General features: G+C 45.0%; 62 protein-coding genes and 3 tRNA genes (1 of these 65 running past the window's edge). 56 read left to right on the top strand and 9 right to left on the bottom strand.

Annotated features, from left to right (window positions below; genetic code table 11):
* A protein-coding gene (locus Q0E19_RS04730) for a heavy metal translocating P-type ATPase (protein ID WP_294407886.1) crosses the window boundary here: on the bottom strand, positions 1-1,114 show its beginning. It extends 1,454 nt beyond the left edge of the window; only the first 1,114 of its 2,568 coding nucleotides appear in the window; the start codon lies at positions 1,112-1,114; the stop codon falls past the left edge of the window.
* A 45-nt stretch (positions 1,115-1,159) separates the two neighbouring features.
* Positions 1,160-1,495: a metal-sensing transcriptional repressor gene (locus Q0E19_RS04725; protein WP_294407885.1), complete on the bottom strand. Its 336-nt coding sequence runs from the start codon at positions 1,493-1,495 to the stop codon at positions 1,160-1,162.
* A 388-nt stretch (positions 1,496-1,883) separates the two neighbouring features.
* Between Q0E19_RS04725 and Q0E19_RS04720 the strand changes: the two genes are divergently transcribed.
* The 7 genes from Q0E19_RS04720 to Q0E19_RS04690 all read left to right on the top strand — a co-directional run bounded on the left by Q0E19_RS04720 (position 1,884) and on the right by Q0E19_RS04690 (position 12,128).
* Positions 1,884-4,397: a hypothetical protein gene (locus Q0E19_RS04720; RefSeq protein ID WP_294407884.1), complete on the top strand. Its 2,514-nt coding sequence runs from the start codon at positions 1,884-1,886 to the stop codon at positions 4,395-4,397.
* A 141-nt stretch (positions 4,398-4,538) separates the two neighbouring features.
* Positions 4,539-4,796, top strand: coding sequence for a preprotein translocase subunit SecG (gene secG, locus Q0E19_RS04715; protein WP_294407883.1), 258 nt, complete (start codon positions 4,539-4,541; stop codon positions 4,794-4,796).
* Positions 4,797-4,900: 104 nt separating this feature from the next.
* The gene (locus Q0E19_RS04710; protein ID WP_294407881.1) at positions 4,901-5,674 is read left to right on the top strand and encodes a GNAT family N-acetyltransferase; all 774 of its coding nucleotides are present in this window, start codon (positions 4,901-4,903) and stop codon (positions 5,672-5,674) included.
* A 36-nt stretch (positions 5,675-5,710) separates the two neighbouring features.
* Positions 5,711-7,846 carry a ribonuclease R gene (gene rnr, locus Q0E19_RS04705; protein WP_294407880.1) on the top strand — a complete coding sequence of 712 codons (2,136 nt, stop codon included), beginning with the start codon at positions 5,711-5,713 and terminating at the stop codon, positions 7,844-7,846.
* A 158-nt stretch (positions 7,847-8,004) separates the two neighbouring features.
* Entirely contained in the window at positions 8,005-8,514 is a 510-nt protein-coding gene (locus tag Q0E19_RS04700) for a MarR family transcriptional regulator (protein ID WP_294407878.1), read from the top strand.
* A gap of 36 nt (positions 8,515-8,550) precedes the next feature.
* A complete protein-coding gene (locus Q0E19_RS04695) occupies positions 8,551-10,287 on the top strand; it encodes an ABC transporter ATP-binding protein (protein ID WP_294407877.1) in 1,737 nt (578 codons plus the stop codon).
* Positions 10,287-12,128, top strand: coding sequence for an ABC transporter ATP-binding protein (locus Q0E19_RS04690; RefSeq protein ID WP_294407876.1), 1,842 nt, complete (start codon positions 10,287-10,289; stop codon positions 12,126-12,128). Before Q0E19_RS04695 ends, Q0E19_RS04690 begins: the two co-directional genes overlap by 1 nt.
* 72 nt (positions 12,129-12,200) lie before the next feature.
* Here Q0E19_RS04690 and Q0E19_RS04685 read toward each other — a convergent pair whose 3' ends face one another.
* Positions 12,201-12,788 carry a hypothetical protein gene (locus Q0E19_RS04685; RefSeq protein WP_294407875.1) on the bottom strand — a complete coding sequence of 196 codons (588 nt, stop codon included), beginning with the start codon at positions 12,786-12,788 and terminating at the stop codon, positions 12,201-12,203.
* 353 nt (positions 12,789-13,141) lie between these two features.
* Between Q0E19_RS04685 and Q0E19_RS04680 the strand changes: the two genes are divergently transcribed.
* Positions 13,142-15,550, top strand: coding sequence for a glycosyl hydrolase family 65 protein (locus tag Q0E19_RS04680; protein ID WP_294407873.1), 2,409 nt, complete (start codon positions 13,142-13,144; stop codon positions 15,548-15,550).
* 117 nt (positions 15,551-15,667) lie between these two features.
* Here the strand turns inward: Q0E19_RS04680 and Q0E19_RS04675 are convergent, their stop codons facing one another.
* Positions 15,668-16,591, bottom strand: a complete 924-nt coding sequence (locus Q0E19_RS04675; RefSeq protein ID WP_294407871.1) for a S1 RNA-binding domain-containing protein — start codon at positions 16,589-16,591, stop codon at positions 15,668-15,670.
* A 461-nt stretch (positions 16,592-17,052) separates the two neighbouring features.
* On the opposite strand from Q0E19_RS04675, the gene Q0E19_RS04670 reads away from it, so the two are divergent.
* The 3 genes from Q0E19_RS04670 (at position 17,053) to Q0E19_RS04660 (ending at position 19,884) form a co-directional block, all read left to right on the top strand.
* The gene (locus Q0E19_RS04670; RefSeq protein ID WP_294407870.1) at positions 17,053-17,892 is read left to right on the top strand and encodes a fibronectin type III domain-containing protein; all 840 of its coding nucleotides are present in this window, start codon (positions 17,053-17,055) and stop codon (positions 17,890-17,892) included.
* A 283-nt stretch (positions 17,893-18,175) separates the two neighbouring features.
* Complete coding sequence (locus Q0E19_RS04665) at positions 18,176-18,868, top strand: hypothetical protein (protein ID WP_294407868.1); 693 nt, start codon at positions 18,176-18,178, stop codon at positions 18,866-18,868.
* A gap of 14 nt (positions 18,869-18,882) precedes the next feature.
* A complete protein-coding gene (locus Q0E19_RS04660) occupies positions 18,883-19,884 on the top strand; it encodes a GGGtGRT protein (RefSeq protein WP_294407867.1) in 1,002 nt (333 codons plus the stop codon).
* 81 nt (positions 19,885-19,965) lie between these two features.
* Here the strand turns inward: Q0E19_RS04660 and Q0E19_RS04655 are convergent, their stop codons facing one another.
* The gene (locus Q0E19_RS04655; RefSeq protein ID WP_294407866.1) at positions 19,966-20,736 is read right to left on the bottom strand and encodes a hypothetical protein; all 771 of its coding nucleotides are present in this window, start codon (positions 20,734-20,736) and stop codon (positions 19,966-19,968) included.
* A 302-nt stretch (positions 20,737-21,038) separates the two neighbouring features.
* Between Q0E19_RS04655 and Q0E19_RS04650 the strand changes: the two genes are divergently transcribed.
* From Q0E19_RS04650 to Q0E19_RS04615, 8 genes are all read left to right on the top strand, one after another.
* Positions 21,039-21,127 (top strand) — tRNA-Ser (locus Q0E19_RS04650).
* A gap of 49 nt (positions 21,128-21,176) precedes the next feature.
* Positions 21,177-21,266, top strand: a tRNA-Ser gene (locus Q0E19_RS04645).
* Between the two features lie 859 nt (positions 21,267-22,125).
* Positions 22,126-23,160, top strand: coding sequence for a phospho-N-acetylmuramoyl-pentapeptide-transferase (locus Q0E19_RS04640; protein ID WP_294407863.1), 1,035 nt, complete (start codon positions 22,126-22,128; stop codon positions 23,158-23,160).
* A 105-nt stretch (positions 23,161-23,265) separates the two neighbouring features.
* Positions 23,266-24,366: a lysylphosphatidylglycerol synthase transmembrane domain-containing protein gene (locus Q0E19_RS04635; protein ID WP_365904661.1), complete on the top strand. Its 1,101-nt coding sequence runs from the start codon at positions 23,266-23,268 to the stop codon at positions 24,364-24,366.
* Positions 24,367-24,371: 5 nt separating this feature from the next.
* Positions 24,372-25,001, top strand: a complete 630-nt coding sequence (locus tag Q0E19_RS04630) for a CDP-alcohol phosphatidyltransferase family protein (protein WP_294407861.1) — start codon at positions 24,372-24,374, stop codon at positions 24,999-25,001.
* Positions 25,002-25,028: 27 nt separating this feature from the next.
* Positions 25,029-25,898, top strand: a complete 870-nt coding sequence (locus tag Q0E19_RS04625) for a phosphatidylserine decarboxylase (protein WP_294407860.1) — start codon at positions 25,029-25,031, stop codon at positions 25,896-25,898.
* Positions 25,899-25,942: 44 nt separating this feature from the next.
* Positions 25,943-27,904, top strand: a complete 1,962-nt coding sequence (gene pulA, locus Q0E19_RS04620; protein WP_294407859.1) for a type I pullulanase — start codon at positions 25,943-25,945, stop codon at positions 27,902-27,904.
* A gap of 195 nt (positions 27,905-28,099) precedes the next feature.
* Positions 28,100-28,176, top strand: a tRNA-Pro gene (locus tag Q0E19_RS04615).
* 70 nt (positions 28,177-28,246) lie between these two features.
* On the opposite strand, the gene Q0E19_RS04610 is transcribed toward Q0E19_RS04615, so the two are convergent.
* The 4 genes from Q0E19_RS04610 to Q0E19_RS04595 form a co-directional block, all read right to left on the bottom strand.
* Positions 28,247-29,398 (bottom strand): site-specific integrase, encoded by a 1,152-nt coding sequence (locus Q0E19_RS04610; RefSeq protein ID WP_294407858.1) that lies wholly within the window; start codon positions 29,396-29,398, stop codon positions 28,247-28,249.
* Positions 29,399-29,578: 180 nt separating this feature from the next.
* Positions 29,579-30,358: an ion transporter gene (locus tag Q0E19_RS04605; RefSeq protein WP_294407857.1), complete on the bottom strand. Its 780-nt coding sequence runs from the start codon at positions 30,356-30,358 to the stop codon at positions 29,579-29,581.
* A gap of 40 nt (positions 30,359-30,398) precedes the next feature.
* Positions 30,399-31,739: an exonuclease domain-containing protein gene (locus tag Q0E19_RS04600; protein ID WP_294407855.1), complete on the bottom strand. Its 1,341-nt coding sequence runs from the start codon at positions 31,737-31,739 to the stop codon at positions 30,399-30,401.
* Positions 31,740-31,903: 164 nt separating this feature from the next.
* A complete protein-coding gene (locus Q0E19_RS04595) occupies positions 31,904-32,551 on the bottom strand; it encodes an XRE family transcriptional regulator (protein WP_294407853.1) in 648 nt (215 codons plus the stop codon).
* 201 nt (positions 32,552-32,752) lie between these two features.
* Here Q0E19_RS04595 and Q0E19_RS04590 point away from each other — a divergent pair, with 201 nt between their 5' ends.
* From Q0E19_RS04590 to Q0E19_RS04410, 37 genes are all read left to right on the top strand, one after another.
* The gene (locus Q0E19_RS04590) at positions 32,753-32,875 is read left to right on the top strand and encodes a hypothetical protein (RefSeq protein ID WP_294407851.1); all 123 of its coding nucleotides are present in this window, start codon (positions 32,753-32,755) and stop codon (positions 32,873-32,875) included.
* A gap of 184 nt (positions 32,876-33,059) precedes the next feature.
* Entirely contained in the window at positions 33,060-33,266 is a 207-nt protein-coding gene (locus Q0E19_RS04585) for a helix-turn-helix domain-containing protein (protein WP_294407849.1), read from the top strand.
* Between the two features lie 21 nt (positions 33,267-33,287).
* Positions 33,288-33,440, top strand: a complete 153-nt coding sequence (locus Q0E19_RS04580; RefSeq protein WP_294407848.1) for a hypothetical protein — start codon at positions 33,288-33,290, stop codon at positions 33,438-33,440.
* Positions 33,441-33,710, top strand: a complete 270-nt coding sequence (locus Q0E19_RS04575; protein ID WP_294407846.1) for a hypothetical protein — start codon at positions 33,441-33,443, stop codon at positions 33,708-33,710.
* Between the two features lie 15 nt (positions 33,711-33,725).
* Positions 33,726-33,962 (top strand): hypothetical protein, encoded by a 237-nt coding sequence (locus Q0E19_RS04570; RefSeq protein ID WP_294407844.1) that lies wholly within the window; start codon positions 33,726-33,728, stop codon positions 33,960-33,962.
* A gap of 4 nt (positions 33,963-33,966) precedes the next feature.
* Positions 33,967-34,092, top strand: coding sequence for a hypothetical protein (locus Q0E19_RS04565; protein WP_294407842.1), 126 nt, complete (start codon positions 33,967-33,969; stop codon positions 34,090-34,092).
* On the top strand, positions 34,055-34,354 hold the full coding sequence (locus Q0E19_RS04560) for a hypothetical protein (protein WP_294407841.1): 300 nt from the start codon (positions 34,055-34,057) through the stop codon (positions 34,352-34,354). The genes Q0E19_RS04565 and Q0E19_RS04560 overlap by 38 nt, the downstream gene beginning before the upstream one ends.
* 12 nt (positions 34,355-34,366) lie before the next feature.
* On the top strand, positions 34,367-34,768 hold the full coding sequence (locus tag Q0E19_RS04555) for a hypothetical protein (protein WP_294407840.1): 402 nt from the start codon (positions 34,367-34,369) through the stop codon (positions 34,766-34,768).
* The gene (locus Q0E19_RS04550) at positions 34,758-35,129 is read left to right on the top strand and encodes a hypothetical protein (RefSeq protein WP_294407839.1); all 372 of its coding nucleotides are present in this window, start codon (positions 34,758-34,760) and stop codon (positions 35,127-35,129) included. Before Q0E19_RS04555 ends, Q0E19_RS04550 begins: the two co-directional genes overlap by 11 nt.
* 9 nt (positions 35,130-35,138) lie before the next feature.
* Positions 35,139-36,440, top strand: a complete 1,302-nt coding sequence (locus tag Q0E19_RS04545) for a PcfJ domain-containing protein (RefSeq protein WP_294407837.1) — start codon at positions 35,139-35,141, stop codon at positions 36,438-36,440.
* Positions 36,437-37,387, top strand: coding sequence for a hypothetical protein (locus Q0E19_RS04540; RefSeq protein WP_294407836.1), 951 nt, complete (start codon positions 36,437-36,439; stop codon positions 37,385-37,387). The genes Q0E19_RS04545 and Q0E19_RS04540 overlap by 4 nt, the downstream gene beginning before the upstream one ends.
* Before the next feature lie 3 nt (positions 37,388-37,390).
* Positions 37,391-37,930 (top strand): siphovirus Gp157 family protein, encoded by a 540-nt coding sequence (locus tag Q0E19_RS04535; RefSeq protein ID WP_294407834.1) that lies wholly within the window; start codon positions 37,391-37,393, stop codon positions 37,928-37,930.
* 13 nt (positions 37,931-37,943) lie between these two features.
* Entirely contained in the window at positions 37,944-38,726 is a 783-nt protein-coding gene (locus Q0E19_RS04530; protein WP_294407832.1) for an AAA family ATPase, read from the top strand.
* Positions 38,701-40,035 (top strand): DEAD/DEAH box helicase, encoded by a 1,335-nt coding sequence (locus tag Q0E19_RS04525; protein WP_294407831.1) that lies wholly within the window; start codon positions 38,701-38,703, stop codon positions 40,033-40,035. The genes Q0E19_RS04530 and Q0E19_RS04525 overlap by 26 nt, the downstream gene beginning before the upstream one ends.
* On the top strand, positions 40,032-40,346 hold the full coding sequence (locus Q0E19_RS04520; protein WP_294407830.1) for a VRR-NUC domain-containing protein: 315 nt from the start codon (positions 40,032-40,034) through the stop codon (positions 40,344-40,346). Before Q0E19_RS04525 ends, Q0E19_RS04520 begins: the two co-directional genes overlap by 4 nt.
* 3 nt (positions 40,347-40,349) lie before the next feature.
* Positions 40,350-40,943: a DUF669 domain-containing protein gene (locus Q0E19_RS04515; protein WP_294407829.1), complete on the top strand. Its 594-nt coding sequence runs from the start codon at positions 40,350-40,352 to the stop codon at positions 40,941-40,943.
* 12 nt (positions 40,944-40,955) lie between these two features.
* Complete coding sequence (locus Q0E19_RS04510; protein ID WP_294407827.1) at positions 40,956-43,274, top strand: phage/plasmid primase, P4 family; 2,319 nt, start codon at positions 40,956-40,958, stop codon at positions 43,272-43,274.
* 163 nt (positions 43,275-43,437) lie between these two features.
* Positions 43,438-43,947, top strand: coding sequence for a hypothetical protein (locus Q0E19_RS04505; RefSeq protein ID WP_294407825.1), 510 nt, complete (start codon positions 43,438-43,440; stop codon positions 43,945-43,947).
* The gene (locus Q0E19_RS04500) at positions 43,947-44,234 is read left to right on the top strand and encodes a hypothetical protein (RefSeq protein WP_294407824.1); all 288 of its coding nucleotides are present in this window, start codon (positions 43,947-43,949) and stop codon (positions 44,232-44,234) included. The genes Q0E19_RS04505 and Q0E19_RS04500 overlap by 1 nt, the downstream gene beginning before the upstream one ends.
* Positions 44,231-44,692 (top strand): hypothetical protein, encoded by a 462-nt coding sequence (locus Q0E19_RS04495; protein ID WP_294407823.1) that lies wholly within the window; start codon positions 44,231-44,233, stop codon positions 44,690-44,692. Before Q0E19_RS04500 ends, Q0E19_RS04495 begins: the two co-directional genes overlap by 4 nt.
* A gap of 356 nt (positions 44,693-45,048) precedes the next feature.
* Entirely contained in the window at positions 45,049-45,384 is a 336-nt protein-coding gene (locus Q0E19_RS04490) for an HNH endonuclease signature motif containing protein (RefSeq protein ID WP_294407822.1), read from the top strand.
* Between the two features lie 147 nt (positions 45,385-45,531).
* A complete protein-coding gene (locus Q0E19_RS04485; RefSeq protein ID WP_294407821.1) occupies positions 45,532-46,758 on the top strand; it encodes a hypothetical protein in 1,227 nt (408 codons plus the stop codon).
* The gene (locus Q0E19_RS04480; RefSeq protein WP_294407820.1) at positions 46,755-47,945 is read left to right on the top strand and encodes a hypothetical protein; all 1,191 of its coding nucleotides are present in this window, start codon (positions 46,755-46,757) and stop codon (positions 47,943-47,945) included. The genes Q0E19_RS04485 and Q0E19_RS04480 overlap by 4 nt, the downstream gene beginning before the upstream one ends.
* Positions 47,946-47,959: 14 nt before the next feature.
* Positions 47,960-48,202, top strand: coding sequence for a hypothetical protein (locus tag Q0E19_RS04475; protein ID WP_294407819.1), 243 nt, complete (start codon positions 47,960-47,962; stop codon positions 48,200-48,202).
* 179 nt (positions 48,203-48,381) lie between these two features.
* Positions 48,382-49,752: a terminase large subunit gene (locus Q0E19_RS04470; RefSeq protein ID WP_294407818.1), complete on the top strand. Its 1,371-nt coding sequence runs from the start codon at positions 48,382-48,384 to the stop codon at positions 49,750-49,752.
* A gap of 20 nt (positions 49,753-49,772) precedes the next feature.
* Entirely contained in the window at positions 49,773-50,204 is a 432-nt protein-coding gene (locus tag Q0E19_RS04465; protein ID WP_294407816.1) for a hypothetical protein, read from the top strand.
* 2 nt (positions 50,205-50,206) lie between these two features.
* Positions 50,207-51,106 (top strand): phage major capsid protein, encoded by a 900-nt coding sequence (locus Q0E19_RS04460; RefSeq protein ID WP_294407815.1) that lies wholly within the window; start codon positions 50,207-50,209, stop codon positions 51,104-51,106.
* Positions 51,107-51,109: 3 nt separating this feature from the next.
* Entirely contained in the window at positions 51,110-51,529 is a 420-nt protein-coding gene (locus Q0E19_RS04455; RefSeq protein ID WP_294407814.1) for a Gp19/Gp15/Gp42 family protein, read from the top strand.
* Positions 51,513-51,854, top strand: coding sequence for a hypothetical protein (locus Q0E19_RS04450; RefSeq protein WP_294407813.1), 342 nt, complete (start codon positions 51,513-51,515; stop codon positions 51,852-51,854). Before Q0E19_RS04455 ends, Q0E19_RS04450 begins: the two co-directional genes overlap by 17 nt.
* Positions 51,847-52,089 (top strand): hypothetical protein, encoded by a 243-nt coding sequence (locus Q0E19_RS04445; protein WP_294407812.1) that lies wholly within the window; start codon positions 51,847-51,849, stop codon positions 52,087-52,089. Before Q0E19_RS04450 ends, Q0E19_RS04445 begins: the two co-directional genes overlap by 8 nt.
* Positions 52,086-52,427, top strand: coding sequence for a hypothetical protein (locus Q0E19_RS04440; RefSeq protein ID WP_294407811.1), 342 nt, complete (start codon positions 52,086-52,088; stop codon positions 52,425-52,427). The genes Q0E19_RS04445 and Q0E19_RS04440 overlap by 4 nt, the downstream gene beginning before the upstream one ends.
* A gap of 11 nt (positions 52,428-52,438) precedes the next feature.
* On the top strand, positions 52,439-53,038 hold the full coding sequence (locus tag Q0E19_RS04435; RefSeq protein ID WP_294407809.1) for a phage tail protein: 600 nt from the start codon (positions 52,439-52,441) through the stop codon (positions 53,036-53,038).
* Between the two features lie 16 nt (positions 53,039-53,054).
* Positions 53,055-53,345 carry a hypothetical protein gene (locus tag Q0E19_RS04430; protein ID WP_294407807.1) on the top strand — a complete coding sequence of 97 codons (291 nt, stop codon included), beginning with the start codon at positions 53,055-53,057 and terminating at the stop codon, positions 53,343-53,345.
* Positions 53,346-53,368: 23 nt separating this feature from the next.
* Complete coding sequence (locus Q0E19_RS04425) at positions 53,369-53,737, top strand: DUF5361 domain-containing protein (protein WP_294407806.1); 369 nt, start codon at positions 53,369-53,371, stop codon at positions 53,735-53,737.
* Complete coding sequence (locus Q0E19_RS04420; RefSeq protein WP_294407805.1) at positions 53,738-56,566, top strand: hypothetical protein; 2,829 nt, start codon at positions 53,738-53,740, stop codon at positions 56,564-56,566.
* An 18-nt stretch (positions 56,567-56,584) separates the two neighbouring features.
* On the top strand, positions 56,585-56,968 hold the full coding sequence (locus Q0E19_RS04415) for a hypothetical protein (protein WP_294407804.1): 384 nt from the start codon (positions 56,585-56,587) through the stop codon (positions 56,966-56,968).
* The coding region (locus Q0E19_RS04410) for a hypothetical protein (protein WP_294407801.1) at positions 56,968-57,281 on the top strand (314 nt) is incomplete at its 3' end. The genes Q0E19_RS04415 and Q0E19_RS04410, both read left to right, overlap by 1 nt.

Genomic DNA, 57,281 nt, shown 5'->3' with positions numbered 1-57,281 from the left:
CAGTGCCTGTTATGAGGGCAATGATTATAACTGTCGGAACGAATATGCCTGATACCTTGTCAGCTGTTTTGGCGATAGGTGCTTTTGTGGCAGCTGCATTCTCGACCATTTCTATTATCTTATCAAGTGTGGTGTTTCCGCTGACATTTGTTGCCTGACAGGTAAGAGCGCCGTTTCTGTTTATTGACGCAGCGCTTACCTTGTCGCCCTCAGCCTTGTCAACAGGTATGCTTTCACCTGTGAGGGCAGATTCGTCTACGGCACTTTCTCCCGAAAGAACTATTCCGTCCGCAGGAAAGCTTTCGCCCGGTCTGACGATAAATGTTTCGCCACTCTGAAGATCTTCCGCAGGTATCCTTACTTCCTTTCCGTCACGGATAACTGCGGCGGTCTTTGGAGCAAGATCCATAAGTGCTTTTACAGCGTTTGTCGTTCTGCCCTTGCTGACAGACTCAAGTGTTTTGCCCACAGTTATGAGGGCGAGTATCATAGCGGCTGACTCAAAATAAAGTCCGTGGAGATGATGAGCCGCCATTTTTATATTTCCGTCCACAGCAAAAGCTGTCATTTCAAAGAGTTTCCAGACTGAGTAGATAAAAGCTGCCGAGCTGCCCATAGCCACAAGAGTGTCCATATTCGGCGCACGGTTTTTCAGTCCCTTAAAACCGCTGATAAAGAATTTCTGATTTATTATCATTACAAGTGCCGAAAGTATCAGCTGATAAAGTCCCACAGCAAGCGGGTTTTCTGATAAAAATGCAGGAACTTTCCAACCCCACATCACTGCGCCCATTGAAACATACATAAGTGGAATGAGCAGTACAAGAGAGGCTATGAGCCTGCGTTTAAGTAAAGGCAGCTCATGGTTTTCAAGATCTGGGTGAGCCGATCTTTTAGTTCTGCCGTCCGCAGGGGAAGCTCCGTAGCCTGCCTTTGAAACAGCCGAACATATCTTTTCATTGTCCGCAGGGTCATCAAAATCCACGGTCATAGAATTTGTGAGCAGGCTGACGCTGACTTCCTTAACGCCGTCAACTGCTCTGACGGCTTTTTCAACGTGAGCCTGACAAGCCGCACAGGTCATGCCTGTTACCGAAAATTTTTCAGATGCCATAACTAACATTGTCCTTTCTGTGATCTGATATATGTAAGACTTTGGCTATTTAAGCTTTCTCATAAGCTCCACAGCCTCGTCGATTATCTCCGAGTTGCCGTTTTGTATCTCCTCAACAACGCAGGTGTTCATATGCTCCTTAAAAATAAGGTAGCCGAAATTCTGCAGCGCACTTTCAGCCGCAGCGGTCTGAATAAGGATATCACCGCAGTAGCGGTTGTCGTCCAGCATATTTTTTATGCCGTTGAGCTGACCGATAATGCGGTTCAGCCTGTTTTGCAGACTTCTTAGAGTCTGTTCATCTCTTGGAGTGTGCTTGCAGCGCTGACATTCATTATCACAGCAGCCGCATTTCTGTATATTATTAGTATTTTCGCTCATTAATATTCCTCCTGTCTGAAAATAGATATCTTTAAATAATGTGCGGTCAAGATACCCCTCTGGGATAAAAATACCCCTGTGGGGTCAAGATACCCCTCTGGGGTATCTGCATCTATTATATACCCCCACAGGGTATTTGTCAAGAGGTAATATTAAAATGGGATTTAATAAATAATTATATATTTTTGAATAAAAAACGCAGAAAAAATAATTAAATGTGTAAAAAATAAGAAAATGTTATTGACAAATGGCAGAAAAAGTTGTAAAATAACACTAAAGATGAGATTAATGTACAAGGTTTATTTGTAAAAAGTTATAAATATTATACATTTCTCATCTGCAAAAAATAAAGCGCATATGAAGTGCGTATTTATAGGAGGTATTAGATATGAAAAAATCAAAGCTGCTGGCAGGGCTGTCAGCTGCGGCAATGGCATTCTCTATGCTGTCCGCCGTCCCTGCTGCTGCGGAAGAAACGGTGCTGTCAAATTATCATATTAAGGTAGCAAGCGGCGAAGTTGTAAATCTTTTTGATGCTAAGGGAAAATTGGAGAACTGTGAATTTGATTCAATATCCGATGTTACAGGAATTACAAGTGTAAAGTTTATTGTTTCTGTTGATGAAGATATTGCACAGCAGGCAATAAATAATGAAGTATGGCTTGGTGGCGGACTAGCCACAAATAGTGATGTGCTTGGATGGAATATGCATGATTGGTGTTTTTTACCATACAATTACGACAAAAATGGTAATCCTATTGACAGTAATGGCGATGGAATTCCTGAACCTGTCAAAGAGTGTACATTCACAAAAATTTCCGATGGCATCTATGAAACCGTTCTATTTAATGAAGATGGTTTCTTTAAAGATGATGATACTTATGCTCAGCTATGGCTTCAGAATTGGACGCCAGATGTAGCTTCTCTTGAATTGCTTGAAGTAGTACTCAATCCTTCGGCAGTTCCTGATATACCTGATCCGTCACCATCAGATAGTTCTTCAAGCTCGAATGATTCTTCATATGATGAACCTGATTCGTCATATCCTGATTCCTCATATCCTGATGATGATTCAGCGGTAGATTCAGGATCTAATCGTCCTCAAAAACATGAAAATTCATGGTATTCAGAAGAACCGATCAAAGATAATCTTTATAATTCTATGTGGAGCGGAAAAAATGGAAAAGCAGAAAATGTAGATACTGGTTCTATGTGGAATGGTGCATGGAATCAATTTACAACTGCCTCTGATGATCTGAGTGATATAACAGTTACATTTGTTATAGATACAAATGGAGCTGAATGGGGCATAGATGATAACGGCAACAGTGTATATGACACAGGTACTTTCACTCTGTTTTCATTTGGAGATGTATCTAGTTCAGATAATTCAAATATTCTCTCTTTTGCGAATGGAGAGCCTGTAACCGATTGTGATTATACTGAAGAAAATGGAGTATATACCATAAAAGTATCTGCAGATGAGATAAATGGTACTCTCAACTATGGAACTGATGCTCATAACAGAGACATATGTATATACGGATTTAATGTTCAGTTCGGACAGATCAATAACGCTAAGTATACAGCATATGTAACAGGAAATACTGTTATCCCTACTGATGAAATCGGAAATATTTCAACTGATAATTATTATGCATTGTTAGATGATCACGTTTTCTGGTGTTCCGATACAGACGGATTAGGCTGTGAAGATGAAGGAATTCGTCAATATGTTTGCGATTGCGGTTATTCCTACGAAGAAGTTCTTCCTGCAAGAGGACATCGTTATACAGATTATTGGGTACTGGACAAGTTCCCGACCTGCAAGCAGAACGGTATTGCTTCAAGACGCTGCTTAGACTGCGGCGACAGAACTGATATTACCCCTATCGGAAAAACTTCTCATGCTTATGAGGACATTATACTTGAATATTCAAAGGGCGACAAGCTCGGTAAGGTATCACATATCTGCGCATACTGCGGCGACACTTATGAGGAAGAAGTTGATGTAAAGCGTCCTATCTCAGATGCAGAAGTTACACTTTCAAAGTATTCATACACTTATAACGGCGGAATATTCAAGCCTGCTGTAACCGTTAAAATGGACGGCGAAAAGCTCACAGCCGGAAAAGATTATACTGTTACCTATGACGGAAGCACAGAGGCTGGCGACGCAAATGTATTTATCAAGGGTATTGGTGATTATGAGGGCTATGCTGAGGCAGAGTACACGATCAATCCAAGATCTATTGTAAACTGCGATGTTTCACTTTCCTCTTCAAGCGTATATTTCAACGGCAAGGCTGTTGCTCCCGGTGTATCAGTAAAGGTAGGCAATAAGACTCTTACTTCTAATGATTATGAAGTTTCATATGAAAATAATGTAAGAGCAGGCACAGCAACTGTTATTGTCACAGGCAAAAATAACCTAAAGGGCAATGTAACAAAGACTTTTGAGATCAAGGCTCGTTCTATAAAGAATTGTACTGTTGAACTTCCAAGTACAAAGCAGTTCTTTACAGGCGAAAGAATAAAGCCGTCAGTAAAGGTAAAATGCGGCGGAAAGACACTTCCAAGCGACGATTATACTGTTACATACAAAAATAACCTGTCAGCAGGCACAGCAACAGTAGTTGTTACAGGTAAGAATGACCTTTCAGGCAGCGTAACAAAAACCTTTACTATCAACGCAAGGTCGATCCTTAACTGCAATGTGACTATCACTTCAAATCCTGATAATCCTGCCGAACCTATCGTTGCAGTAGATTATAAGGGCGTAAGCATATACAAGGGAAATTATACAGTAACTTATTCAGAAGTTTCAGATGGCGTTATAGCTGTTACTATCACAGGTAAAAATAACCTCAGAAGCACAGTTACAAAAAACTTTGAGATCTGATCTGTCTGTCGAAAGCTCTCCGCAGTTCTTTGCGGGGAGCTTTTTGAATAAAAAATCGTAAAAATCGCAAATAGCCCTTGCAATTTTGGAAAAAGTATGATATAATGTTCAAAATGATTATTTTTTGGAGGAGCATTTAATATGTCAGGTATTGAGATTGCAGCCGGAGTTCTTCTGGCACTTGCAAGCATAGTTATTATTTTGGTCGTACTTGTTCAGGAATCCAAGGAGCAGGGTCTTACATCTGCTATCGGCGGCGGTTATAATGATTCTTTCTACGGCAAGAATACAGGAAACACTCGTGACGCTAAGCTTAACCGACTTACAAGAGTTTGTGCTATCATTCTTTTTGTGGTAACATTAGGTGTAAGCATAGTACATCAGATCATGGCAAAGTAATAAGAGGCCCTGCATAAGCAGGGCTTTTTCATTGTAATAAACAGGTCACGGCAGAGTGAATTTTTAGTATAAAAGAGTATAGAAAAGGTAAGGAGAGTGTGAAAATGTATTGTGCGAACGGTATTGCGGAAAGACTTGTACCGCTTTTTGAAAGCTTTGACGATTCGGTGCTTTCAACTTATTTCGAGGGGATATACGGCGACGCTTACAGCGATAATATAGATGTGCCGAACAGCGCAGTTATAGTTTCGGGGGATTTTTATTTCTGTGCGGGTGATGAGAACTTTGCGAAAGAGGCTGTCATACTGGGCAGGAATAATAAGAATGCGGTGTATGTTCCGCAGAACAAGGAATGGACTGACGCACTTCTGAAAGAGGACAGCAGGCTTTTTGTTACAGACAGATATCATATGTCCGCCCCGAAAGACGGGTTCGATACCAAAAAGCTTGAAGAGATAAAGGAAAAAATTTCAGACCTTGCCGAATGCAGGCTTGAACTTATTAACGAGGCATACTATAATAAAGCAAAGGAAAATGACTGGTCGGCTGCATTTGTGTCCAATTTTAAGGACTGGTGGGAGTTCTCTCATAAAGCCTTCGGATATGTTATGACAAAGAACGGCGAGATATTAAGCGGCTGTTCATGCTATACCTATTACAGCAAAGGCTTTGAGATAGAGGTAGCTACTGCGCCTGAATACCGCAGAAAAGGTCTGGCAAAGATATGCGCCGCAGCCTTTCTGCTGGAATGCGTAAGACGTGGCGCAAGACCTCATTGGGACGCAAGAAATGAAATGTCCCGCAGGATAGCTGAAAAATGCGGTTTTGTTTTTAAGGATAAATATACTGCACTGGAATACAGACAGGAAGAATTTTAGATATACTATATTAAATGGGAATGGAGGCAGATGCCTGTGAAAACTGATTACAGAAAAATGATATATAACAAGCTCAAAGCGTCGGGTAAAAAGCCTGTGACGTTCAAGGAGCTTACAAAGGCTTGCAGAAACAAGAAATTCGATTTTGATAAATTCGTCCGCACTGTGGACAAAATGAAAGCAAAGGGCGAGATAATCGAAAGCAAGTACGGCTTTACCCTTGTGGATCTTAAAAAGCTGAAAAAATGTGAGGTCACAAGACTTCATAAAAGCTTCGGATTTGTAAAAAATGTTGATACCGGAGAGGAAATATTTATCCCAGGCAAAAGACTGCATGGCGCAATGCCTAAGGATATCGTGCTTGTAAGACTTACCGAGTCAAGGGGAGATTCTCCAGAGGGCGAGGTAGTAAGGATAGCGGAAGAGAAGTTCAACAAGTTTACCGGCGAGATAGTCAGCGAGTTCGGCGAGCTTAAAATAATGCCGGATACTCTTTCAAAATACGCTCTGAGATTTGAAAACCCTATGGGACTTGAACTGCACGAGGGCGACAAGGTAATGGCTGAGATAACCGAAAGAGGGGACCGCCACAGCGAGCATAAATGTTCTATCGTTTCTTGCTACGGAAGTTCTATGAAAGCTGCGGTCTGCGCAATGGGAATACTTGAAGTCAACGGACTTACCCCTGCATTTCCCCCTGAGGTCATATATGAAGCGAAAAATGTTTCGGACTACGGAAAGATAGCCGCAGAGCTGCCGAACAGACTTGATCTTAGGGACAAGCCTATTTTCACCATTGACGGAGCGGACACAAAGGATATAGATGACGCTATATCTGTTGAAAAGACTGAAAACGGTTATCTGCTGGGAGTTCATATCGCAGACGTTTCATATTATGTTACCCCGAGATCGCAGCTTGATAACGAGGCTTTTTCAAGAGGTACAAGTGTTTATTATGCAAACAGGGTAATACCGATGCTGCCGAAGGAGCTTTCAAACGGCATATGTTCGCTTAATCCGCAGGAGGACAGACTTGCTTTTTCCTGCCTTTGCAATTTTGATAAAAACGGAAATATCGTTGATTATAAGTTTGCAAAATCCGTTATCCGTTCAAGGGTAAAGGGTGTTTATTCTGAAATAAACGATCTTCTTGCAGGCTATAACTCAAAGGAAAATTGCGAAAAGTATGCCGAGGTAATGGACTGCATACCGCTGATGAAAGAGCTTGCGGATATACTGAAAGCGAAAAAGCTGTCGAGAGGCGCTCCGCAGCTTGAAACTGCCGAAAGCAAGCTTGCCATAGACGAGCGTGATATCTGCGTGGGAGTTTATGCGAGAACAAGGGGCGAGAGCGAAGAGATGATAGAGGACTTTATGCTTGCGGCAAATGAGTGTGCTGCTAGGTTTGGTCTTGAAAACGAGCTGCCTTTTGTGTACAGAGTCCATGAGCCGCCTACTGCCGAAAAGCTGGAGGGACTTAAAGAGATACTTGCGAACCTTAACGTTCAGTATGTTCTGGGCGACGATGCAAAGCCGTCTGATATGGCTGCAATACTTGAAAAAACAAAGGATACGCCTATCGAGATGATAATGAACAATGTTGTGCTGAGAAGTATGTCAAAGGCGAGGTATGATACAGAACCGCTGGGACATTTCGGACTTGTCCTTGATGACTATGCACATTTCACGTCACCTATAAGACGTTACCCCGACCTCACTATCCATAGGATAATGTCAGCTTTTCTGAATGGAATGACGGCTGAGGAATGCCGCACGAAGTTCAATAAGTTCGTCTATGCCTCTGCGGATCAGTCCTCTGAAACTGAGCTGAAAGCTATGCAGGTGGAGCGCAGCTGTGAGGACTGCTATAAGGCTGAATATATGCTTGAAAAGATAGGGGAAACTTTTGAGGGCGTTATAAGCTCGGTAACGGATTTCGGACTTTTCGTTATGCTGCCAAATACCTGCGAGGGACTTCTCCATACGGATAATCTCGGCGAGGGATTTTATGAGTCTGACGGAATGACTTATCTGAAAAATTTCAGCACAGGCAAGGAATATCGTGTGGGAGATAAGATAGCCGTCAAGGTTCTTAACGCAAATGTAAATTCGGGAAAGATAGATTTTGAGAGAGCCGATCGTGAAAAGGATCTCTATGAAGATATTCAGTAATTAAAGATATTTATTGAGCCGCACAAAAGCTTTATGGCTGATGTGCGGCTTTCTTTTTGTCTGAAATAAAAAATTCATAAAATTGTGCTTAAAATGGTCACAGCAGGCTGATATAATTAGTTAGAAAACTAATTAATTAGAAAGATGAGGTGAATGGTTTGAGAGATCACAGAGATAAATGTCTTGACAAGCAGGCGATGAAGGAGCGTGCAAAGCATCTTCTCACTAAGGAGGACGCAAAGCCGTCAATGTATATAAATGACCTGAGCAGGCTTTTTGATATCAATGTATCTGCGGGGATAGATAAGTTCACCACAGGCAGAGGTGTTTCAAAGGGCAGCAGGCATATACTTTTTCATCTTGAACGCAGTGACGGCATCACACAGCTGCAGCTTTCAAAGCTGACGCATCTTACTGCGCCGTCGATATCTGCCGCAGTTGTGAAAATGGAGCAGGAAGGTCTTGTTGTCCGCAGGAACGATTCGGAGGATATGCGGCAGGTAAGGGTGTATCTTACCGATAAGGGCAGACAGCTCAACGACCTTATAAAGCAAAAATCCAGAGAAACGGAAGATATGATGCTTGAAGGTCTGTCCGATGATGAGCAGGAATATATGTGCAGGCTGCTGAAAAAGATGCTGACCAATATGGTCGAGAACGGAGTCTGAACCGTAAAAAATATGATCCGAAAGGACGATGAATGATTGAAACTGTTAAAATACCTTAAACCCTATGCGCTCTTTGCGCTGCTTGCTCCGCTGACAATGGTGGGTGAAGTTTTGATGGATCTGCTCCAGCCTAAGCTTATGTCGCAGATAGTTGACGACGGAGTTCTGGCGCAGAATATGAGCGTTATCATACGAACAGGTGTGCTTATGATGCTGCTGCTTGTATTCGGCGGAGCGTGCGGAATCGCAGCGTCCGCATTCAGCGGTGTTGCATCGCAGAGCTTTTCAAGGGATCTGCGAGTTGACGTTTTTTCAAAGGTAATGGGACTTTCCTTTGAACAGACGGATAAATTCACCACAGGTTCGCTTGTAACAAGGCTTACTACCGATATCACAGCTATACAGCAGGTAATAGATTTCTGCCTGAGAATGCTGGTGAGGGATTCGCTGATGTTCATAGGCGGAATAATCATGATGCTTACGCTTGACGTGCATTTCGGACTTATCATAGTCTGTGCGCTGCCTATCGAAATAGCGGTAATGCTTATCGTACTGAAAAAAGCCGACCCTTATTACACTATCGTTGCGAAACGTCTTGATAATGTAAACTCAGTCGTGCAGGAAAATGTAACAGGCGCAAGAGTTGTAAAAGCATATGTCCGTGAGGACTATGAGTCGGAGCGTTTCAACAAAGCAAACTGCGATCTTATGAAATCAAATCTGAAAGTACAGAAGCTTATGGCTATACTCCAGCCTGTGCTTATGCTGGTAATGAACATTTCGGTGGTGGCTGTTATCATCATCGGCGGTTTTCAGGCTCAGGCGCAGGAAATGAAGATCGGCGAGATAATGGCTGCTATTACATATCTCACAAGAATACTTCAGGGCGTAATGATGATGTCGATGATGTTCCAGACCGTGTCGAGAGCAATGGCGTCTGTAAGAAGAATAAACGAAGTCCTTGAAACCGAGCCTGCCGTAAAGGACGGAACTGTCAGCCTTGACAACGGCACAAAGGGTACAAAGGGTACGGTAACATTCAGAAATGTATCTTTCAGCTATCCCGATACAAAGGGCAGACCTGTTATAAGCGGGTTTGATCTTGATATCAGAAAGGGCGAGAACATAGCTATCCTCGGTGCAACAGGTTCTGGAAAGACCTCGCTTGTAAATCTGATACCAAGATTTTATGACTGTACAGAGGGCGAAGTCCTTGTTGACGGAGTGAACGTAAAGGATCTTAACACTCATGAACTGAGAGATAAGATAGGCATAGTCCTCCAGAAGAGCGAGCTGTTTTCGGGTACTGCCGCAGACAATATAAAGTGGGGCGATGAAAGCGCATCAGCCGACGAGGTGAAAGCCGCCGCAGAGATCGCACAGGCGGACGAGTTCATCTCAAAAATGCCCGACGCTTATGACAGCGTGATAGCTGAAAAGGGTGCGTCGCTTTCTGGCGGTCAGAAGCAAAGACTTTCCATATCTAGAGCGGTGCTTAAAAAGCCTGAGATAATCATTTTTGACGACTCAACTTCTGCACTCGACTTAGGCACAGAAGCAAAGCTGCAGAAACAGCTCCATGAATCCCTTGCAGGAACGACATTTATAACCATTGCACAGCGTATAGCCAGCGTAAAGAACTGTGACAGGATAGCCGTGCTGGATCATGGAAAGCTTGTCGGCTGCGACAGTCATGAAAAATTACTTGAAAGCTGCGAAGTCTATAAGGATATCTACAATTCGCAGGTAAAAACCACAGGAGGTGAAGCGTAATGCCCCCAATGCCACCAATGGGTCCGGGAGGACCGAAAAAAGGACCGGGCGGTCCGCACGGAGCGATATTGACAGCTGAAAAGCCAAAGGACGCAAAGGCAACGCTCAAAAAGCTTATAGCTTATATCGGAAAGAACAAGTATCTGTTTTTCGGACTGATAGGCGTTATGCTTATCATAACCGTTCTCGGACTTGCCGCTCCGTCACTTCAGCAGAAAGCGCTGGACTTTATAAAAATAGATAAAAACGGTGCAGAGGTCGATTTTGCAGGTATGGGAAAGACACTTGTCATACTTGGCATAGTGTATGCAGCGTCATCTGTTTTCACCTATATGCAGGCGCTGTTCTCCGCAAAGCTTTCACAGTTCACAGTAAAGACCATGCGTCACGACCTCTTTGAAAACCTTGTCCGCCTGCCGATAAAGTATCTCGATACTCACCGCCACGGCGATATAATGAGCCGAATGACAAATGACGTGGAAAATATCTCTACAACTATTTCACAGTCTATCGGTTCGCTCATATCGGGTGTGCTTACCATAATCGGTTCGCTGATAATAATGATGATATACTCGCCGCTGCTTACGCTCATATCATTGTCAACTATTTTCCTGACTATTGCGGTTTCGGGATTTCTGACAAAGTATATGAAAAAGTATTTTGTAAAGCAGCAGATACTTTTAGGTCAGCTCAACGGTCATGTTGAGGAAATGGTAGTCGGCTATAAAACTGTTGTGGCATACAACAAGGAGCAGGATTCTATCGACCGATTCAGAGGAATGTCCGACGAGTTAAAGACCTGTGCTATAAAAGCGCAGATATTCGGCGGAGTAATGGGACCATGCATGAACGTAATATCCAACCTCGGCTTTATCCTTATTGCCGCATTCGGCGGCTGGCTCGCTATAAAGGGTTCTATCACCATTGGTACTATTCAGGCATTCATACTGTATTCAAAGCAGTTCTCACGTCCTATCAACGAAATCGCCAACCAGTATGCGAACATTCAGACTGCCATAGCAGGTGCAGAGCGTATCTTTGACGTTATGGAGGCTGACAGGGAAGAGGATAACGGCAAGGCTGATTTTGAAACGCAGAACGTTCGTGGAGATATAAATTTCAGCAGCATAAATTTCAGCTATGTTCCAGAAAAGCCGGTGCTTAAAGGACTTGACCTTGACGTTAAGGCAGGACAGAAAATAGCCATAGTCGGCGCAACGGGTTCGGGAAAGACCACTATCGTAAATCTTCTCACAAGATTTTATAATATAGATTCGGGTGAGATAACCATAGACGGCGAAAGCATTTACGATATACCGAAAGACAAGCTGAGAAAAGCTATCGCAATAGTTTTGCAGGACACAGTCCTTTTCTCCGACAGCATAGAGGAAAATATCCGCTACGGCAGGGAGGACGCAACTCGTGAAGAGATAAAGAATGCCGCAGCCTTTGCAAATGCGGACGAGTTTATTGAACGTCTGCCGGACGGCTATGATACACAGCTTTCCGAGGGCGGTTCAAACCTTTCGCAGGGACAAAGACAGCTGCTCTCCATAGCAAGAGCGGTGCTTGCCGACCCGAAGATACTTATTCTTGACGAGGCTACTTCAAGCGTTGATACAAGAACGGAAATGCATATCCAGTCGGCAATGGTAGCGCTGATGAAAAACCGCACCAGCCTTATCATAGCGCACAGACTTTCCACTATCAGAGATGCAGACAAGATCGTGGTCATAGATGACGGCAGGGTAGCCGAAGCAGGAAACCACGAAGAACTGCTTGCGCGAAAGGGCTGCTACTATAAGCTTTATCAGACGCAGTTCGCAGGCGTAAAGACCTGATAAAATATAGTTAAATACAGCAATACAGAAAAAAACTCCGCCGAAGGTATCGACCAACGGCGGAGTGATTTTTTATTCAGCAGGTTCGAGCGTTTCGCCTGTTATGATAGTGTAGATATCAGATAGATCTTCCTCGGGGATAAAATAATTTTCAAGCCTGTATGAGAAGTTGAAGTATGCATTTGTACCCTTTATCGACTCAGCCTGTTCATCGGTATACTGACGGTATGTAAGGTCAATGGTGAAATAATTTTCGTCATTTCTTGTTTCGTCGGTGCTTACCGCATACCAGTCAGTTGAGTTTGAGTAGTCGGAAGTGTCCTCAGGCTCTTCAAGAGTGTATTCATCAAGCTTTGCAGAAATGTTTTCAAACCATTCGTCTATCTTTCCGACAGTATCCTCATCGGATATTACCCACTTCTTTGAATCGTCAGCAGGATCACTCGGACCGTGCTGGATATAGTAGACTTTTTCATTTTTCTCTGTATCAGTAGCGGATATATCGGTTTTGCTTTCAGCCGCTTCTGTTGCTGCTGTGGTGGTCGTTTCGGTCTTTGAAGATGTGTTTTCTGCCTGCGACTGTGTGCCGTTTTCCGCACAGGCTGAGAGAAGTACGGCTGAGGCGCATATAGCCAGCATAATGTTTCCTGCATTTTTCATAGTATCAGCTCCTTATCTTTTTGTAGTTATAATTTTCCTGTTAAAACAAGTATAGCATATACTGTAAAATTTGTCTATTGACCGATATGACGGAACTTGAAATGCTGTTTTGTACATTTTTTACATAAAACGCAGTTAATATCTAAAACGTTTTAGTTTCAAAATTCAATAATCACGAAAAAGTTTTTTCGGAAAATTGAAAAATTTCGCCTGTACCCCCTTGTAAAATTATTTGTTGTATGCTATTATTAATATAATCGTTATGAAAGTAATGAGAAAAATAATTGGGAACGTTTACAGACTTTTGGGCTGAAAACTACCCTAAACTATATTAAAAAGGAGCGTAATATAATATGCAGTATGGTTATTTTGACCTGAAAAACAAAGAATATGTTATTACCAGACCGGACACCCCAGCACCTTGGGCTAACTACCTCGGATCACCTGAGTACGGCGCTATCGTTTCAAACAACGGCGGCGGATACAGCTTCGTTAAGAGCGGCGCTAACGGACGTATCGCAAGATATCGTTTCAACTCAAATATCGGACTCCCGGGCAGATATGTTTATATCCGTGACAACGATACAAAGGATTACTGGTCATGTACATGGCAGCCTGTCGGCAAGCCTCTGGATCAGTATAAGACAGAGTGCCGCCACGGTACAGCTTATACAACTATCACTTCCGAGTATGCTGAAGTAAAGACAGAGCTTACATATTATGTACCGCTCAACAAGACATATGAAGTATGGAGAGTTAAGGTAACAAATAACTCTGACAGATACAGAAACCTTTCTTCTTTCGGTTTCATCGAGTTCACTAACGAGAACAACTATGAGCAGGATCAGGTAAACCTTCAGTACACACTGTTCATCACAAGAACTTCATTTGAAGGCAACAAGATCGTTCAGCACATCAACGAGAACAGCGGCAAGGACGCTAACGGCTCTAACTGGAGAGAAAGATTCTTCGGCTGCGTAGGCGCTCCTGTTTCAGCTTACAACGGAAACCTCGACAGCTTTATCGGACCTTACAGAGATTACGGCAACCCGATCGCTGTTGAAAGAGGATTCTGCGACAACAAGTGCAACTACAACTCAAATGCCTGCGGCGCTCTCCAGTCTGAGATCATGCTCGCTCCGGGCGAAACAAAGGAACTTATCTATATCCTCGGTCAGAAGAACCCTACTGTTGCTGATGAGATACTCGCTGAGTACGATGCAGCAGGCAAGGTAGACGCTGAGATCAAGGAGCTTGTTGATTACTGGCATGGTCAGCTCAACAACTTCCAGGTAGAAACTCCTTCTGATGAGTTCAATAACATGGTAGACGTATGGAACGCTTATCAGTGCTTCATTACTTTCATCTGGTCAAGAGCTGCTTCATTCATCTACTGCGGTCTGAGAAACGGCTACGGTTACAGAGATACTGTTCAGGATATTCAGGGTATCATCCACATCAATCCTGAGCTTGCAAGAGAGAAGATCGAGTTCATGCTCTCTGCACAGGTAGACAACGGCGGCGGACTCCCACTCGTTAAGTTCGACCACAACGCAGGTCACGAGAACTGCCCTGACGAGAACGATGAGAACTCTGTTTACGCTAAGGAAACAGGTCACCCATGTTACAGAGCAGACGACGCTCTCTGGCTCTTCCCGACTATCGTTAAGTACATCGGCGAAAGCGGCAACAAGGAATTCCTCGATAAGGTCATCGTTTACGCTAACAACGGTGAGGATACTGTTTACGATCACCTCAAGAACGCTATCAGATTCTCAATGGAAAGACTTGGCGCACACGCAATGCCTGCCGGTCTTCACGCTGACTGGAACGACTGCCTGAGAATGGGCAAGAAGGGCGAGTCAACATTCGTTGCATTCCAGCTTTACTACGCTATGAGCGTTATCAAGGGCTATGCTCAGGAAAGAAATGACACTGAGTATGTTGCATACATCGAAAAGGTACAGGCAGAGCTTGGCAAGAGCCTTGCTGACTGCTGGGACGATGACAGATTTATCAGAGGTATCCGTGAGGACGGCGTTGTAGTAGGCGCAAAGAACGATCCTGAGGCTTCTATGTGGCTCAACCCACAGTCATGGTCTGTAATTTCAGGCTTTGCTTCAAAGGAGCAGGCTGAAACAGCTATGGAGAGCGTTCACGAGATCCTTAACACACCTTACGGTGTTAAGATCATGGAGCCTCCTTATGTAGATCACTACTTTGACGGTGCGCTCATGCACATCTTCAACCCTGATACAAAGGAAAACGGCGGTATCTTCTCACAGACACAGGGCTGGGCTATCCTTGCTGAATCACTTCTCGGTCACGGCGACAGAGCTTTCGAGTACTTCCTTGAATCAGCTCCTGCAAGCATGAACGATAAGGCAGAAGTAAGAATCCTTGAGCCATACGTTCATGGTCAGTTCACTGAGTCAACACGTTCACCATACGCCGGACGTTCACACGTTCATTGGCTCACAGGTACAGGTTCAACTGTAATGGTAGGCTGCGTAGAGGGTATCTGCGGTATGCGTCCAAACGCTGACGGTCTTGTTATCAGCCCATCTATCCCTCACGAGTGGGACGGTTTTAAGATCGAAAAGAACTTCAGAGGCAAGCACCTTTCTATCGACATTCAGAACCCAGACCACGTTCAGAGCGGCGTTAAGTCAATGACTGTAAACGGCGAGGCTGTTGACGGCAATTTTGTATGCGAGTGCAAGATGACAGCGCAGACAAACATTGTTGTTGTAATGGGATAATTTATTCTGTAATATAAGAAAAAGGCGGATCGTAATGGTCCGCCTTTTTTGCTGCGAGTACAATAAAACGGACTGCTGTTCAGCTGCGGCAGTCCGTTTTGCGTACAAAAATATGTACTACACGAATTCTGAAATAATGCTTTTGTCGCTTTGCTCGGTGGAATATACCCACTTTTCTATCCTGCCCGAATTGATGAAATAATTGATCTTTGAGGGGAAACAGCCGTTTTCAAAAACATCTACTATTATAAGCTTGACTTTCATTTTTTCGGGGATAAGCGCCTTTATGTATACGCTTGCAGCCTGCCCCACACGGACGTTTTCTCTCGGCTCGGCAAGTCCTGCAAGATTGGGCGCAAGCTCTATGAATATACCGTAAGGCTCGACCGAGCGCACAACTCCGCCTACGGTTTCGCCTGCTGAGAACATGGCGGCATTCTCTTTCCATGTGCCGAGAAGTTCTTTGTGCGAAAGGCATATCCTGTTGTCGTCAGCACTTTTTACTACTGCGTAAATATCCTGCCCGTTGAAAAAACGATCGTTGGGGTGAGATATCCTTGAAACCGAAATTGCGTCTATGGGTATAAGGGAGGGGATACCGCAGCCGATGTCAACAAAACAGCCGAAAGGCTCTAAATGCGTGACTTTCGCAGGGATAATATCTCCGCTGGTAAGCTTTGAAACGTGATTTCGCATACATTCTTCCTGCGCCTGCCTGCGTGAAAGTATGCATTCCGTTTCTCCGGAAGATGTGTGGTTTATCTTCATGACTTTAAAACATACGGTCTTGTTCACCCTCGACAGAAGAGCAATGTCACGGGTCGAACCGTCATCAATGCCTATCGCCCCCTCGCAGCGTGGAATGATGCCCCGCCCGAAAGGCAGCTCAACTATCAGATTGTGTTCAGCGTCGCAGAGTACGGCGTGTCCCTCAAGAATAAGCCCGTGGAGCTGTGCCTCCAGCATATTTTTTTCGCTTTGAAGATAGTACCTGTTTTCGGCTGAATTAAAAATTTTTCCCTCTGGCAGATATCTGGTCATGGTTTATGATCTTCCTTTCCGAATTTTATTTTTTCTTTTTATGATTTTTGTTACTTTTCTCTGTAATTTGTTTCGGCTCTCTATCCGACTTGTACGTTAAATTCTTATGCAAAAGGCTGTTTTTTTATGACTATTGTACGTTTGTTTCTGTTTTATTTGTGCAAAATGCCTTAATTTATTTTGCTGTGCTTGACAAAATCGATTAAGTGTGTTACAATAACGTAGTAATTTGTTACCGACTTGTAATAATTAAAATGCAAACCTAGCTTTTGCGGTTACAAAATGGTACAGTTTAGACACGAAGGAACGACACAGTAAAATAATCTTAAAGCCTATGCGTTCACTGCGCTGCGGCAAAATCAACGAAAGGGTGTGAAACGGCAGGTTCGGTCGGAAAAATATCAGATCGGATCGTGTCAGATCTAATGAGTTATTCACAGAATACAACAGGTATCAGTACATTGAAAAGAACGCTTATGCTTATAATGGCAATGGTAGTGCTTACAGTTATGTCAGGCATTTCTGAAATGGGAGCAAGCGCTGCAGCATATGCAGTTCCGTCATTCGTTGCGGAAAAGACATATGAAAGCACAGCTAACCACCCATACAATAAGCAGACTAATACTCTTATTGTAAACTGGAAAAAGACATCAGGCGCTAAGAGCTATGAGCTTTACATCAAGGGCGGTCAGTATAAGAACTGGAAAAAGTGTGCTTCAACAACTGCCGCAAGCGCAACTGTAAAGAATCTTAAGAGAACAACAGAGTATTCTTTCAGAGTAAGAGCAGTTTATGCAGGCAACAAGTATTCTGCATATTCCTCAGTTCAGAAACTCAAGACTGCAAGAATGAACTACGATAAGGGCGGCTGGGAAGCTATGTGCCGTATCGTTTATCACGAGGTAGGTCAGATAAACAGCGATATCTGGGATAAGCCTATCGTTTACGTTGCAGACTGCGTTGCAAACCGTTACGTTGCCGCAAAGTATTCAAAAAATTCACTCTGGGCGCCATATTACAGAAACTATTCAAATATCCAGTCTGTTATCTATAACAGCGGCGGATTTATGTCAAGTGCAGGTCTTACAAGAGATGGTGCAACATATTCAAGAGTTCCTAAGAAGGTAAAGCTTGCAGTATGGGGCGCAGTTTACGGAAAGACAACATACAAGAACATCAAGAACGACTATAACGTTTATTACTGGTGCAACAGAAGCTACTATACAAACAGCAGCAAGATCGCATATACTTTCAAAATTCCGTGGGGTTATTTCAACGTTTGGAGATCCTACTGGGGATAAAGCTTATAATCATATTTGTTATAGAATTATGATAAGGTGAATAAGGGATCGGAGAGTGCAGAGCCGTATGCTCAGGCATTTTCCGATCCCTTATTTCTTGTGAAGTCCCATAAACAACGGCAATAGTCGGAAATCAAATTTGATTAAATATGTAAAATATATTAAAATACTGCGAAATGACTTGAAAAAAAGCGGAATATGGTTTATAATATATTTGTATGTAAATGCATTGATGTGTATGTTACAAACTATACTATATTACTTGAGAGGAGTTATGTAAATAATGGTTTATTCTCACGAAGTTGAAACAATGTGCCCTATCGCACAGGGCGTTGCTCACGGCGCTGCTCCTATCCCGGAGGAAGCTAAATGGGTGAAGGCTAAGGAAATCAAGGATATCTCAGGCTTTACACACGGTATCGGCTGGTGTGCACCTCAGCAGGGTACATGCAAGCTTACACTTAACGTAAAGGAAGGCGTAATTCAGGAGGCTCTGGTAGAAACTATCGGATGTTCCGGTATGACACATTCAGCAGCTATGGCAGCTGAGATCCTCCCTGGAAGAACTATTCTTGAAGCTCTTAACACTGACCTCGTGTGTGACGCTATCAACACAGCAATGAGAGAGCTTTTCCTCCAGATCGTTTACGGACGTTCACAGAGTGCTTTTTCTGAGGGCGGTCTTGTAGTAGGCGCTGGTCTTGAGGACCTCGGTAAGGGACTCCGTTCACAGGTCGGTACTATGTACGGTACTCTTGCAAAGGGACCACGTTACCTGGAAATGACAGACGGTTATGTTACAGGTATTGCTCTTAATGAAGACAATGAGATCATCGGCTATAAGTTTGTAAACTTCGGCAAGATGATGGACTTCATCAAGGCAGGCGACGACGCTAACACAGCATTTGAAAAGGCTCAGGGCCAGTACGGCAGAGTAGCTGACGCTGTTAAGATCGTTGACCCAAGAAAAGAATAAGGAGGATTAGTACGATGGCTTTATTTGAATCATATGAGAGAAGAGAAAAGCAGATTCTCGATGTTCTTGCTAAGTACGATATCAAGACGATCGAGGAATGCGCTGATGTATGTAAGGCTAAGGGTCTTGACATTTACAAGCTCGTTGAAGGCATTCAGCCTATCTGCTTCGAGAACGCTAAGTGGGCTTACACAGTAGGCTGCGCTATCGCAATCAAGAAGGGCTGCACAAGAGCTGCTGACGCTGCTGCTGCTATCGGTGAGGGCCTTCAGGCTTTCTGTATCCCTGGATCAGTAGCTGACCAGAGAAAGGTTGGTCTTGGTCACGGTAACCTCGGCAAGATGCTTCTTGAAGAGGAAACAGAGTGTTTCGCATTCCTGGCAGGTCACGAGTCATTCGCTGCTGCTGAGGGCGCTATCGGTATTGCTGAAAAGGCAAACAAGGTAAGAAAGAAGCCTCTGAGAGTTATCCTTAACGGTCTTGGCAAGGACGCTGCTCAGATCATCGCAAGAATCAACGGCTTTACATATGTTGAAACAGAGATGGATTACTACACAGGTGAGGTTAAGGAAGTATTCCGTAAGGCATACTCAGAAGGCCTCAGAGCAAAGGTAAACTGCTACGGCGCTAACGACGTAACAGAAGGCGTTGCTATCATGTGGAAGGAAAATGTTGACGTTTCTATCACAGGTAACTCAACAAACCCAACAAGATTCCAGCACCCTGTTGCAGGTACATATAAGAAGGAAAGAATCGATGCTGGCAAGAAGTACTTCTCAGTAGCTTCAGGCGGCGGTACAGGACGTACACTCCACCCAGATAACATGGCTGCCGGTCCTGCTTCTTACGGTATGACAGATACAATGGGAAGAATGCACAGCGACGCTCAGTTTGCCGGTTCTTCATCAGTTCCTGCACACGTAGAGATGATGGGTCTTATCGGCATGGGCAACAACCCAATGGTTGGTGCAACAGTTGCTTGCGCAGTTGCTGTTGAAGAGGCTATGAAGGCTTAATTTAACATAAACTGTTATTAGACAAAAATATATCCCGATTTTACGTTTCACTTTGTAAAATCGGGATATTTGTTTTATATTTCAGACTTCAAGACCATACCAGTTCGGCTTGTCAAATTTGCTCGCCGATTGATTGAAATGACCAATGTCCTCTACCTCCAATGACAGCATGAGGTCAACATCATCGGCTACGAGGAGCGTGTAAGCATTGTTGTTGAAACTTGCGGTGATATATTCTGAATTTATCAGCGGCGATCCTGTCGCTCTGTATGTTTCAAGGCTCATATTAAGACTGTCGTATATCTCATAGATTATATCATCATTCAGATTTTCTATGTCCATGACCGCACCGGCATAAAGCATCTTTTTGATATTGCTCCTGTCAATGGCTGCTATCTCAGAGTCGGATTTGAACTGTGTGTAAGTTTCGTCAGTATAAAATTCGCTCAGACAAGCCAGCATATCGTTGTATTTCAATGATGTGCGGTATATCTTGTTGTCATCTGACGGATAGAAAGTGCATAACATTTCTGTTGAAGTATCATCAATAGTTATTGTGCAGACGGCAGTGATAGTTCCTGAAATACCGTCTTTAACGTTTTCTTCGTCAAAATCAAAAGCGTCCAGCTTTTCTTTGGCGGCATTAAGCTTGCTAAGAACTTCTGTCTTAAAGGGATCTTGCTCCTGCTGAGGGATTTCTTCATCGTCCTCTGAGCTGTCTGCTATGGTGGTTTCGGGCGCTGAATAAGATGTTGTGACCTTGCTTGATACTGTGTCATTTTCGCTGCCGCAGGAAGTCATAGTGCAGATCGAAATTATTACCGAGAGTATCAAAGCTGAAATTTTTTTCATATGTATTCCTCCTGTAAAATTGATATCTGTATATGTTGATTATATCACAGCAGGTTATTTTTGTCATACGCTGACAGCGTAATTTTTTTATTTAATAAACACAGGTGAAAACAGGGGAGCGTAAGGATAAAAAGCAAAAAATATCCGCACCATTTCCCGAAATTTCGGTGTTTGAACAGCATAGGAAAATTTTTTTGAAAAAATCTCGAAAAACGCTTGACAAATGAATAAAAATGTGCTAAAATAATTAAGTCGTCAGGTGAGAAACACAAACGACAGAAAATAAAACAGATATAAATATTGGACAGGTGTCCGAGTGGTTTAAGGAGCCGGTCTTGAAAACCGGTGATACGGCAACGTACCGTGGGTTCGAATCCCACCCTGTCCGCCAATATTTTTCTTGCGGATTTGATTCCGCAATTTTTATATCTCATACTTTTGCGGATTTACCCAAGTGGTGAAGGGGCTCCCCTGCTAAGGGAGTAGGTCTCGAAAGGGGCGCGAGAGTTCAAATCTCTCAATCCGCGCCAAATCTCAGGCAGATGAGGCAATATCCGATATCAGTAATGGTATCGGATATTTTTTTATGTCTGCATGATTTAGGTGTGGCTGTGGAGTTGCTGATGTGTTCGGGTCAATAGAGAATTTTAAATAAAAGCACCGCACCGCCGACAGCGAGCTTGCGAGTGTCCTGAACCGAGCCGTCCGCCCGAGGACAGCGCAAGGGGCAAGCCCTTGCGGGGAAGTTTGTGCGTAAGGCGAGTAAGGGGCAGCCCTCTATCGCAGGGCTTGATCGACTGCTTTGCTTTGTGCGTTTGATAGTTTGTGATTGCTTTTTTTCTTTGTTCGGTGTTTATGATTTGTGTGCAGGAATTGAAAAGTGAGATAAGAGTTTAATGAAGTCGGAGTTGGTGTGAACTGGCGACCACAGGTCGCCCCTACGGAAACGTTGAGAAAAATCATTATTAGACCGCATCAAACCGAAAAGAGCTAAAACAAGACCTCATCAAAGTGGGTTTAAGTAAAAGTCATATCTCGGTTTCTTCCGAGCACAAAATAAAAAGTTCCCACAACAGACAGCGAGCTTGCCGAGCGTCCCGAACTGAGCCGTCCGCCCGAGGACCAGACAGCGAGCTTGCGAGTGTCCCGAATTACCCCGACCGGTGAGGTCGCCCGTCCGGCGAGGACTTTCAGTAAAAGACATATCTCGGTTTCTTCCGAGCACAAAGTAAAAGACCACACATCAGACAGCGAGCTTGTCGAGCGTCCCGAATAGAGCCATCCGCCCGAGGATTTTTGTGCAATTTGACATATAGATTAATTTGCATTTTAAATGATTATGTTGTATAATATAATAGTATATTTAAAAATCAGTAAAGGAAGATGAAGATGGTTTATAAGTGGTTGTGTGAACGTGAGTTGTCTGAAAAGTATTCGGACTTCGCTAACGGCTCGTATGTACTCGGCTTGTCAAAGAGCTATGCGCTGTTTCTGCTGCTGATGATTTTCTGCTCGTTCGCTCTTACATTTCTGGTGCTGAAACACCTTAAAGGTATCCTCCCTAAAGATCAGGGCAGACAGTTTGCTGTCAACGGTGCGCTTTCCGAGGGTAAGCCAAGAGGCTGCGGATTGCTGTTTATGACAACTTTTACCCTGTGTGCGGCTCTGTTTATCCCGCTGGAGATCGAAAGCGTTATATATCTTGCCTGTATCTACGGCGCTATGCTCACAGGCTATTTCGATGACGCTGCCGAAAAACCATGGGGCAATGTGAAAAAAGGTCTTTGCGACCTCGTGATATCCCTTGCGGTGGCTTTCACTTACTATCATTATAACGGCTCGGATATCCGTATCCTGCTGTTCGGCGTTGAAAGCGTCCATATCCCTGCGGCTCTGTTTATTATCCTCGCAGGCGTGCTTGTGTGGACTGCTATCAATGTTACTAACTGCTCTGACGGCGTTGACGGACTTTGCAGCTCCCTTGTAATGGCTGTGCTTGCGGTCATGCTCCTTATGACAGGCTTTGCAAAAAGCGTTTTCGGCGCAATGTCACCTTATATTATGTTTGCCACACTGGCAGCATACCTCTGGTTCAACTGCTCGCCAAGCAAAATGCTTATGGGTGACGCCGGTTCAAGAGCGCTCGGAGTGTTCCTTGCAATACTCTTCCTCAATTCAGCCGCACCGCTCAGCTTTATCCCTATGTGCATCGTTATTATAATCGATGGCGGTCTTGGACTTCTCAAGCTTTCTTTCAGACGTTTCCTCGGTATGAAGAAATTTATGGATAATATCCGTACACCTATCCACGACCACGAAAGAAAGAATAAAGGCTGGTCTGATACACAGGTGGTAACAAGATTTACTATTATCCAGCTTGTTGTGAACCTCTGCTATATGGCAGCCGTTTCTTGGATAGTTTAAGCTTGTTCAGAATTGACAGCGGCAAAAAATACAAATAAAAAGAAAAATATAAAATAAAAACGCTGTCGGAAAAATTCCGCACAATGCGGATTGGAGTGACAAAACATTAAAAATATAAAGAAAAATCTGAAATATCTGCTGAATTTCCTGTTTATCGCAGTAATATTCTGGCTGACTTTCAGACTGCTGTTTTCGGGACAGGAATTTTCTGAGATCCTGTCAGACCTGCATATGGCTGACGTTCGTTGGCTTGGTGCAGGACTTGTCCTTGCGTTTATGTTTGTCGCAGGCGAATCTGCGATCATACACTATATGCTGAGGATACTAGGGCAGAAAACTTACTTTCTCAGATGTCTGAAATATTCCTTTATAGGCTTCTTTTTCAGCTATATAACACCATCTTCTTCGGGCGGACAGCCTGCACAGATGTACTATATGAAAAAGGACGGCATAAAGATCGGCTTTTCTACGCTGATAATGCTGCTCATAACCATTGCGTATAAGGCTGTGCTTGTTCTGCTGGGACTGGGTTTCCTCATATTCAATTACGGTTTCGTAAAGGATAATGTTGGAAGGCTAGGCTGGCTGCTCATATTGGGATTTATTCTTAATATCCTGTTTATCGCAGCCCTTGCGTTTATCTTCTTTAAACCGCTGTGGGCGAGAAAAGCAGGTATAAAAATAGTGAATCTCCTTACAGGCTGGAGGATAGTCAAGCCTAAAAACAATGAAAAATATGTTTCAAAGATAATGCGTATCTGCGATACATATATAATGGGTTCGGAATATATAAAGGAAAATATACATACCATAGTGAATATTTTCCTTATAACCATAGTGCAGCGATTGTCGCTTATCGCAGTTACATGGGTGGTTTATAAAGCCTATGGACTGAGCGGACACAGCCTGCTGGAGATACTTGCTCTCCAGACTATGATAAATGTGGCGGTGGATATGCTGCCGCTGCCTGGCGCAGCAGGAGTTACCGAGGGCAGCTTTATGGTGATGTTCGGAAACATCTTCGGCGACGATCTGGTAAAGCCTGCACTTCTGCTCAGCAGAGGCATAAGCTTTTATGCTGTGCTTATCGCAGGTGCGATAGTGACGCTTGCAGCGCATATTATCGTCCTCAGAAATGATAAGAAATTCGCCGATGCGAATGGATCAAATGAAGAAAACAATAAGGTTATCAATGAAAAGGAATGAGCCAAATGATAGGATTTTATAATTATTCTGTTATACTTACATATATCGGACTTGCATCATCGGTGTTCGGTATCACACAGGTCTTTGAACATCACGAGTCGGTAGCGTTTCTCTGCCTTCTCCTTTCGGGAATATGCGACCTCTTTGACGGAAAGATCGCAAGAAGTATGAAAAACCGCACCGAGCATGAAAAAGTTTTCGGCATACAGATAGATTCGCTCTGCGATCTGGTGTGCTTCGGCGTTTTCCCTGCGGTCATAGGCTATCAGTATCCGTCAGTCTATCCGCTGAGAGTAGTATCAGCCATAATGATAGTGCTTTGCGCTGTAATAAGACTTGGCTACTTTAACGTTATGGAAGAGGAAAGACAGCGTGAAACCACCGAGAACCGAAAGGAATATCAGGGATTGCCTGTTACAACGGTAGCGATCATTCTTCCGCTGCTGTATCTGGGCAAGCATAATATACCTGTAAATGTGTTCCCATATGTTTTCCAGTCCTTTATGATACTTATTTCTATCCTTTTCATACTGAGGATAAATGTAAAGAAGCTTTCAATGAAGGGCGTACTGATCCTTTTCACAATGGGTGTGCTTATTTTCCTCGGCTATCTTAAAGTCAATCATATTATATAGATCTATATAAGAAAAGAGGGCGGTCATATGAAATATCGTGACAGAATGGACGGAGAGTACAGCGTTACAACAGCGCAGGATAAATTTCTTGCGGACGCTTACGGTTCGTCAGCAGGCAGAGCGCTTATGAAATTCCTATCCCTGCCTGTTTTTTCAAAGTGTGCAAGACATATACTTAACAGCAGGATCTCAGCAGGGTTCAGCGTGGATTTTGCAGAGAAGAACAATATTGATCTTTTTGATTACGAACAGTGCAATTACCGATCGTTCAATGACTTTTTCACAAGAAAGATCAAGCCCGGCAGAAGATTTGTGACCAAGGACGATACCATGCTCATATCTCCTGCTGACGGAAAGATATCGGCTTACAGCATTACAAATTCAAACATATTTGTAATAAAAAACTCGGTTTACAGTGTGGAGAGCCTGCTCAGGGATAAAAAGCTTGCCGCTAAATATATGGGCGGTACGGCTTTGATAATCAGACTTTCGGTGGACGACTATCATAGATACTGCTATCCTGCAAACGGCGTGAAGAGCCATGACCGCTTTATCAGCGGTTTTCTGCATACCGTAAACCCTGTTGTGAACAGATATATACCTGTATATAAGGAAAATTCAAGAAGCTACTGTATGCTCAGAACTGACAATTTCGGGGATATCATTCAAATGGAGGTCGGCGCACTTATGGTGGGCAAGATCTCGAATAACTATCCTTTCGGTCCTCATAAGGTAAAAAGAGGTGAGGAAAAGGGATTTTTTGAATTCGGCGGTTCTACTATCGTGCTGCTCCTTGAAAAGGATAAGGTCAGAGTATGCTCTGATCTGCTGAAAAATACAGCCGAGGGTTATGAAACTAAGGTAAAGCAGGGCGAGATGATCGGCGAGAGCATATAGAACAGCGTATCCTGCAGGAAATTTTATTATCGGGAGGTCCCTTTGTGGATAAATTAAACATCGGACAAATAGACAGAGAATTCTACTATGACGGAAATGACTTAGGGGCAACTATTCTGGAGGACAGGACGCTTTTCAAGACCTGGTCGCCATATGCGTCGGGGGTATATCTTAATCTTTATCTTGACGGCAAGGGAGATAACAAGATCGAAACGCTGCCGCTTGAAAGATTGGATAAGGGCGTATGGTATGTGGAGCTGTTCAGAAACTGCGACGGCGAGTTCTACACCTTCACATATGAATTTGACAACGGAAAAAGAAGATACGAAACCATTGATATCTATGCGAAAGCCTGCGGTGTAAACGGCGACAGGGGAGCGGTAGTGGACTTCAAAACTACCGACCCTAACGGCTGGGACAGAGTTAAAAGACCAAAATGTGCAAATGCCTGCGAGGCGGTGGTATATGAGTGCCATGTAAGGGATTTCTCCATAGATCCGAGTTCGGGAGTCTGTCCTGAACACAGAGGAAAATATTTGGGATTTTGTGAGAGCAGGACAAGGAACAAAGGCATCGAAACCTGCCTTGACCATTTAAAAGAGCTTGGCATCACACACGTTCATCTGCTGCCTGTGGAGGATTATGCTACCGTTGATGAGAGCAGACCCGACAAGGCGCAGTACAACTGGGGATATGACCCGAAGAATTTCAACTGCCTTGAGGGATCATATTCGACAGATCCCGAAGACCCGAAATGCAGGATAAATGAGTTCAAGCAGCTGGTCATGACGCTGCATAAGAACGGTATAGGCGTTATAATGGACGTGGTCTACAACCATACCTATTTTACGGAGGAGTCATCTTTTGAAAAGGCTTTCCCCGGATATTATCACAGAGTATGGAATGACGGATCATTTTCAAATGGTTCGGGCTGCGGAAATGAAACTGCGTCGGATCATCTGATGATGAGAAAATTTATAATAGATTCGCTGAAATTCTGGGCAACGGAATATAAGGTGGACGGTTTCAGATTTGACCTTATGGCTCTGCACGATATCGAAACTGTGAACATTATAAGAGATGAACTCAATAAGCTTGACCCTGAGCTGCTTATGTACGGCGAGGGCTGGACAGGAGGCGAATCTCCGCTGGCTGCTGATAAGCTGGCTTATAAGTGGAATTCCTATCAGTTCGGCAGGGTAGGTCTGTTCAACGATAATATCCGTGACGCTATAAAGGGCGGAACGTTCAACCCATATGATATGGGATATGTCAGCGGAAACAAGAACGCTGCGTCATTCCTCAGAAGAGGTATAGCAGGTTCTGTTCCTCATCATCAGCTTAAAGATGTGCCTGAGGCTTGCTGGGCATTTGAACCTACTCAGACTGTGAACTACTGCGAGGCGCACGATAATCACACGCTGTGGGATAAGCTTCAGATATCGGCGAAGAACTATACTGAAAAATCGAGAGTGCGTATGGATAAGCTTGCGGCTGCCATAGTTATACTTTCGCAGGGAATGCCTTTTATTCAGCTGGGACAGGATTTCCTCAGAACAAAGCCGAGGGCGCTTGAAGAGGGAGAAACTCCAGATGAGGTGAACATATACAGCCAAAATAGCTATAATGCTCCGGATTTCACCAATGCGATAAAGTGGGGCAGAAAGCAGGAATACAAGGAAGTTTTCGATTTCTACAAGGCGCTTATAAAGCTGAGAAAGAGCAGCCATTTGTTCAGGCTCAGCACTAAGGGCGACGTTGACGCACATCTTGAATTTCTTGACAGCGGCGACTGGAATTTTGTTGTATATAAGCTTGAGGACGAGAACGAATGTTATGTTGTCGCACTCAATCCGCATACGGAGAATAAGTATTTCAATCTTCCGTGGGGACGTTTTTACCGCTGCCTTGACGAAAACGGCAGAATGAACGGCAATCTTGAAGAGGGAAATGTATGCTGTCCGGCTCTGACGGCAGTAGTTTTTAAAAGGAAAAAGGATCAATAATCAATTTTTTTGAAAGCGAATTATATCAGAATACCGCTGAATGTGTGGTAAATGTATATAAAAACAGCGGTATTTTGAATTAATTTGTTGAAAAAGTAGAAGTGATAAAAAAGTGTTGACAAAACGGGTTGTGTGTGCTATAATAATTAAGCTGTCAGATGAGAGAAACGACAGAGAAAAATAAATAATAAAAATCGAGGCGTAACTCAGTTTGGTAGAGTGCTTGGTTTGGGACCAAGATGCCGCAGGTTCAAGTCCTGTCGCCTCGACCATGATTTTAAAAGACTGCTTATTTAGGCGGTCTTTTATTTTTGTACACGTTTTTTACACGGATTTGTGGATTTATAACTTTACACCGTTAAGCACACCTATCGCACGTTCCGATTCTCTCGGATAAAGGTGAGCGTATGTTTTGAGTGTGATTTCGACATTTGAATGTCCAAGACGTCTTGCTACCTCCTGAATATTTATCCCCTCATTCGCCAACAGTGAAGCATGACTGTGCCTAAAATCGTGTATGCGAATACGCTTTACGGCTGCGGCAGAAGAAAATTTTTCGTTCATATGCTGCACTGTGGTGTCCCTTATGGGGCGTTCACCTCCGCATATGTACTGACTTTCACGGAATCCGTCAAGCCTCATACAACGCTCTCTATGCTTGTTCAGCACCTCTATAAGCGGTTCGGGTATTTCGATGGTACGAACGGAACTATGATTTTTGGGCGGTGTTACCCTGTCCTCCCCTTTCAGCTTTTGGCTTATGCTTTTCGTAATGCTTATATTGTCGCCTTTGATATCGGTCCATTGCAAAGCATAGATCTCACCTTTTCTCATACCCATATAAAAAGCTGTGCAGAAGAAAACATAGTAATTCCAATCGTACAGAGAGCCGTTTGCTTCCGACTTCTCACAATACTCTCTTGCGGCTGTGATGAATTTATGAAATTCCTCAGGAGTATAAAAAAGCATTTCTTTGTGCAACTCCATAGGTGCTTTAAAATTGCCGACTTTTAGCAGCGGGTTAGTCTGTATATACTCCATTTTAACAGCGTAATTCAGCATTGCTCTGAACTCGCCGTAGATATTCTTCCTCATGCGAATACTGAGTCCTTTATCTTCAATATTCCTTTTCCAATTTTCAAGTACAGGTATATTAAGCTTGTCCAGCTTTATGTCCGACAATATCGGTACAACGTGCTGAGAAAGTATTGTCTGAGTTTTTTCAAGAGTCGATTCTCTTACCTCATGCTTTTTGGCGGTAAGATATTCACTGTAAAGCTGACCGACTGACATTCGCTGCGCAGGCTGTTCGATCTTCACCGAATGGATCAGCTGCATTTCCAGCTGTTTAGCCGCCTCTGCTCCATAAGTCACACGATCCAACTGGTGCTGCTTTCCGAGAGCATCGGTGTAGTTGATACGCACACGGTATTTTTGCAGACCGTCTTTCTTGATGTTCTTCCCGCTTTTGTCCGTCATTTTGTAAATTGGCATTGTATTTCCTCCTATCATATCTTATCGTTTTGTTGACATCAACAAAATGTTATGTTATAATAAAAGGGCAGAATTCGCCCTTTCTTAGCTGGTTGGGGTGTGAATTTTAACTGAGCCGATACTGTCAACATCGGTTCATATGTCCTCTGAGTGCTGTCAACGCTCGGAGGACTTTTTTTATTAGTCGATCTTATGTCCGCAATAAGGACAATATTTTTTATCTTTGTCATCGTCTTTGTCAATGACCTCTGAAAATCCCGCTGTGATAATACCTGTCGGCACAGCAACAAGACCGATACCCAGCAGGGCGATTATTGTACTAAGCACCTTTCCTGCTATCGTCACAGGGTATATGTCACCATACCCTACTGTTGTCAATGTGGCTACGCTCCACCACAGTGCCTGAAAAACGTTCGTAAAGGTTTCGGGCTGTGCTTCGTGTTCAATGTTGTACATTATAAGTGCAGCTATCAGCATAAGCAATCCCACCACAAGCAGCGATGATATCAGCTGAGATGCCTTGCGTTTAAAAACCTCAGCGATAGTTGACAGTGCTTTGGTATAGCGATTGATCTTAAACAGCCTGAGCAGCCGCACAAGCCTGAGTGTCCTCAGCGCCCGCAGGTCGATAGGTATCAGCATAGGCAGGTAAAACGGCATTATCGCCAGCAAGTCAATTACAGCCATAAAGCTGAAAACATATTTTAGTCTTGCTTTTACAGGTGAAAGCTCAGGCTTTAAAGTGTCCGCTGTCCATACTCTTAATATGTATTCAAAAGTAAATATAATGACTGATATAGTTTCGATCACTGACATAATGCCTTTGACATTATCGGGCAGCTGAAACGTTTCCGCCACAACGGAAGATGTGTTTATGACAATGAGTATTATTATCATCACTTCAAATATTTTGTTGTGGTTCACAAGCTCAAAGGCTTTGGATTTTATGGTTTTGTACATTTATTTTGTCCACCTAATTTGCAAGCTGCTAAACGTCAGCTCAACTATATATAACCGAAAGAAAATCATTCTCGTTGATGATCTTTACTTTCTTGCCTGCTTCTTGAAGTTCCCTTGCTTTTAATACCTCAGAGCCGTAATTGCCGTATGACCAATCAGGACTGCCAAAAGCACCTATTACAAGATAGTCGGTCTTGCCGCTTACGGCTTTTCTTATGATTGCCCCCATATCTTCATATATGGGCGTTATCTCACTTATATCTCCGAGCTGACACTCACCTGTAAATACAAGCACCTTACCATTAAGGTCTATAAGCTCGTCTGGCGAAACGTCTTTGTCGAACTTAGGCTTGCAGATATCATTGAAAACCTCAAGCATTTCATCAAGTTCAGATTGCTCCAATATGCCGTCCTCCAAAGCGTTTTCGATTATTCGTTTCAGCTTGTCGAACGGATAGTCATTACAATACTCGTCATTGCTTTCAAGCCAATCTTTCAGTTCCATAACTTCATCATCGGTCAGAATATTATCGTCGGTAATATCCAGAAGCAGTTCTTGGAGCTGCTGTATGGCTTTGGTCTTTGCCGAGTAGCGAACGTTATAGCTGTTCTTTTTCAACGTGAATTTTGCATGATTATGTATCGTTGGCATTGCTTTTTTACTCAGCTTTTCAAATACCTGCTGAGTTGCCAACACATCAGGCAATGCACGGTGGGCAGAGTCATTGGTGACATTAAGCATTCTGCATAGCGTACTCAGCTTGTGATTTTCAAGTTTCGGAAACACCTGTTGAGAAAGCTCCAGCGTATCACATACTTTATTCTTGTATGGCAGATTAAAACGCTGACAAGCTGCCGAAATAAACTGACTGTCAAATTCTATGTAATGTCCTACAAGTATATCGTTTCCGATAAATTTCAAGAACTTCGGAAGCACGATATTTATACTTGGTGCGTCCGAGACCATTTCATTTGTTATCCCTGTGAGATCTTCGACTTCTTCGGGTATTCTTTTCTTAGGCTTGACAAGCTGCTCGAATGTATCAATTATTTCAAAGTTTTCAACAAGCACCGCTCCAAATTCTGTGATATAGTCATACTGTGGGTTAAGCCCTGTTGTTTCAAGGTCTATAACAACATATCTGTTAGGGACAGACTGCTTTTTCTTTGGCTTTGGTGCTGTTGGTTCATTGTAACTAATAACTTTGTCATTTGTCTTTTCAACTGTATCTATCTTACTCATCGGTTTGTTTTTATTTTGCCTTCTCAGCACAATAAATGCGATAATTAATATAGCAGCTATCGGCAAAGCTATAAACCAGAACTTGAAGAAAAGCACCATAACGAACATTATCGCTATCAAAGCAATAATATATCCCACAAAAATTCCTCCTAAATGTCACTAATTTCGACATATATAAACTTTTTATTGCAAAACTTTACATTACTCGAATTTAGTGATATAATATATTTGTAAGTAACGGGAGAAATCTTGTTATTTTATTCCTGTCAGTATTTGCGGTACTGGCGGGGATTTTTTTATGCTTACAATGTTTTGATAATGGTTTTGACTACTCCGAGTATCCTTATGCGCTCACGGTCAGCACCCGAAAATTCTCTTGGCTGATATTCAGGGTTGAAAGAGATAAGACGTATTATATCATCATCATATTCTATTTTTTTGACAACACCGTTCTCGCCGTCGATAAGAGCAACGACTACCTGTCCGTTTTCCGCCCAGTCTTGACGCAGCACCTGTATTTTATCTCCGTTTTCTATTTTAGGATACATACTGTCGCCTGTAACTACGATACACATAGTATTTTCGGCTTCCTCATCATTAACGATATACAATGGTATATATTCGGTTATATAATCGTCCGCATACGCTCCGAACCCTGCCGAAACGCTTTCATACACAGGGATCATTCGTATTTTATCCTGTGGAAGTACAGCGCCTATATTTGATTCCACAGCGGTTTCGGTATGATTATTTTCATTACGTCCCAGAAGATAATCAGATGAAATATTGAGTGTTTTACATATTTTTAAGAGTATAGCTGTACTTACATCACGTTCACCACGTTCATAAGAGCCATATGTCCTTAAATTCATATCTAATTTCTGAGCAAGTTCTTTCTGAGAAAGACCTGCTTTTTTTCTTGCTTCTTTTATTTTTTCAGGTAAATTCATAATGAACCTCCTATATAATGTTCACCCTTTGTGTAAATAATAACACATTTTGTGCAAAAAGTCAAGTATAAATAGTTACACAAATAGTGTACATATTGCACAAATTTTAGTTACATATTTCGTGTATGTTTTTAATGAAAATGCATTGACTACTTACACATAACGTGTTATAATATACACATAGAACGGAGGTGAACACAAATGGTCAAGCTTAAAGACAAAATAAAAGAGTTTTCCGAGATCGTGGAGGAAATCGAAAAACTCTTGATCAGGATAATTTCGCTGGTAGGCTGGATAATTATTCTGATAGAAGCACTAAAATAGTGCAGGCGGAGCGAAAAGCTCCGCTGTACTGTTCAGTATATCATACGGCTGACCATTTGTCAAGATATGAGAGAAAGCAGAAAAAGTATTTTAAAACTTGTAATAAAGCTGTTTGAACTTCTGGGACTTTTGTTTTCCCTGACAGCTTTAATAACCTTTTTAATGAATGAAGTGAGGTGAGAATATGGCAGAGGTGTTTAATAACATTCGTGCAGAATGCGCAAGAAAGCGTATTCCGCTTTGCGAGCTGACATCAAAAGCAGGCATTGAGAGAAAGACTTTCTATAACTGGGAAGATAAAGGAGATATGCCTTTAAGCGCACTGAATAAGTTCGCAGAGATACTTAATGTCACAACTGATAAGCTGCTTGGTATTGATCTTAATAAGTGAGTATGGAGAGAGGGTGAGAAAATGACCAAAACATATCAGATCGAGTTCACGACTGAGTATAGCGAAACACGAGTAGTCAGCGTATCAGCGCACAGTACAATAGACGCACTTCGCAAGGCAGGCTATGAATGCCGCACAGGTGAACATATAGCGTCAGTGAAGGAGGTAAACTAAATGAGATCCCCAAATATCGAAACTGCGGTACGCCTATACTATGAGAAGCCCGAAATAACCAATGCGGATATCAAGGAGCTGTTCGGCACAGGCGAAACGCAGACTATCAAGATCAAGAGAGCGGTCAAGGAAGAAATGGCAAAGCAGGGCGTTAAGTCATGGCTGCCCCACTCTATAAACACAAGGATCGCATACAAGGTCTGGGGCATTGACATAGACGATTATGAAAAACGTCTGAAAAAACTGAGGGCGCTTGCCCTTGAAACTTGAAAGGAGCTGAACCCCATGATACTGAGCGACAGCGCATTTTTCCTGGCAATGCTGATAATATCAGTGCTGCTTCTGTGGGTATGCTGGGTGTACGATAATCTTAAGTACGAGGCAGACCAGAACGAGCGCAAGCGGCTTGCGGCGGAAAATGAGCAGCTAAAACAGGAGCGTGACCAACTGACGGACAAGCTGTCACATTCATACGGAGAGATCACATATGCCGTCAGAGGAAAGATGTATAAGGAGGAATAAGAAAATGGACATCGTACTTATAGCGGGAATGATAGTCGTCACCGCAGCAGCCGTAATAGCATTTTTCGCAGGCTCGAAGGACGATAAGGATAATGATAATACAGATAGGAGCGATAATGATGAACACTAATGTTAAACCGCCACGCAACACACTTTCAATGCATTTCTGCACGTTTCTGACGGGCAAGAAAAAGCCTGAGTGCGGAGTGCTGAACGTAACACCCACAGAGGAATACTGCCGTAGCTGCAAGTTCTTCAAGACACACAAACAGTTCGAGGACGGAGTAAAGCAGGCTGAGAAAATGCTCAGTGACAAAGGTTTGCAGAGAATAGTGAAGTTCGATTACAACGGCGACCGCTATATCAGCGTTGAGCCTGTTCCAAAGATTTAAGGAGTGATAATAATGATAACGAAAGAGGAGTTTGAAAAGGCGGTGGATCACTGCAATGGTGACACTATCACTTGCTGTGGCTGCCCACTTTATGGCAAACAACATCATTGTGTTGTGTATTTAACTGAGTACATAAAAGAAAACGAGCCTGCACCTGCGGTAACAGATACAAGCTCGGAGGTATCGCTTGGCGATACGAAAAAAATTTTAGCACACCTTGATGATAGCACAAAAGAGCAGATTTGTCAAGCGTATGATACCGCTGACGAAGCCTGCACAGATATACTTACTATCTATGAAGGAATGTCACCGCAAGAGCAGAGAGCCTTTGATATCGGTGAGGTATACGGAAAAATATTCAGCACAAGGTGTAAACTTGAAGAACTGAAAGATGGTGACAGCAATGAACATTAACGCAAAGAAAGCTCAGGACAAGTTGTCGCAGGAGCTGTCAGCTGCAAAGCTGGGCAGCCGTGCAAAGGCAGTTGCAAAGCCTACCCTTGACGCTCTCAAAACTTTCTGTGAGCAGAATGAGGAATTTGCCCAAGCTGTATTGCAGACGGACAGGACCTTTGCCCAATGCGTTGAAAATGCTGTCAAGGGCGCAGGCGGAAGTATCTCAGATATCGAGGTCTACCGCAGAGCCGTAAGCTTTTACTTCAAGGGTGCGGACGTTCATTTCAATATGACTATCGACTTAGGTGACGGCTCGGACGATGAAGAAACTGTAAGACCGCCTGTCAGCCTGTCCCTCGACAGCTTGCTGGACTTCTGAGGTGACAGTATGAAAAAGGCGAGAAAAGAGGCTCTTATCTATTGCTTCCCTGCGGTGAGTGAAGAACTCTTGAAAAAAATGAAAGGCAAGGGCGCTGAAAATTATGTGGTGTTCCTCACAAGAGGTGCTGAACTTTTCGCACGCTGCTTTCACAGATATTCAAAGGGTGAGATCGTGGAGCGACAGCGCTATGTCTTTGCTAAAGACGGCTCTGTGAGATACGGCAGTGACAACGGCGTTAACTGGTCCGTGCGCACCGATTTTCGTGAGCCTGTCTTTTACAAAAGCTGTATGGGATATAACTATGATGATTCCTATTCGGTACTGAATATCAAAGCCATAGACGAATCAGATATGCGGTATAGTCAGTATCAGCTTTATCACGGCAATATGCTTATGTGCTATCTGCACGCATGCTGCAAGCACCCTAACCTTGAGTATCTTATGAAGCAGGGTTATGATGTGACAGATGTGGCTTACACAGGCTGGTGGGGATATCAGGAAAAGTTTCTGCTTTCTCAGCGTATAAACTGGAAAAGCAATGACCTGCTGAAAATGCTTGGCTTAAACAGGACAGAGTTCAAGACGCTCAAAGGCAATGAATGCCTCTGGGAACAATATCTTGACTATCGTGAGGAATATCCGAAACTGAAACCCGAAGATATCCTGTATATCGCAAAGATCTTCAAGGACGAACACGGCACCCTTGAACGTCTTGTAAAGACAACAGGTCTTACACCGCAAAGACTGGCACGATACATAAATGAGCAGGAGATAAGACCACTTGATTACGGCGACTATCTCGATCAATGTAAAACGCTTAAATACAACATTCACGATACAATGATAGCGTTGCCCCACGACTTCTGGACAATGCACAACAGGCTCACTAAAATGATCAATTACGAGCATGACGAGCTTGTTTTGCAGAACTTCACAAGCAGGCTTGCGGAGCGTGTCAGCCTTGAATTTTCGGCAGACGGCTTGCTTATCAGACAGCCCCACAGTTTGCAGGAGATAGAGGACGAGGGCAGGATATTGGAGCATTGCGTGGGCGGATATGCAGAACGTCACGCTATGGGAAAACTCAGCATAATGTTTCTGCGGAAAGTGTCTGAGCCTGACAAGCCTTACTATACTGTTGAGGTGAGCAAGTATGGCGGTATCGTGCAGTGCAGAGGATATAGAAACAACGTGGTACATAACGGCGGTGAGGACAAGCCGCAGAAGATAAAGAACTTTGAAAAGAAGTATCAGCAGTATCTTGACAGGGTATTTGCTGAGAAACGAAAGGAGCGTAAAACAGCGTGAACGAACTATCAGCAGATTACATAAAAGCGCAGGAGCTTGACCGCAGGATAAAGACCTCGGCTCAGCTTGCGCAGCAGAGCCTTTACGATATGTGTATGGGCTTTAAGGAAATGAGGGACAGCAGGCTTTACAAGGAGCTGGGATATTCGGATTTCGGGAATTACTGCGAGCAGGAAACAGGGTTTTCAAAGATGAATGTATACAGGTACATTTCGATTGCTGAAAATCTGCCACAGGATTTTGTAACCTCGAGGTTACAGATCGGAGTTAAAAAACTTACTCTGCTTTCCAAACTTTCCGAGGACGAACGTACACAAATGACCGAGAACACCGACCTTGAAAACACTACTGTCAAGGAACTCAAAGCAAAAATAGATATTTTGCAGAACGAGCGTGACAGAGCCATGGAGTCGAATGCAGAGGCAAGTCATCAGGTCTTTATGGCGGATAAAAAGGTGCTTGAAATGAAAAGAAAGGTAACACAGCTTGAAGCCGAGATAAAGGATCTTGAAAGCCGTCCTATCGAGGTGGCTGTGGAAACGGACAGCAAAGAGGTGGCAAACCTCAAAGACGCTATGCGGCGTGTTGATCTTGACTGGTCGGAGAAATATTCAAAGCTTGAAGAGGACAGCCTTAAAGACCGCAGAGAGCTTTTGCAGAAAGCCGAGCAGGCTGAAAAGGACAAGCAGGAAAAGCTTGCACAGCTGAAAACGGAACTTGAAAATACTAAGGCTGAGTATGAAAAAAAGCTTGCGGGGAAGGCTGATACTGCTCCTGCACAGGACGATAAAGCTGTCTTCAAGGCTTATCTTTCCACCGCTGTTGACAGCGTGAACAGACTTTGCGCTTTCGTTTCCGAACACAGTGACAGCGGAAATTACGGGCTTTTTACACAGAAAGCAAGACAGCTTGCAGATATAATAACAAATAAACTGGAGAGGTGCTGACATATGAAACTTTACGAGATAGCCAATGATTTTCAGCTGCTTTTTGACAGCCTTGAAGATATGACGGAGAACACAGAGCTTACTGACGAACAGCGGGCTGACGCAGAACAGGCTTGGTTCGATACTCTTGAGGGTATCGAGATCGATCTTGCGGACAAGGCGGAAAATGTTGCGGTGTATATCAAGACGCTCAAAGCCGAAGCGGATATGCTCAAAACGGAAGAGGACGTTCTCAAAAAGCGCAGGGAGCAGAAGTCAAAACGTGCCGAAAGCCTGAAAGCGTATCTTATGAACTGTATGCAGAGGGTGAACCTCACGAAGATAGAACGTCCTATGGCGAAGATAACTCTGAGGAACAATGCCGAATCTGCGATGATAGCGGACGAGAAAGCCTTTATCGAGTGGGCGGAAAATAACCATGACGAACTGCTGAGATACAAAGCCCCCGAAATAGCAAAGACTGAGGTAAAAAAGTTCCTGCAGGCAGGGGGCAGCATACCGAACGTTACACTTGGCAGAACAAAGTCGCTGATAATAAAGTAAGGAGGAAAAGAGAATGGGACTTGCAATACTTGTATTAGGATTTTCAGGAAGTGGCAAATCTGCTTCCCTGAGAAATTTTAAGGAGGACGAACTTGCTCTTGTAAATGTGAACGGAAAACAGCTTCCGTTCCGCACACAGTTCAAATCGGTGATACATACTGACAATTACGGAGAGATAGAGCGTTTTATGAAAACTCAGACGGCGAAGTCCATAGCAGTTGACGACAGCCAGTATCTTATGGTGAATGAGTTTATGCGCCGTGCAAAGGAAACTGGTTTTCAGAAGTTTACCGACATTGCAAAGAATTTCTGGGAGCTTGTAAGAAGCGTTGAAATGCTTCCGGAGGACGTTATCGTGTATTTTCTCAATCACCTTGATACAGGGGACGATGGCAGACAGAAAGCTAAAACTATCGGCAAGCTGCTTGATGAAAAGATAACTGTTGAGGGTATGTTCACAACTGTGCTGAAAACTGTTGTGGTTGACGGCAAGTATCTTTTCGCTACTCAGACGGACGGCACGGACACCTGCAAAAGTCCTATCGGGCTGTTTGACAGCGTGTATATAAGCAACGATCTGAAGCTTGTTGATGAAGCGCTGAGAACATACTATCACCTTGCTGACGAGCATATCTGTTCAGAGTGCGGAAAAGTCATAACTTCAGACGGCAAGCGCACAGTACAGCAGATCATAGACGGTTCGGTGAATAATTACGGCAAGCAGCTATGTATGAAGTGCGTGCTGAAACGTGTAAAGGCGGAGAAGTCAGATGCAGCTAAGAGCGTATCAGAATGACCTTGTGGAGCAGGTTCGGCAGGCTTGGCGGGCAGGATATAAAGCACCCTGTATCGTCCTGCCCTGCGGCGGCGGAAAGTCCTGCATCGTGGCGGAAATGGCAAGACGGACGACCTTTAACGGCAAGAGAGTGCTTTTCCTCGTCCATCGCAGAGAGCTTGTGGAGCAGATAAAAAAGACCTTTATCCGCTGGGGAGTTGATATGAAACTCTGCGAGGTAGGTATGGTGCAGACCATTACAAGACGTCTGAAAAAGCTTGCCAAACCTGCCCTTATCATAACGGACGAAAATCATCACAGCCTTGCTCAGTCATACAAGCGGATATACGAATACTTCTCAGATGTGCCGAGGGTGGGCGTTACTGCGACACCTGTCCGCCTTAACGGTGACGGTCTGGGAGATGTTAATGACAAGCTTATCATCGGAGTGTCCGCAAAGTGGCTTATCGAGCATAACTGCCTTGCGCCTTATGATTACTATGCCCCTGACGTTGCCGACCTTACGGGACTTCACGTTTCACACGGCGAATATATGGCGGCGGATATAGAGAAAGCCATGGTGAAAAACACTGTTTTCGGTGATGTCATAAAGTATTACAAGCAGCTTGCTTTCGGCAAAAAGGCTGTGTGTTATTGCGCTTCCGTCAGACATTCTCAGCGGACGGCGGAGGTTTTCAACGAAAACGGCATAAAGGCGGCGCACATTGACGGCTCTACCCCAAAGGCAGAGCGTGACAGCATAATCGGCGCTTTCCGCAGGGGCGACATAACGGTGCTGTGCAACGTTGACCTTATCTCAGAGGGCTTTGACGTTCCCGACTGCGAGTGCGCAATACTTCTGCGACCCACAAAGAGCCTTACCCTTTACATTCAGCAGGCTATGAGATGTATGCGTTATCGTCCCAACAAAAGAGCCGTCATAATCGACCATGTGGGCAACTATGCAAGGCACGGTATGCCCGATGACGACCGTGAATGGAGCTTAGAGAAAAAACCGAAAACCGCCCATAAAAAGCAGGAACATAGCGACAAGGTGAAGCAATGCCCCGAATGTTTCTTTACCTTTTCTGCACCGCCTGCGGGGAAGAAAGCATACTGCCCTCACTGCGGATACGAGTTCCCCTCAGCTGAAAGAAAGCTTGAAACTGACAGCAGCGTAGGGCTTGTAAAGGTAGAGGGATTCAAGCTTGATTTCAGTTCGCCTGCCGACTGTCACACCTATCCTGAGCTTTTGCAGTATGCGAAAAACCACGGATACAAGGCAGGCTGGGCATATCATATCGCAAGGCAAAGGGGGCTTATCGGTTGACAGAAGAACACAGTATACAGAACGAGATACGCTGTGCGGTTTCGCCTTACTGCACTATCTTTCGTGTGAACGTAGGCGAGGGGAAAACTGTTGACGGCAGATATTTCACCACAGGAGTGCCGAAAGGTTTCTCGGACCTGTTCGGTGTGCGGCATAAGGACGGCAAAGCTGTCTTTATCGAGGTCAAAACAAAGTCGGGGCGGATTCGTCCTGAACAGAAGAAGTTCATAACAAAAATGCGTGAGTGCGGAGCAGTAGCAGGCATATGCCGCTCGGCAGAGGACGCAGTAAAATTAGTAACGGAGGAATAAAAAATGGGATTTAAGTCAAATCAATCAGAAGCTTATCAGAACGGTATCAAGCCTGAGGGCGATTACGAATGCATCATAGCAGCCATAGAGGAACGCACAACGAAGAAAGGTTCAATGAGACTTAACTTCACGCTGGTCATCAGAAATGACGTGCAGGGGCAGAAGTACGGCAATGCCTGCCTGTTCCACACCATATGGAAAAAGCACGAGCCGAACGAGAACGATATGCAGGTTGAGGGGTACAACTTTGCGCAGCTTATGGCAATGGGCAAGGCGGCGCAGCTCCCCGACGGCAAGGAGTATGACAGCCTAAAAGCATACTGCACCGACCTGCTGAACAAGTGCATAAGGGTCAACCTCAAACACGAATCAAACCCTGATTACAGAAACGGAGAGCCGCAGGAACGCATTAATTTTGTCAGCCCCACAAAGCACCCTGAGTGCCGTCATAAGTTCAAGTCCTCTGCGCCGAAGTCAGACAGCTTTGCAAACACTCAGCAGACAGGTTTTGCGAATACTCAGCAGTATGCGAACTCTGCCATAGGCTCACTTGACGACTTTGAAGAAGTGCTTTCAGATGACGGCGTACCATTTTAAAGGTGATGTTTAATGTACGAAAAAATACCGCAGGAACTTAAACTCCTGCCGAACTGGATATGCTGGAAGGCTGTTCCCGATGAGGAGAGGGGGAAGATGAGGAAAGTTCCCGTTGATTCGCTGACAGGCGCAGGGGCAATGTCCAACAATCCATCGACTTGGACGGATTTCGATACCGCCGTAAGAGAGTCGGCAAAGTATTCGGGAATAGGCTTTATGTTCGGTAACTGCCCATATTTCGGGGTGGATATTGACGGCGCAGAGGAAGAGCTTGAGGCATACCGCAGGGGTGAGGACGGCAATATCATTTCCGAGTTTATCTCCACCCTGCAAAGCTATGCCGAGATATCTCAGTCGGGAAAAGGCATACATATCATATGCAGGGGAACGCTCCCGAAACAGGGCAGGCGCAGGGGCAATGTGGAGATGTATGAGGACGGAAGATTTTTCGTTATGACAGGCATATCCTGCTCTGAATATGGTGGCATTGCAGAGTGTACCGAGGTGATAAAACCTCTCCATGAGAAATATATCGGCGGAGGAAAAGAGCCGCAGGCTGCACCCGTCAGAACGGTGTGCCTTGAAACCGCAGACGAGATAGTCCGTGCGGCGGCAGGGGCAAAGAACGGCGGAAAGTTCGTTTCCCTTTACGGCGGAAGCACCGCAGGATACACTTCTCAGTCTGAGGCGGATATGGCGCTCTGCTCGATGCTTGCATTCTGGACAGGCTGTGACGCTGACAAAATGGACGTGATATTCCGCTCTTCGGGACTTATGCGTGAAAAGTGGGACAGACCTCAGTCGGGTTCGACCTACGGCGCACTCACTATTCAGAAAGCTATCGCAGACTGCACGCAGGTATATTCACCGAAGACAGTTGGGACAGCAGGAGATCTTTCGGTGAATTTCAAGCGTAACAAAGACAAGTCCGAGGGGATATCTCTCGGTGCAAAGCAGGAAGAGGACAAGGACGGCAGGACAAAGCTTTATTCTTTCGATGATACGGGCAATGCAATGCGTTTTACCGACCTTTTCGGGGATAAGGTGAGATACTGCTATACGGACAAGCGCTGGCTGTGGTATGACGGCAGAAAGTGGTGTACCGATATGACAGGTACGGTCAAGCGCCTTGCGGACAAGGCTGTGGCTTGTATGGCGGCTGAGGCAAAGGTCTACGCTCAGCTTGACGAGGACGAGGGAACGGAGATGTCAAAGGCTTTTGAAAAGCATATGAAGTCCTGCCGTTCAAACAAGTCTAAGAACGCTATGCTTAACGAGGTAATGCACCATGTCCCTGTTCTGCCCTCTCAGATGGACAGGTTCAAGTCTGTACTGAATACCCCCGGCGGAGTGATAGACCTTAAAAACGGCGGACTTTCCCCTCACGATCCGAAAAGCTATCTGACGAAAATAACGGCGGTGGAGTATTCGGAGAACGCAGACTGCCCCCGCTGGCTTGCTTTCCTTGACGATATTTTCAGAGGGGACAAGGACCTTATCAGATACGTTCAGAAAGCTGTGGGGTATTCTCTCACAGGCTCTACCGCCGAGCAGTGCGCATTCTTCCTGTACGGCACAGGGCGCAACGGCAAGTCAACTTTCATAGATATCATCAGAGCCATTTTCGGCGACTATGCCGCAAATATCCAGCCCGAAACGATAATGGTGCGCAGCAATCAGAGTACAGCCATTAACAGCGATATCGCAAGGCTTAAAGGCGCAAGGCTTGTGACCTCAGTTGAGCCTAACGAGGGAGTGCGCATAAACGAGGGACTTTTAAAACAGCTTACAGGTGACGATACCGTTACGGCGAGAAAGCTCTACGGCGACGAGTTCGAGTTCAAGCCTGAGTTCAAGCTGTGGATGGCGACCAACCACAAGCCGATTATCAGAGGCACAGATACAGGCATATGGCGCAGGATACATATGATACCGTTCACCGTGCAGATACCCGAAGAAAAGATAGACCGCAGGCTGAAATACAAGCTTTCGGCGGAGCTTACGGGCATATTCCGCTGGGCAGTGGAAGGCTGTCTGCTGTGGCAGAAAGAGGGACTTAAAATGCCCTGTGCCGTCCTCGAAGAGGTCAGGGAGTACCGCCGTGAAATGGACGTTATCTCTGCTTTCGTTGAGGACAGATGTACTGTCGGCAAGGGTCTGAGCGTACAGTCGAGCGCACTGTATGCCGCATATCTGAGGTGGGCAGAGAGCGGAAATGAATATAAGATGTCGAACACTAAGTTCGGACTGGAGATAGCCAAAAGATTTGAAAAAGTGAAAGGCAGAAAATACAATTACTATGCAGGGCTTGCTCTTGACGAGCAGGTCTGAGTGGAGGGTTTAGTCTTTTGTGGTGGGTTTGAGGGGTTTTCTAACCTTTCGCATTAGAAAAATAAAAAAATATATATAAAAAGAAAGAGTTCTTTAAAAATGCCCGAAACCCACCACGACCCTCCGCAAAGGAGATGATACTATAAAAATAGATTTTGACAGAATGTCCGAAGAAGAGTTCGCACGGTATGAAGATATGGCGATAGACGGCAGGCTTATCTATGACGGCTATCCTGCTGAGGAGTACAAATATTTTTCACAGTTATCAAAGCTTGGATACAAAAACAGGCACGACGGCTGGTCGAAAGAGATCTGCGAGGACAAGCAGGCTGAATACAAGCGAGAGTATCTCCACAGCAAGGAGATGCACAGCAGATTTTTTGTACAAGCCTGTCGAATGCAGGAAAATATCCGCAGAGGACAAATGCTTGTCAGTAATATCAACAAGGCGCAAGGCAGAGAAGAAAAGCTTACATACGCATTGCAGGCTCTGGAGCTTATCCTCTGCAACGAGATGATAACAAAGCATAACGGTGCAGTCAGAGCGGAATATGCAGGCTGTGAATACTGCGCAGGAATAACAGAATGGAAAGAAAAGCTTTCCGCAGAGGGCGAAGAAGTAAGCTTTAACTTCTGCCCCGTCTGCGGGAGAATTATTGAGGAGGTAAGATAATGGCAAGATATATTGACGCTGAGAAGCTAAAGGATTCTATCGACTCGCAAACAGACAGTATATTTAATTGGGGCAAGACCACAGAGGAACTTTATCATGATCTGTGTGAACTAGTCGACGACGAACCTACCGCAGACGTGCAGGAGATCAAACATGGCGAATGGCAAGAACACAGCGGGGTACATATATGCTCGCTGTGCGGACATGCTTTTGAAACCGAAGGCTATTTAGCATTTTTTAATTACTGCCCTAACTGCGGTGCAAGAATGGACGGTGACAGCGAATGACCCCAAAAGAATATCTTAACCAAGCGTACAAAATAGAGCGCCGCATTAATATCATCAGCGCAAAGGTCAGCAAGCTGCGGTCGCAGCTGGAGTACAAGGGCATATCCTATGACGGCTCAGGCGCAAGCCACAGCACAGCCGATGACGGAATGTCAAGCACCATCGCAGATATAGCGGACTACGAGCGCAGACAGCGGGAGCTTGCAGATGTGCTTATAGCAAAGCGATTCGAGATAGAGAGCGTTATCGACAGCGTACCAAATGCCGCACAGCGAGAGGTACTGGAGCGCAGATACCTGCTCTATCAGCGCTGGGAGAGCCGATTTGACGAGCGCACAGGAGAGTATGTTAAGGGCATTGCAGAAGAGATGAATTATTCTCCGAGAACGATATATAAGATACACGGAGAGGCATTGAAAAACATTGCATTGCCTGAAGAGTGCAGTAAAGTGCAGTGAAATGCAGTTATGATCTGTGATATCATTATACTAGCCGAAAAGGCAAAGACAAACCATGCGGAACCTCCATAAAAGTTGTTCCGACGGAGCGAAAGCTCCGTATGCAGGCTCAGAGGGAGATACTCAAAGCCTGCACCACCATTTCAGATATGCTCCTTAATATTTTCGTGAAAGGCACTCCAGTCGGGGTGTCTTTTGCGTTTAGGAAAACGAGGGGCGGACAAAAAAATCCCCACCCATGTTATATCGACCGTATATGAAAATTGACCCCGCCTATGAATTATCCCCGCTTTGATTTTACCCCATGCGGTGATTTTTCGACGGCGCATAGCACATAAATAAAAGAGGTGACGACATTGCCAAACAACAGACCCGATCGGAGCGGTACGCACCAGACACAGTTCCGTATCAACAAGAAGAAAATATATGCCACCCAGACGGTCTGCGGAATATGCGGCAAGCCTGTGGACTTCTCACTGAAATATCCTCACCCGCTTTCCGCCTGCATAGATCATATCATTCCTATTGCCAAAGGCGGACACCCCTCAGCTTTGGAAAACCTCCAGCTGGCACACTGGTGCTGCAACAGGCAAAAGTCTGACAAGCTGGTTCAGAAGCAGGTCTTTGACCAGAAGATAGAAACTGTTTCAAATCGGCTCTTGCCTCAGACTTTCGATTGGAAGAACCTTTGAACGGAAAAAGCCCGCTGCTGACAAAGCTGTGAGGATCTTCAGCTGAATGGAGGGCATTCCCCCCCTCATGAGCCTATTTTCGAGTTCACGTGTTGATTGCGTATATTTCTCGCAAAATTTTATTCTGATGTAAAAGAAAGGAAAACTATGGCTGACTATAAAGGCATTGAATACCTGCGCCGCAAGCTTGATACAAAGCAGACAAGGGTAAATGTAAGATATAAATACTATGAAATGAAAAACTCTGTGCAGGATATGTCAAGCATAATGCCCGAACGGTTTCGTTATCTCAGCGGTGTTCTCGGCTGGTGTGCTAAGGCGGTGGACACTCTTGCGGATCGTATCCAGTTTGATGAGTTCGCCAATGACGAATTTAACTTCAACGAGATATTCGCAGGCAATAACCGTGATATCTTTATTGATTCGGCGGTGCTGTCTGCTCTTATATCATCATGCAGTTTTGCGTATATCCATGCGGACAGCTCAGGCTACCCACGCTTGCAGGTAATTGACGGCGCAAATGCAACCGGAATTATCGACCCTGTAACAAATATGCTTACGGAAGGCTATGCGGTGCTTGAACGTGATGATAACAGTCAGGCAGCTGTTGAAGCATATTTTGTCGCAGGAAGAACGGATATTTACAGATCGGGCAGGCTTACCGACAGCATATTGAATGCTGCGCCATATGCTCTGCTCGTGCCGCTGATAAATCGTCCCGACGCAAAGCGTCCTTTCGGTCACAGCCGTATTTCAAGAGCCTGTATGTCATATACACAGACCGCTCTGCGCACACTGAAAAGGTCAGAGGTTTCAGCGGAGTTTTACAGCTTCCCGCAGAAGTATGTGCTTGGGCTGTCAGAAGAAGCGGAATTTAACAACCGCATGGCGACTATCTCATCTTTCCTCAGCTTTGAAAAGGACGAGGACGGCGACAGACCTGTTCTGGGACAGTTCCAGCAGCAGAGCATGACACCATATAATGAACAGCTGAGAACTATCGCAAGTCTGTTCGCAGGGGAAACGGGCTTGACACTTGACGATCTCGGTTTTTCTTCGGAGAATCCCTCAAGCGTTGAGGCAATAAAAGCAAGTCACGAAAACCTCAGACTTACCGCACGAAAGGCTCAGAGGACCTTCGGCAGCGGACTGCTCAACATAGGATATCTTTCTGCCTGCGTCCGTGACAAGTATACATACGACAGGCAGGCTTTCAGTGATGTAAAACCTTTGTGGCTGCCTATATTTGAACCGGACGCATCTGCACTTTCGGGTGTGGGCGATGCTATACTAAAAATAAACCAAGCTGTCCCCGATTATTTGGGAGCAAGAAACATAAAGGCTCTCACAGGAATAGAGAGTGACGGCAAATGAGTGTGCTTTCAGACAAAATAAAGAATGAACTTATCAAGCTTTCAAAGAGCGACAAGCATTTACAGAGTATTATAAAAAAGCTTGAAAGCGGTAATGCGACCTTCGCTGATGTAGATGCTTTCACACAGGCAACAGGAGCTGTGCTAAAAAAAGCCTTTGAGAAAAGCATAGTTGAAAGTCCAAAGTCATTCGTCGAAGAAGAAATGCTCACTGAGATACTCGGAGATATCTTCGGCGATAACTACGAACTTATAAACTCCGTGGCTGAGAATGTCCAAAAACAACTTGATAAGGCGGCAGGCATAGGCATAAAGCCGCAAAGAGCAGACTTCCCCTCCGAGAGAATAGAAAATCTTGCGAAAATAACGGCTCAAAAGGATCTTACCGACAAAGCGGCACTAAGCGAGTTCACAGCGTCAGTCGAGAACATAAACGGTTCTATTTTCACCGACTATATCAGAGCAAATGCAGACTTTCGCAGCAAGGCAGGATTGCAAGTCTATGTTATCCGCACCGATCATAGCGGCTGCTGTGAATGGTGCGCTAAGCTTGCAGGCAAATATGTATATCCGAACGTACCGAAAGATGTCTGGCGCAGGCATAAGCGGTGCAGCTGTGAGATAATTTATGTCAATGAGCGTGCAGGGACATATGACCGCATAAGCTTCAATGACAAGGCTGACGGCAGCAAGATAACCACCACAAAGCAGGTCATGCGGCTCACTCCCGAACAGGCTTTCGCTAAGGAAAAGGAAGTGCTGAAAAAGCTTGACAAGACGGCGGAAAGTGGTATAATAAAGTCAGTAGTAATCAGTGGTGCACTCAATCCAACGAGCAGAAAAGCTGAACAACATGCCATTCAGTACTATGAATCAGTACGACACATGAAAACCGATACAGCTAGAATTTCTCAGGCTACGGGAATTGCTAAAGATAAGCTTGATAAGATAAAGGAACACGTTTTTATAAAAGAACATGATCTAATAGACGGCAGAAAACGCTTTGACCCCGATTATGACATGGCGCAATCGTGGCAAAGATTGATAAACGGAAGTTTCAAAGAGCAGGATATGGTGCTGCTAAAACATGAATACGCAGAACTAAGATATATGGAAAAAGGTTTGACACAAAGCGAGGCTCATATAAAAGCTTCGAGAAAATATGATTATGCAAAATACTGTGAGTAAGGAAGTGAACGAGTATGTTGAAACTATTTAATATTGTGATGAAAGATGATGAGATCTCATGCGACTATACACCCGAAATGAGTGACAAAGTCGGTCATGTCGTGGTAGATACGAAAAGCTTTGAAATCAAAAAAGTTCGGTTTTCGGATTATGAGTTCGGCAAAAAAATGTATGTATCACATGTTCGTTCTGAACTTGAAAAGATACTTACGTCAAAGGCTCAGATACCTAACGAGATCACCACAGTATGGTATTAAGTTTATAACAGTTCATTAAGCGCTCTGCTGCGGCAGGGTGCTTTTTTATACCCAAATATCAAATCAAAGCACCCTTATGGTGCAAAGTACCGTTAAGGTACTTTTTTTATACCCTAAAAAGGAGGTAATCCGCTATTGAGGATAAGAGAATCGGCAGGCAGACCCCCACCACGTCTTTTGTGCTGCCTTATAAGCAGACCAAAGGCAATGAGGCGGTAGAGCTGTATAACAGCACAGGCAGGACTGCTCAGGAATGGCAGGAAATACAGATCTATGACATTATGGCGGTGAACGATGACGGACTGTGGACGCACATGAAGTATGGTTACTCCGTTCCAAGACGAAACGGAAAATCCGAGATACTTATAATGCGGGCGCTGCGGGGACTTACCCACGGCGAACGTGTTCTTTATACGGCACACAGAACGACCACTTCTCACAACGCATGGGAAAAGGTCATAGAACGGCTCACAAAGGGCGGTTACACGGAAAAAGACCACTTCAAGACCACCAAACAGTTCGGTCTTGAACGTATCGAATGGCTTGACGGGGACGGGATAATAAACTTCCGTACACGCTCCAGCAAGGGCGGACTTGGTGAGGGCTATGACCTGCTTATCATTGACGAGGCGCAGGAATACACAGCCGATCAGGAGAGCGCTTTGAAATACGTTGTCACCGATTCCGCAAACCCTCAGACGCTTATGTGCGGCACTCCGCCCACTGCCGTTTCTTCGGGAACTGTTTTCTATCAGTACCGCCGTGATACGCTTAGCGGTACTAACGTTGACAGCGGCTGGGCGGAATGGAGCGTACCCGAAATGTCGGACGCACACGATCCCGAACTGTGGTACGAAACAAATCCGTCCCTCGGAACTATCCTCTCGGAAAGAGCTGTCCGCTCGGAGCTGGGCAAGGATCAGACAGATGATAATATCCAGCGTCTTGGCTTATGGCTGCGTTATAATCAGAAGTCTGCTATCAGCCGTGAAGAATGGCAGCGGTGCAGACTTGAAACAAAGCCTGTAATAGCTGCCGTACCCAATATCTTTTTCGGCGTTAAATATGCAAAGCACACCTCAAATGTTTCCCTTTCTGCCGCTGTAAAAACGGCTGACGAAAAGATATTTGTCGAGGCTATCGACTGCCGCCCTGTGAGAGAGGGCAACAGCTGGATAGTGGCATATCTGCGCAATCCTCACGCAAGGCAGGTCATTATAGACGGTGCGAACGGTCAGGCTCTGCTTGAAGCGGATATGAAAAACGCAGGTGTAAAATGCAAAGCTGTGCTGCCTAAGGTGGCAGAGGTCATAGAAGCGTCAGCGCAGTTTGAACAGAACCTGTTCGCAGGGAGGATATGTCACAGCGGTCAGCCGTCATTAGAGCAGGCTGTGTCAAACTGCGAACACAGGGCAATAGGTTCGGGCGGCGGATTCGGGTACAGCTCCATAATGGAGGGCGCTGATGTCAGCCTGTTGGAATCGGCGGTGCTTGCTCACTGGGCTTGCGCTAACGCAAAGGAAAAGAAAAAGCAGAAGATAAGCTATTGATATTAGAAAGGAATGATATTATGGCAGAAGAATTTGAACCTATCACATCGCAGGAAGCTCTCGACAGTCTTATCACTGCGAGGATAGAAGAGAACACAAAGGCGGTCACTGAATCTGTCACAAAGCAGTTTGAGGGGTACATATCCCCTGATGACCTTGCGGCAAAGACAGGTGAGCTTAAAAACACCATATCAGACCTCACCACAAAGAACAAGGCATACGAAAACAGTAATCTTAAACTGAAAGCTGCACACGAATTCGGCATACCTTTTGAACTGTCCGACAGGATAAGCGGTGATGATGAAAAGGCTATCCGTGAGGACGCAGAAAGGCTCTCAAAGTTTTTAGCGCCGAAGAACGCAGCACCGAACTTTGACCCAGAAACACCGCCTGCAAAGAACAGCACAGACGCTGCGCTGAGAAAAACACTTGAAAAACTGAAAGGAGAATAATCATGGCAGGAGAAAACACTATTCAGAGAGGCACACTTCTTGAACCCGAAACAGTTACGGAGATCTTTTCAAAGGTAAAGGGACATTCCACCCTTGCAAAGCTTTGCGGACAGACACCTGTTTCATTCAACGGCAACGACTACTTCACTTTTTCTATGGACGATGAAGCGGCAGTAGTGGGCGAATCCGAGAAAAAGACAGCGGGAAAGGCTGCTCTCGGCAAGGTGACTATGCGCCCTGTAAAGATCGAATACGGCGCAAGATTTTCAGACGAGTTCATCTACGGCACAGACGAAAAGAAGCTGGAAGTTATCAAGGCTTTTGCCGAGGGTGCAGCAGTCAAGTTCGCCCGTGCAATAGATATCCTCGGTTTCCACGGACTTAATCCGAGAACAAAGACGGTAGTAGCTGCCCTCGACAAGAACTATATCGACAAGGCGGTAGCAGACAACAGCGCTTCCGTTACCTTCACAGAGGCAGACCCCGAAAGTGGTCTTGAAGATGCAGTTGCGATGCTTGGGGACTACGAATGCACAGGCTTTGCGTTCTCCCGTGAATTTGCGGCGGCAATGGCAAAGCTCAAGGTCAACGGTGTAAAGCAGTACCCTGAGTTTGCTCTCGGTGCAAACCCGGGCAGCCTTAACGGCACAGCCTGTGATGTAAACTCGACTATAAGCTTTAACGATAACGGTGACGCTGCAATAGTCGGTGATTTCGTCAAGGCTTTCAAATGGGGCTATGCTAAGTCGCTCCCTCTGGAAGTTATCCGTTACGGCGACCCTGACAATACGGGACGTGACCTTGCGGGACATAACGAGGTATACCTCCGTACAGAGGCATATATCGGCTTTGCGGTACTTGATCCAAAGGCTTTTGCAGCTGTGAAAAAGGGCGAGGGATAAGCTATGGGTTACCGCAGCTCATATGCAGATGTAAATGATATCATCGCTTTCGGTCGGCAGCTTACGGCTAGAGAGCAGGACATTGCCGTAAGCTTTCTCCTAACAGCTTCCGCAAAGCTGAGAGTGACGGCAGAACGTTACGGTGTGGATATCGACGCAAAGGCGGCAGAGAATGAGGACTACGCTGCTGTGGTAAAGGAAACGGTCATAAAGTCTGTTATAAGAGCGCTGGACAGTGCGGCGGATACTTCTCCGCCTGCTGTACAGGCTTCACAGTCTGCTATGGGATATTCCGTTTCGATGACCTATCTCAACAGCGGTCAGAGTTTGTATTTTCTGAAAAACGAACTAAAAGATCTGGGCATACTCAGACAGCGCTGGGGCGCATTGGAGGTGTACGAAACAAATGAAAACCATAATTAAAGGCATACCTGTCAAGCTGCACGTCAAAACTCAGAACGGCACAGACGGCTTTAACCGTCCCACATATTATGACGAGATAGTCACAGTGGATAATGTGCTTATCGGCGCGCCGTCCGCTGACGAGGTGGTGAACGAGCTTAACCTTTCGGGGAAACGCATAGCATACACCCTTGCGATACCCAAAGGCGATACACACAGCTGGGTAAACACAGAGGTGGAATTTTTCGGCGGAAAATTCCGCACCATAGGTTTCCCGACAGAGGGCATAGAAGAGAATATCCCCCTTAGCTGGAACAAGAAAGTAAAGGTGGAACGCTATGGCTAAAGCGATGATAGTGCTGAACAAAGAAGGCGTAAGGCAGATGCTCAGATCTGATGAGGCGGAAGCCATATGCCGTGAGTTTGCCGAAAAAGCCGCAGGAAGCCTTGGCGACGGCTATGAAGTATCGTCCATAAAAGGAAAAAAGCGAGCCAACGCAAGCATAAAAGCCGTCACATACAGAGCGAGAAAGGACGCTAAACAGAACAACACTCTCATAAAGGCGGTGTGCGGCAAATGATAATAGAAGAGTTTATCTGTACCTATCTTAACGAAAGGCTGTCCGTGCCTGCGTATATGGAAGAGCCTAAAGAGCCGCCGAAAGAATATGTGCTTATCGACAAGATAGGCTCATCGGAAAGCAATATGATACAGTCGGCTGTTATAGCTGTGCAGTCCTATGGAGAGGGTCTTTACAGGTCGGCACTGCTCAATGCAGAGGTAAAAGAACTTATGCGTGACAGCGTGGTGCTTGACGCTGTAAGCAGATGCAGGCTCAACAGCGACTATAATTATACGGATACAGAAACCAAAAGATACCGCTATCAGGCGGTGTTTGATATAGTATATTATGAATAGGAGGAAATATCATGGCAACCAATGGAACAAACAGTGCGGACAACGTAACTGCGGGCAAGCCGAAAGTAGGCGGAGCAGTATTCAGAGCGCCGAAAGGCACTGCTCTCCCGACCAATGCGACTGATGAGCTTGACGCAAAGTTCAAGTGCCTCGGATACTGCTCTGAGGACGGACTTTCCAATAACAGCGATCAGTCTAACAACAAGGTATCTGCATGGGGCGGAGATGTTGTCCTTAATATGCTCACAGCAGGTGCGGATACATTTTCACTCACTCTAATAGAAACGCTCAACGCAGAGGTGATAAAAGCCGTCTACGGTGAAGAGAACGTTACGGCGGACGAAAGCGATATTGCCGTAGCAGTAAACGGAGGCTCAGACGAAGAGGCAGTATATGTATTCGACCTTATCCTTAAAGGCGGAGTGCTGAAACGTATAGTAGTGCCTTGTGCGACCATTACATCTCTCGGCGAGATAAAATATAATGACACAGATGCCGTAGGTTATGCGGTGACTTTGACAGCCACAAATGACAGTAAGGGCAACTCACACTATGAGTATATCCACCTTAGATCTGCGTCACCTGCATCGGAAACAGCAGAAAAGGAATAACAGGAGGTAGAACAATATGGCAGATATCAGCGGAAAGACAGCGAGCGGTTTTGAATTCACCATAGAGGAAAGCGCACTTGATGACTGGGAGGTGCTGGAGGCTATTGTAGATATCAGCAGCGGGCATTACAGTGCAGCAGTCCGTGTGCTTAAACTGCTGCTGGGAGAAGAACAGACAGCCTTGCTAAAAAAGCATTGTAGGAACATGGAAACAGGAAGAGTTCCGAAGAACGCTATGTTCAGGGAACTTTCCGATATACTCAGCCTTTCGGGCAGCGACCGGAATGACCGTTCAAAAAACGTCTGAGGGCTGTCTGCGGACTTGCCCATATGATATCTGCCGATGAGGACGCTTTGATCTGTGATTTCGCAGAGGTCTATCGGGTGTATGATTATAAGTCGCTGCCGCTTAAAACAGCAGCGGCTTTTTTTATGGGTTTGAAGCAGGACAGCCGTTGTAAAATGGCTGCTGCGGGGCAGAAATATACTCTTACCGAAATGCTTGCGGTAATGATATATGACAAGCTGGCATGGCTGAAATGGGCTAAGACAAAAGACGGAGCGAACGGCAGGAATATGCCGCAGCCTCTTGCGGAAAAGCTGTTCGCCGAAAGTAAGGATAAGAACGATATCGAAGGCTTTTATACAGCCGAAGATTTTGAAAAGGAACGAAGAAAACTGCTCGGAGGTGAGGGATAAATGGCAGAAGGCACTAAGCTTGCGGACGCATATGTGCAGATCATACCCGTATCGGAAGGGATAACGGAACGTATCAGACAGCTTTTCGGCGACCTGCCGGAAGAGGGCGAAAAGACAGGCAAGGAAACGGGAAGATCTCTTGCGGACAATATAAAAAGGGCTGTTGCCGCCGCAGGTCTGACCACCGCTGTGGGGAAGATAATTAAAAGCTCTTTCAGTGAGGGCGCTGCCCTTGAACAGTCTTTGGGCGGAGTGGAAACGCTCTTTAAAAAGCACGCTGATACAGTAAAGAAGAATGCTCAGGAGGCATATAGGACGGCAGGTCTGAGTGCGAATGAGTATATGGAGAACGTGACGAGCTTTTCCGCAAGTCTGCTGAGTTCGCTGAGCGGTGATACAAAGCAGGCTGCGAAAGTAGCGGATATGGCTATGATCGATATGTCCGATAATGCCAACAAGTTCGGCACAGATATGCAGTCGATACAGAATGCGTATCAGGGTTTTGCAAAGCAGAACTACACAATGCTCGACAACCTCAAGCTTGGCTACGGCGGCACAAAGGAGGAAATGGAACGTCTGCTTGCCGACGCTGAAAAACTGTCGGGACATAAGTATGATATTTCAAGTCTGAGCGATGTTTACAACGCTATCCATGATATTCAGGGCGAGCTTGACATAACAGGCACGACTGCAAAAGAGGCAAGCACAACATTCTCAGGCTCTTTCGGTTCGATGAAGGCAGCGGCGAAAAACTTCCTCGGAGTTATGACGGCAGGCGGTGACGCAGGAAAGGCTTTCGGCGCTCTTACAGATACGGCGGGAACGTTTTTCGGCAATGTAAAGCGAATGTTTGAAACGGCAGGCGAACAGGTAGACAGCCTGTACTATTCCTTTACAGAAAAAATGGGAATGTCAGCACAGGCGGCTGATGCGCTTAAACAGGTGCTTGATACCCTTGCCGTTTCCGCAGCGGCTTTTGTGGCTGTATCTAAATTCGCAGGCATAAACAAAGAATTTATGACTATGAACGTCCACGCAGCTGCACTTGCGGTCAAGGAAAAGCTTGTAAATATCGAGCTTGAAAAACAGACCTTGCTTGCTGTTAAGTCCGCTGCGGCTATCGGGGCGGCTTATCTTGCAGGTCAGGGATTAGCTTATCTTATTACCGAAGTGTGGGACCCGCTGAAAGTCAACGAAACGGCAGAAAGCTTTGAATATCTGAGTGCTGAGGTGTATGGTATCCGTGAGAGGGCGGATAAGCTGTGCGACAGCATAGGCAAGCTCCATGACGAAATGAGCGGCAATATAAGCGACGCAAAAAAGCAGGCGGACAGTTACAAAACGCTCAAAGACAGGCTTTTTGAACTCAACAGCCTTGAAAGCAAGAGTACAGCGGAAAAAGCCGAAATGCAGAACATAGTATCTCAGCTAAACGATGATATAAAGGGGCTTAACCTATCCCTCGACAGTCAGACAGGGTCGCTGAAAAATAATAAGGATATCGTTGAAAAAATGGTGGACGCTTATGCGCAAATGGATACAGGTGCGCAGGTGCAGGACAGCCTTGCGGAAGCCACACGAAATGCCGAAGAGGCTGAGAAAGCCTATGCTGAGGCTGTAAAAAGACGCAACGAGGCAAAGGCGGAGGGCATTGACATCAATTCGGACGAAATGGTGGCTCTGAACCTTTCCGTTGCAGAACTTGGTGCAGCAAGCAGAACGGCAGCCGAAGATCTTGAAACTGTCAGAGCCGCTATTTCAGACGCAAAAACAGCACAGGCGGAATTTGCGGAGGGTTTCGGCGACGCATCACAGTACATAGCCAATATGTCTGACGATACACTCACAAGCATTCAGGAGGTCTGCGAAAAATATCAGACCGCTTATGAGGCAGAGCATGACCTTGTTTTTGACCAAATGGATCTGCTCGACGAGTTCTGCGGAAAGTCAGATGTCACGAAAGAAACGCTTATCGCAAATCTTGACGATAACATAAACGGCTTTACCGAATGGGAGAATAATCTCGGAAAGCTGAAGAAAAAGGTCGCAGACGGCATTATCTCGCAGGATTTTTACAACAATCTTGAAGAAATGGGTCCTAAGGGCGCAGGCTATGCAAAAGCGTTCGTTGATATGTCTGACGAGGAACTGCACAAGTATTCAGTCAAGAGCAAGGGCATTTTCGATGAGATGAATGACTATGTTGACAGAAGTATGGGGAAAATGCTGGACGATTCCGCTCAGCTCCTCGATGACCTGATAGACCTGCCGGAAAACAACGGTGATGATATGCGCATAGCATATCAAATGCTGGGCGATCATGCGGCGGAGGGTTACGCTGAGGGCATAAAAAACGGATCTTCACGCATTAACGATACCGTTCGTCAGATGATACAGGACGCTATCGACACGGCGAGAGAAGCGCAGGATTCGCATTCCCCGTCAAGGATATTCAAGACCCTTGGCGGATATGCAGGTGAAGGATATGCTCTCGGAATAACTGCCGAAAGTGCCGCCGCTGCACAAGCCTCAGCTGATATGGTAAGGTCGGCTATAAGCAGTGCAAACAGCGCCAACAGGGGTATAGAAGTATCCTCCGTGATACAGCGTTCGGCGGTCAGATCATCTGTTCCCGACAGCGGCAGCGATGCAGTGAGATATGCTGTACTTTCCGCTCTTGCGGAATATTTTTCTCTTGACAGCACCGACAGGACAGCAAAACAGCCTGTCAATATCAATCTTACCATAGGCAGCCGTGTACTGAGCAAGACGGTGATAGAGGACATTAATCAGCTGACTAAGCTTAACGGCAAGTCACCGCTGATATGAAAGGCGGGAATATAGTATATGGAGCAGAATTTACTTTTCGGAGATACTGAGATAGCCGTTCCCACTTCATTCAGCATTACCAATGAGAAGATACTTTCCGACAATGCAGGGATATCATCGACCTGTAATTTTGTAGGCGACATAAAGGGTATGCGGACGGTCATTCAGATAGAATGGGCAAATCTCAAACCTGCGGAGGTAGCAGATATAAACAGATATATCCTCAGCTTAGAGAATATGTTTTTCCCTATGACGTATCTGAACGAGGAGTTTGAACGTGTCACAAGAATGGTGAGGGCGGAAGACCCCGCATACGAACACTGGGGCTGGGATAAGAAGAGGCGGCTGTGCCGTGTGCTTACCCTGAAACTTTATGCATATTCGGGAACAGAGGTGATCTGATGTATGCGGTAAAAAACGCTGGGGTTTCCGACCGCATAGGATCCTACTGCCGCACATTTAGACTGTGGCTGGAGAGCGCTGACAGCGTCATAACAGGTGAGAGGATAATGTCAGCGTCAAGTACAGCGCAGTCTACAAGCCTGTCTGACGATATAGAGCTTGGGGCAGTATGTTCGCAGTCTTGGGATATGACCATAAGCGGCTCAGACACAGACTATCTCGGCGGAAGATATGATCTGTATCTCTATCTAGCAGACTACGGACACGGTGATACGACCTATGCCGACCTCGAAAACTATACCTATGCTGAACT

It is taken from the genome of uncultured Ruminococcus sp. (assembly GCF_934476685.1).
Lineage (GTDB): Bacteria > Bacillota > Clostridia > Oscillospirales > Ruminococcaceae > Hominimerdicola.
This window is presented reverse-complemented; position numbering and strand designations above follow the sequence as displayed.

Excerpts from the sequence above, each read along its gene's own strand:
- Q0E19_RS04460 (WP_294407815.1), top strand. The coding sequence starts at position 50,207 with ATGGCAGGAGAAAACACTATTCAGAGAGGCACACTTCTTGAACCCGAA.
- Q0E19_RS04630 (WP_294407861.1), top strand. The coding sequence starts at position 24,372 with ATGATAGGATTTTATAATTATTCTGTTATACTTACATATATCGGACTT.
- Q0E19_RS04530 (WP_294407832.1), top strand. The coding sequence starts at position 37,944 with ATGGGACTTGCAATACTTGTATTAGGATTTTCAGGAAGTGGCAAATCT.
- Q0E19_RS04435 (WP_294407809.1), top strand. The coding sequence starts at position 52,439 with ATGGCAACCAATGGAACAAACAGTGCGGACAACGTAACTGCGGGCAAG.
- Q0E19_RS04525 (WP_294407831.1), top strand. The coding sequence starts at position 38,701 with ATGCAGCTAAGAGCGTATCAGAATGACCTTGTGGAGCAGGTTCGGCAG.
- Q0E19_RS04430 (WP_294407807.1), top strand. The coding sequence starts at position 53,055 with ATGGCAGATATCAGCGGAAAGACAGCGAGCGGTTTTGAATTCACCATA.
- Q0E19_RS04545 (WP_294407837.1), top strand. The coding sequence starts at position 35,139 with ATGAAAAAGGCGAGAAAAGAGGCTCTTATCTATTGCTTCCCTGCGGTG.
- Q0E19_RS04440 (WP_294407811.1), top strand. The coding sequence starts at position 52,086 with ATGATAATAGAAGAGTTTATCTGTACCTATCTTAACGAAAGGCTGTCC.
- Q0E19_RS04610 (WP_294407858.1), bottom strand. The coding sequence starts at position 29,398 with ATGCCAATTTACAAAATGACGGACAAAAGCGGGAAGAACATCAAGAAA.
- Q0E19_RS04580 (WP_294407848.1), top strand. The coding sequence starts at position 33,288 with ATGACCAAAACATATCAGATCGAGTTCACGACTGAGTATAGCGAAACA.
- Q0E19_RS04515 (WP_294407829.1), top strand. The coding sequence starts at position 40,350 with ATGGGATTTAAGTCAAATCAATCAGAAGCTTATCAGAACGGTATCAAG.
- Q0E19_RS04565 (WP_294407842.1), top strand. The coding sequence starts at position 33,967 with ATGGACATCGTACTTATAGCGGGAATGATAGTCGTCACCGCAGCAGCC.
- Q0E19_RS04725 (WP_294407885.1), bottom strand. The coding sequence starts at position 1,495 with ATGAGCGAAAATACTAATAATATACAGAAATGCGGCTGCTGTGATAAT.
- Q0E19_RS04505 (WP_294407825.1), top strand. The coding sequence starts at position 43,438 with ATGTCCGAAGAAGAGTTCGCACGGTATGAAGATATGGCGATAGACGGC.
- Q0E19_RS04450 (WP_294407813.1), top strand. The coding sequence starts at position 51,513 with ATGAAAACCATAATTAAAGGCATACCTGTCAAGCTGCACGTCAAAACT.
- Q0E19_RS04625 (WP_294407860.1), top strand. The coding sequence starts at position 25,029 with ATGAAATATCGTGACAGAATGGACGGAGAGTACAGCGTTACAACAGCG.
- Q0E19_RS04595 (WP_294407853.1), bottom strand. The coding sequence starts at position 32,551 with ATGAATTTACCTGAAAAAATAAAAGAAGCAAGAAAAAAAGCAGGTCTT.
- Q0E19_RS04495 (WP_294407823.1), top strand. The coding sequence starts at position 44,231 with ATGACCCCAAAAGAATATCTTAACCAAGCGTACAAAATAGAGCGCCGC.
- Q0E19_RS04675 (WP_294407871.1), bottom strand. The coding sequence starts at position 16,591 with ATGACCAGATATCTGCCAGAGGGAAAAATTTTTAATTCAGCCGAAAAC.
- Q0E19_RS04680 (WP_294407873.1), top strand. The coding sequence starts at position 13,142 with ATGCAGTATGGTTATTTTGACCTGAAAAACAAAGAATATGTTATTACC.
- Q0E19_RS04555 (WP_294407840.1), top strand. The coding sequence starts at position 34,367 with ATGATAACGAAAGAGGAGTTTGAAAAGGCGGTGGATCACTGCAATGGT.
- Q0E19_RS04590 (WP_294407851.1), top strand. The coding sequence starts at position 32,753 with ATGGTCAAGCTTAAAGACAAAATAAAAGAGTTTTCCGAGATCGTGGAG.
- Q0E19_RS04535 (WP_294407834.1), top strand. The coding sequence starts at position 37,391 with ATGAAACTTTACGAGATAGCCAATGATTTTCAGCTGCTTTTTGACAGC.
- Q0E19_RS04485 (WP_294407821.1), top strand. The coding sequence starts at position 45,532 with ATGGCTGACTATAAAGGCATTGAATACCTGCGCCGCAAGCTTGATACA.
- Q0E19_RS04640 (WP_294407863.1), top strand. The coding sequence starts at position 22,126 with ATGGTTTATAAGTGGTTGTGTGAACGTGAGTTGTCTGAAAAGTATTCG.
- Q0E19_RS04420 (WP_294407805.1), top strand. The coding sequence starts at position 53,738 with ATGGCAGAAGGCACTAAGCTTGCGGACGCATATGTGCAGATCATACCC.
- Q0E19_RS04500 (WP_294407824.1), top strand. The coding sequence starts at position 43,947 with ATGGCAAGATATATTGACGCTGAGAAGCTAAAGGATTCTATCGACTCG.
- Q0E19_RS04480 (WP_294407820.1), top strand. The coding sequence starts at position 46,755 with ATGAGTGTGCTTTCAGACAAAATAAAGAATGAACTTATCAAGCTTTCA.
- Q0E19_RS04510 (WP_294407827.1), top strand. The coding sequence starts at position 40,956 with ATGTACGAAAAAATACCGCAGGAACTTAAACTCCTGCCGAACTGGATA.
- Q0E19_RS04710 (WP_294407881.1), top strand. The coding sequence starts at position 4,901 with ATGTATTGTGCGAACGGTATTGCGGAAAGACTTGTACCGCTTTTTGAA.
- Q0E19_RS04720 (WP_294407884.1), top strand. The coding sequence starts at position 1,884 with ATGAAAAAATCAAAGCTGCTGGCAGGGCTGTCAGCTGCGGCAATGGCA.
- Q0E19_RS04585 (WP_294407849.1), top strand. The coding sequence starts at position 33,060 with ATGGCAGAGGTGTTTAATAACATTCGTGCAGAATGCGCAAGAAAGCGT.
- Q0E19_RS04655 (WP_294407866.1), bottom strand. The coding sequence starts at position 20,736 with ATGAAAAAAATTTCAGCTTTGATACTCTCGGTAATAATTTCGATCTGC.
- Q0E19_RS04415 (WP_294407804.1), top strand. The coding sequence starts at position 56,585 with ATGGAGCAGAATTTACTTTTCGGAGATACTGAGATAGCCGTTCCCACT.
- Q0E19_RS04660 (WP_294407867.1), top strand. The coding sequence starts at position 18,883 with ATGGCTTTATTTGAATCATATGAGAGAAGAGAAAAGCAGATTCTCGAT.
- Q0E19_RS04455 (WP_294407814.1), top strand. The coding sequence starts at position 51,110 with ATGGGTTACCGCAGCTCATATGCAGATGTAAATGATATCATCGCTTTC.
- Q0E19_RS04465 (WP_294407816.1), top strand. The coding sequence starts at position 49,773 with ATGGCAGAAGAATTTGAACCTATCACATCGCAGGAAGCTCTCGACAGT.
- Q0E19_RS04560 (WP_294407841.1), top strand. The coding sequence starts at position 34,055 with ATGATAATACAGATAGGAGCGATAATGATGAACACTAATGTTAAACCG.
- secG (WP_294407883.1), top strand. The coding sequence starts at position 4,539 with ATGTCAGGTATTGAGATTGCAGCCGGAGTTCTTCTGGCACTTGCAAGC.
- Q0E19_RS04575 (WP_294407846.1), top strand. The coding sequence starts at position 33,441 with ATGAGATCCCCAAATATCGAAACTGCGGTACGCCTATACTATGAGAAG.
- Q0E19_RS04690 (WP_294407876.1), top strand. The coding sequence starts at position 10,287 with ATGCCCCCAATGCCACCAATGGGTCCGGGAGGACCGAAAAAAGGACCG.
- Q0E19_RS04685 (WP_294407875.1), bottom strand. The coding sequence starts at position 12,788 with ATGAAAAATGCAGGAAACATTATGCTGGCTATATGCGCCTCAGCCGTA.
- Q0E19_RS04475 (WP_294407819.1), top strand. The coding sequence starts at position 47,960 with ATGTTGAAACTATTTAATATTGTGATGAAAGATGATGAGATCTCATGC.
- Q0E19_RS04665 (WP_294407868.1), top strand. The coding sequence starts at position 18,176 with ATGGTTTATTCTCACGAAGTTGAAACAATGTGCCCTATCGCACAGGGC.
- Q0E19_RS04550 (WP_294407839.1), top strand. The coding sequence starts at position 34,758 with ATGAACATTAACGCAAAGAAAGCTCAGGACAAGTTGTCGCAGGAGCTG.
- Q0E19_RS04445 (WP_294407812.1), top strand. The coding sequence starts at position 51,847 with ATGGCTAAAGCGATGATAGTGCTGAACAAAGAAGGCGTAAGGCAGATG.
- Q0E19_RS04605 (WP_294407857.1), bottom strand. The coding sequence starts at position 30,358 with ATGTACAAAACCATAAAATCCAAAGCCTTTGAGCTTGTGAACCACAAC.
- Q0E19_RS04570 (WP_294407844.1), top strand. The coding sequence starts at position 33,726 with ATGATACTGAGCGACAGCGCATTTTTCCTGGCAATGCTGATAATATCA.
- Q0E19_RS04425 (WP_294407806.1), top strand. The coding sequence starts at position 53,369 with ATGATATCTGCCGATGAGGACGCTTTGATCTGTGATTTCGCAGAGGTC.